The sequence below is a fragment of the Halomarina oriensis genome (genome assembly GCF_009791395.1).
In the GTDB taxonomy this organism is placed as follows: Archaea; Halobacteriota; Halobacteria; order Halobacteriales; family Haloarculaceae; genus Halomarina; species Halomarina oriensis.
Genome location: NZ_WSZK01000022.1, coordinates 1 through 45,499 on the forward strand (window position 1 = coordinate 1; position 45,499 = coordinate 45,499).

Below are 45,499 nucleotides of genomic sequence, written 5' to 3' on the forward strand. Positions count from 1 at the left end.
GGGACCGAATCGGAGCTTGTCGGTCTCGTTGCAATCGCTGACGAGGTTCGACCGGCCTCTCGTCGGGCCGTCGAACGGCTCCACGAGCTGGGCGTCGATCACGTCGTGATGCTGACGGGTGATAATACGGGCACGGCGCGTGCCATCGCCGAGGATGTCGGCGTCGACGAGTACCGGGCTGAACTCCTTCCCGAGGACAAAGTCGAGGCGATAGAATCGCTCCAGCGCGAATACGGGTCGGTTGCGATGGTCGGTGACGGTATCAACGATGCTCCCGCGTTGGCGACCGCCGACGTCGGCATCGCGATGGGTGCCGCAGGGACCGACACCGCACTCGAAACCGCCGACATCGCGCTGATGGGTGACGACGTCGGCAAACTCCCGTATCTGTACGCGCTCTCGCACAAAGCGAACGGTGTGATTCGACAGAACATCTGGTCGAGTCTCGGGATAAAAGCCGTGTTAGCCCTCGGCGTTCCGCTGGGGTTCGTCAGTGTCGCGCTCGCAGTCGTCGTCGGTGACATGGGGATGAGTCTCGGCGTGACGGGGAACGCGATGCGACTCTCACGGGTGCGGCCCGAGCAATCGGCCGACTCGTGAAGAACCGTTGAATCTGCGGACGACCGGGGACTCAACGTGGCACCACACCAACTCCCACCGGAATGCAGGGGTCACGCTCTGAGTATCTCGAACCGATTGAATGAACCACGCGTGCCGCGAGTGTATCGGTCCGAGCGGAGAGATACCTCCTTCGCAGATGGTTTCCGGTACTCGTTCGTAGACGGAGCCAATGGGGACCAAAGCGGGGTTACAACGCTATCAGGTCATCGTCTACGCCCTCGCCGTCGTGCTGGCGGTCGCCTTCGGACTCGTCGTGCCGGGGACTGCCTCGCTGCTTGAACAACTCATCAACCCGGTGTTGGTGGTGCTACTGTACGCAACGTTCCTCGAAGTCCCGTTCATCAAGCTCCGGCAGTCGTTCACCAATAAGCGATTCATCGTTGGCGCACTTGGAACGAACTTCCTCGTCGTGCCGGTCGTCGTCTTCGGGCTCACTCGCGTGCTCCCATCCGACCCAGTCGTCCTCGTCGGCGTGTTAATGGTGTTGTTGACACCCTGCATCGACTACGTCGTCGCCTTTACCGACATCGCTGGTGGCGACGTCGGGCAACTCACCGCCGTGACGCCGCTGTTGATGCTCGTGCAGTTGGCGTTGTTGCCGGTGTACCTCTGGGTGTTCATGGGGCAGCGTATCGCCACTGCCATCGAGCCAGTGCCGTTCGTCGAGGCGTTCCTCCTCCTCATCGCCCTGCCGCTGACGCTGGCGTGGTTCACCCAATTCTGGGCTGACCGGTCCGCAACGGGTGAGCAGTGGCAGGACCTCATGGGCTGGCTGCCGGTGCCGATGATGGGCGCGACACTACTCGTCGTCATCGCCTCGCAACTCCCCCGCGTACAGGAGTCCTTCGGGCAAATCGTAGTCGTCGTCCCTGTCTACGTCGCGTTTCTCGTCATCATGCCCGTCATCGCGCGAATCGTCGCCGCGCGACTCCGACTTCCCGACGAGGAGAGTCGGGCACTCGTGTTCACGGCGGTGACGCGCAACTCGCTGGTGGTGCTGCCGTTGGCGCTCGCACTGCCAGCGGAGTACGCACTCGTCCCGGCAGTCGTCGTCACACAGACGCTCGTCGAACTCGCCGGCATGGTCGTACTCACTCGACTCGTCGCATCGTGGGTCTGGGAGCGGTCGGGAACGATGATACGGAACGTCGGTCATCAGTGAGAGACTCACGCTCACTATCTGGCAATACCGGCAGGCAATGCGATATCTTTCATCCACACCGACCCGGAATGACTCAGCTATTAGACCCGTGTCGAGAGTGTATCGATTGGTTAATAGAAAATCAGTACTATCCTAACACTTCTGGCCGCGTATGCTCTCCCGCCGCCGGTTCATGTTCGGTCTCGGTAGCGTGCCGATGTTCAGTCTCGCTGGTTGCGCTGCGCCCGCGACGTTCGAGGTGATGAGCATCAATATTCAGCCCGGGCAGCGTTCGCAGGTATCTCGGTGACCGCTACGAGTGAGACGGTCTTCTCAATTCAAGAGGTGGTCTTCCGTGTCACCTTCACACCTGATCGCTTGGCCATTTCGTTCAATTCGCAAGTATGGAACTACTCGAAGTGGTCGGTTGATGTGCTGTGTGGACCGAGTAGAGGAGACTGGCGGTGAATAACGCAATACTGGCGACCACGAATATCGCACTGAGCGGCGACGCGGTATCGACGAAGATCCAGTACACTGGGGCTGCAATCGACGGTCCTGCTGCCAGCACGACGAGCTTCGCTGCGAGTGGACCACAGCACCCACAAGTACACGTCCCAACGATAGCTGCACTTCCGGCTGTTCCTTGTGCGAGCCCCGCCTGTTCTTCGAGTCGCCACTGGCGAGCAATCAGTGCCGCGTTCAGCCCAATGAGCGTACTCATCGTTCCGACGACAATGATGACGCCCGGTGAGAGGGCGATGAACAGCGGGATGTGGGGAAAGTACATCTCGAGGACGGGCCAGCTCACGAGCTGGTAGATCGCCGGCAGAACGACGACGAACTGTTCGTGAGGGACCCCTTCTTCGGGGAGAAATGAGAGGTAGCCAGTAATCGTGAGGAAGAACAGCCCGAGGATAAGACCGATTCCAAGACCAAACCGTCGAGCGACGGGGTCGCCCAACACTGTTCGAAGCTCCATCTCGACGTCCTGCCACAGGATGTATCCGACCAGCACAGGGGTGGCAAGCACGATTGCGTACCCCAGCGGGTGTGTGTCACTGGCTGGCCCAGGGATGAGGTAGGGGTAGGCGATCCAGAGTCCCAACAGAATCCCCAAGAAAGTGTATCGCGGGCGCGTTGGCCAGCGGAGCCATCCGATGGTAAAACTCGCGATGGTCACCGAGAGCCCGACGAGAAGTGCCAGCGGTGTGTACCACGCTCGAGGAAAGGGCAGCGAACTCGCCGAGTAGGTGAGTTCGGGTGAGAGTCCCTCGAAGAAGATTGCGCCGATGGCTATGACAGCGATACCGCCGAACACACCATAGATGGCTGTTGTCGGCGACACACGGCCCGTTCGCTTGGCAAGCAATGTCCCGACGAGGACGACAAGCCCGAGGAGCCCCACGAACAACGCATGTACTTGGGTGATCCCACCCGTTGCCGTTGATCCGTGGGCGGAGACGACTGGCATCTGTGTGAGGAAGACCAGTCCGCCAAGAATCATCAACACCAACCGCAGTGGTCGGGGGTCGCTGTTGTCTCCTCGTGACCTGCTCATACACCGTGTTTCGACTGCTGGAGGATATGCTCGTTGGACGCGCCCGGAAGGATCCAAAGGAATCCAAGGCCAGTCGGCTTCTTCGTAGCAGGCGTATGCCCGCTAGAGCTGAAGGACGAATCGGAGGTGGCGCAGGAACCACACCGGTGCAAGCCCTCCGACGAGCAGAGCCGGTGCCCAACCGCCTACTGACCAGACGAGACTACCGAGAACGACGCCGACCGAACAGACCCCAGAGTAGGCGACGACGGACGTCGCTTGGTCAACAGGGGCTGTCGGTCGAGGCCAGTCGAGCACCCAGTCGTATCGGCTGACGCGACTGATACTCAGTGCGAGTGTAAGACCACTACACTCACTGAGAAACACGGCCAGCGGCTGGACAGTGAGGAACAACGCGGCGAGTGTCGTCACGACTGCCACCGGCGTGGTGAACAATCCAACTTCGGCAAGAGTCATCCACAGCGTTTCGACAACTGTCGTGCCGTCCTCATCAGCCATCGTCTACTCCTCTGGGGGATACTGTATGAGGGCATTGGTCCATCACGTCGCGTCTCTGTGGGGGATTCAGTGGTCTGGTCCCCGTGCATTCGAGGTTGCAAATTGCCTGCTATTCGTCCATGAATCAGAGATACCGAACGCTGTCCGTCTATTGAACGCGTAGCAACGCCGAATTGGCGTGGCGATTGGTGTCGAAAGGTATTGACTGCAGGGAGCCGAAGCGGTCCTGAATGAGCTATCGAGGCGTGGACAGGGACGATGCCCTCTCCGAGCGAGCAGTGCCCGACGACACGACGAATACGTGTCGCTGTGAGTACTGCAAGACACCCTTCCCGACGACCGACCGCTTGGCACTGCATCAGGGGGTGGAACACGAGGCGCAACTCACCGCCGACGAACGGGCGGCGTTCGAAGACGCATACGATGCCGAACAGGAAGCACTCGGTCTCTTTCGGCTGAAGGCACTCCTCGCGCTTGTGCTCGTCTACTTCGGGTTTCTGATGGTGTACGGATTCGTCACCTGAACGGTCAGCTCTGTCTTGGCTCGGTGCTCAATGGCTTGGTGACATGGGCTTGAGCGAGGAGAGTGCTGTCAAACCCTCACTCATCTCACGGTTCGATGGCCACGCGTTTCACCGTGTAAACGGGAGTTCCCAATGATTGGGAAGCCGACACAGACTCTTTTGAGTGGTGGGAGGAGGTCGAGCTAGCACCTGACCATGAGCCAGCAGCAGCCCCACTCCCGACGAGAGGCCGCCCACCGAGATGCCGATTCGTCGACTGGTGTCTCGAACACCACTCGTGACGAGCGTCGTGATAGCACACACGAGACGGTGTGTTCAGAGTGTGGCGGCCAACTCACAAGAGACGAGCGCCGAGGTGAGCGGGCGTGTACTGATTGTGGGCTCGTCGTTGACGAGGACCACATCGACCGCGGGCCAGAGTGGCGGGAGTTCATGGATGATTCGGAGAACAAAGGGCGAGTTGGAGCGCCACTCACCGAGTTGCACCACGACCGGGGGCTGTCGACCAAGATCGGCTGGCAGAACAAGGATGCCTTCGGGAAAGCCCTTCAGCCAAAGCAACGGGCGAAGATGGAGCGGCTTCGAACGTGGGACGAACGATTCCGGTCGAAGGATTCACAGGAGCGCAATCTGAAGCAGGCGTTTGGCGAGATCGACCGGATGGCATCTGCACTCGGTCTTCCCAAATCGACCCGTGAGGTCGCCGCACGACTCTATCGGACTGCGATCAACAACGGATTACTTCCAGGGCGCTGTATCGAGGGAATCGCCTCAGCTAGCCTCTATACGGCTGCCAGAAAGACGCAGTCTCCACGGAGTCTCGACGAACTCACTGCAGTGAGTCGGGTCGACCGGCTCCGCATTCAGCGGGCATACCGGTATCTGATGCGAGAACTCGACCTTGGGGTTGAACCTGCCAACCCCGAGACGTACCTTCACCGATTTCACTCGACACTCGGATTCGACGATGAAGTCGAATACGTGGCGCGTGACCTCATCGAGACGGCGGTCGAGCACAACGTTCACAGTGGGAAGAGCCCACTTTCGATGGCGGCCGCAGCACTGTACGCTGCTGCTCGACTGACCAACACCGAGACGACGCAAGCCGAAATCAGCGACGCGACTGGAGTGAGTGACGTGACGATTCGCGACCGCTATCAGGATATTCTGGAGGTACAGTGATGGATTCGCACAGTCTGAACGCAGCAGGAGTGACCGTGGCCATGCTTGTGCACCGAGTGTCCGCTTCTCGCTAGTGATTCGATGCGCCTGTTTGGACCCCTCATGGCCCTCGTGCTGGTCGGCATCTTAGCTGGCATCGGCTGGTGGAAGACGGGCGGTCAGGGACGCACGCGGACTGATGGCGGGCACGTGTCAGGGTATCAGACCGAGGCTACCAAACCGTACGGGTGGCTTCGCTGGCTTACCACTGTCGACCACAGAGACATCGGCATCATGTACATCGTCTTCGGGACTGTCGCCGCCCTCTGGGGCGGGATGGACGCGATGATGGTCCGGACGGAGCTGTTGACCGCCAGTGAAACAGTGTGGGGCAACGAGACGTACAACGCGCTGTTCACGACCCACGGCATCACGATGATCTTCTTCTTCGTGGTGCCGGTGTTCGCGGGTATCGCGAACTACTTCCTGCCCATCCTCATCGACGCCGACGACATGGCGTTCCCCCGTGTGAATGCCATCGCGTTCTGGCTCCTCCCACCAGCGCTCGTGCTCGTCCGTGCGGGCCTCATCACCGAACTCATCGCGAAGATACTCGCTCCAGTACTCGGGTCGTTGCTCGACCCGCTCCTTGCAGTACGGCCCCCAACAACGTCGTGGACGATGTATACACCACTCTCAATTGCGCAGGTGAACCCAGAGGTCGACTTGATGTTGCTGGGCTTGCACCTCTCGGGCATCGGGACGACGCTCGGGGCAATCAACATCATCGTCACCATCATCACCGAACGGGGTGACGGTATCGACTGGGCAACCCTCGACATCTTCTCGTGGACGATGCTCACCCAGTCGGGCCTCATCATCTTCGCGTTCCCGCTGCTCGGGAGCGCGCTCATCATGCTCCTGATGGACCGGAACTTCGGGACGACGTTCTTCACGCTGGACGGCGGCGGCCCCATCCTCTGGCAACACCTGTTCTGGTTCTGGGGCCACCCCGAGGTGTACATCCTGTTCTTACCGGCGACGGGGCTGACGAGCCTCATCCTTCCGAAGTTCGCGGGCCGGAAGCTGTTCGGCTTCAAGTTCATCGTCTACTCGACGCTCGCCATCGGCGTCCTCTCTTTCGGGGTCTGGGCGCACCACATGTTCACTACGGGTGTCGATCCTCGAATTCGGGCGTCGTTCATGGCGGTCACCATCGCCATCGCCATCCCGAGCGCCGTCAAGACGTTCAACTGGATGACGACGATGTGGCAGGGAGCCATCAAACTCACCGCCCCAATGATTCTCGTTATCGGTGGCGTCGGCACCTTTATTATCGGTGGCGTAACGGGCGTGTTCCTCGCATCGATTCCCGTCGACATGGCGTTCCAGGGGACGTACTACGTCGTCGGCCACTTCCACTTCATCATCATGGGCATCATCGCCATGGCGATGGTCGCTGCGAGTTACTACTGGTATCCGATCCTCACCCGCCGGATGTACGATCAGCGGTTGGCTCGTGTTCAATCCGTCCTACTCATCATCGGTGTGACGGTCACCTTCACGACCATGCTCGTCCTCGGGTACTTCGGGTTGCCCCGCCGGTATGCGGAATATCCCCAGCAGTTCGAACTGTTGCAACAGATCACAACGCTCGGGGCGTATCTCATCATGCTCAGCGTCGGGATGTGGCTCGTCAATCTGGTCCAGTCCATGCGAACTGGTCCGATCGTCATGGACGCCGATGTCTGGGGGCTGAAAGAGACCGACCAGTTCACCCGTGAGTGGCAGTGGTTTGAACGCACTCTTGACGAAGACAGGAGGATCGACTGACGACGAGGTGGTTAGATCACGTCATTCGGGTCGTGTTTGTCTCGCATCCGCTGAGCCTCTGCCGCGTACTGTTCCTGTGTGTCCGGGTCGTTGACCGTGCCGAGGTTGGTCGAAGCAACATCGACGGCGGCCGTCGTGTCCCGGACATCGGTGAAGGAGGTAAGGGCCCGTTCTTTTCGGTAATCCCGTGTTCCATCGGGCGTCGAATATGTGAGAATGATGAGATTCTGCTCGTCGTCGGAATACGTCCGTTCGACAAGCCAGACCTGTACTGTATCCTCATCAGTAGTTTCGGACATACTAGCACGTTGTCGACGCAATGACAAAGGGATAATGGGCGTGACTCGCCAAGGGGACCCTTCTCGTCCGGCGGTTCTACGCCAGGTCGTTGTGACGAAAACACAGTCTACTCATCTCACCCTTTGGGGTCAGTACTACACCGGATCGGTCGTCGAACCACGTCGCCACCGAGACAGGCTCACTGTGCATCCGGGTCGAACTGCGAGACAAACTGGACCAAACCAAATAGCGTTCCGAGAACAACCGCGGTGGCGAGCGCACCGTAGAGCGCCAGCCCACCGGGAGTGGGATGGAACAGGGTAAGTTCACCGAGTCGGATATGGCTCATCGTTCCTGCAGCGACGATACCGATGAGATATCCGAACACAGCAGCGACCACGACAGCAGTTAGAGCGACGAGACCGAGCACGCGTCGTCCAGCGAGTCGTGAGCGAGTTTGATGTCCCATGTTCACTCTTGATGCGTCCTCGCCATAGCCTCGGTGATAGCGTCTCAACCAACGTGACTCAGACAGCAGCGGTCGCCTGTAAGTACGCTAGACCGAACTGCGCCGCATTGTACAGCCCGTGAATCATCGCCGGGACGAAGAGGTTTCCACTGAGGACGTATGCGCCGCCGAGAACGGTCGCGAGTACAAAGACGAAGCCGATGTAGGCGGCGACGCCCGCCCCGCTACCGATGAGCGAGAACACGTGAATCGAGGCGAAGATCGCACTGGCGAGTACTATCGCTCGGACGACGTGGAACGACTCGTTCAGTGACCCTTGAATCACACCACGGTAGAGAAGTTCCTCACCGGGGCCGACGAGTAGGATGGAGAGTGGGACCAACAGGAGAAACGCAATCGGCTCTTGGCTCGCGGTCCTAACGACCTCGTTTTGGGCGGGTTCGATGCCAATGGCCTGAAGCAGTTGTGACATCGCTATCAGCAACCCGAACAGGACAACGAACCCACCGACGATCCAGCCGAGGTCTCGAAGCGTTGGGACTCGCACCCGAAGGAATGACAACTCCCGATCTGAGAGAGCAAGATATCCTAGTGCGATACTCCCGAAGGCAACTCCCTGCAGGAGGACAGTCGAAAGGAACAGTTGGCGAGCGGGGTGGTCGAATACGCTCACGCCCGCCCATTCCAGTCCGAGAATCGCGACGGAGACAAGCACGGTACCGGCCACAAGCCCACCAATCGCGAGGCCTGCGGAAACCAGTAGTGTCCGGATGCCGGTTACCTTCGAACGGGTCGTGGTCATCGCTCCACCTTCGAGGAGGAGCGAAAAACCCGTTGTGAATCGTCGTCGAGTGTGCGAAGCCGACCACTCCTGCGGGCGCATCCGGTAGGTACTACCCGCTGTCGCTAGAACCTTCGTTGATGGCTGGCCGCGATTCCTCAATGTGGAGACTCGCCCGACGCTTCGCCCTCTTTTGGAGTGCTGGAGTGCTGGCACTCCTGACGCTCGACAGTGTGGCAGCGAGCAACGCCGCAGTGAGTCTCAACAACGCGGCCGCCCGCAACGCTCTGGCCGTCCCGCGGTGGTTGTACCTGAGCACCGGTGGTGGCACGATTGGAGCTTCAGCGCTGTTGGCCAGCTTCGTCACAGACAGACAATACATCGAATACGTCCACAACTGGGCCGTTGACGTTCATCCTACAAGGCTCGTTCGCCGCGGCGGGACTGCTGTGCTTCGGTTCCTTGGGGTCGTCGCGCTTGGGTACGTCATCTGGAGTGGGTTGACTGGCCCCCAGATACCGACCGTCAACGGAGCGGTCATCCTTGTCTTTGCAGGGGTACGCGCCGGGTTGACAATCATCTCGTACCTTATCGGGAACCCGTGGCCACTGGTGAACCCGTGGCGCACCCTCTCAACGGTTCTCCCCACTTTCGACATCCAGTACCCGGCCCGTGTCGGACGCTGGCCAGCCGTCGGGGGGTTCTTAGGTCTCATCTGGATCGAGACGACGACGCCAATTAACAATCAGCCAGCGTTGTTGGCGACCGTTCTACTCGGGTACTCGATACTCACTCTGACGGGGGCACTGGTGTTTGGACGAGACGCGTGGTTCGATAATGTAGATCCCATCTCGGTCATGTTCCGCTTCTATGGTAGCGTCGCGCCAATCCAGCGCAGCGATGACGGCCTCTCGATCCGCCCACCAGGGTTCGGGCTTCCTGCGAAGCGAATCGTCGATAGCCTCGACGATATCGCGTTTATCATCGCGCTGGTCTGGGAACTCACCTTCACCGGCTTCGTTACAACCGCCCCGGGGGCGGCATTCGTCGAAGCACTCGTCAGCCTCGGATTCCCCGTCTTGGGTGTTTACCTGACCGTGTTCATCGGAGGCTACGGGCTCTTCGTCGGTGTCTATCTCGCAGCTGCGAAGCGCACCCGCACGTTCGTCGGGACGTACTTCACGAGTCGCGCGTTGGCGCTTCGCTTCGCGCCGCCACTCCTCGCCATTGGTGCTGGATATCATCTCGCCCACTACTTCGGCTTCTTCATCTCGTTGCTCCCATCGTTACAGGCGGTTATCACAAGCCCACTCACCCCGCCCGCGAACCCAATCGTATTGACGCTCCCCGGGTGGTTTGAGGGCCTCAACATCGCCTTCGTCCTCTTGGGACACCTGCTGGCAATCTGGCTCGCCCACGCGATTGCCTACGAGACGTTCGCTTCACGACTGGTCGCGATTCGGAGCCAGTATTCGTTTATCGCTGTTATGATCGGTTACACCGTGATCAGTCTCTGGTTGATCTCGCTCCCCACCGCTACGCCAGCATTCCTGTGAGGAGAGCTGGAGACGAGTAGTCCGCAGCGCTTCACTGTCCAATAGTCATGGCCGGCATCTCGAAGAAGGCAGTCTCGTACCCGTCGTGACGGGCAACCTGTGGCGGCAAGTCGACGGTGAGTGTGAGGTGTTCGATGTCGGTAGTCTTCTCGAGGGGCACGCCATAGTGGTATCCGAGCGTCGAATCCAACGCGGCACTGAGTGAGATGTCAATCGTATTCCCAGCTGCGGTGGTCACTTCTCCACTGAGTTGCATCATCGGAAGGACGATACGATTGTACGGGGTGTGGGCGGTCACTGCCAGATACGTTCCCCCGCCGAATCGTGGTGCATCCCGGATGAGACGAGCAGTGAACTGCGCATCACCGCTCACCGCTGTCCCGAGGACGCTTCCTACTGCGATGTCTGGTACGACCCCACTGGGAACGCCCATGTCCATTGGTTCGATGGCTGCGCGCTGGCCTTGTCGTTCCCCCAACCGGCGAATCGAGAGGTCATAGAGGGCGTCGGTATCGAAGGTAAACGGGAGTTCTACGGACAGAGGGTCGCCGAACCGACTGGTGAACGCTCCCGTGCGGGGCATCGAGAGCCCGCCGATGCTGAGTCGAACCTGATACTCACCTTCGCCATCGAGGGGAAAGTTCGCCCCGTAGTGAAATCCCATCTGCTGGGAGAGCATTGGGTAGATGACCTCTTGGGACACGAGCGACTCGTCGCGATGGATTTCGAGCGAGACGCCGCTGGAGGGTACGACGATGCCGGTTTCGCGATCCCACACCGACGCCATCAGATGGACAGAGTCGTCAGCGGTGACGGTCACCTTCTCACGCGCGTCCGACTGGACATTCCAGAACCGATGGGGATAGGAGTAACTCAACGCGACCTTGTACGCACCGACTGTCGCGGTTTGGATGAGCGCCATCCCTTCGGTAATCGCCGGGACGTAGACTGCTTGGGGTCGATTCTCGACGAGTGGCGGATCTCGCCAGGCCGATGTTCGTTCGAATCCGTCGAGACACCCGGCGAGTGTCGCACCAAGCCCCGCCCCACCTAGCCGAAGGACATCACGCCGGTCCATTATCGAACCACGGGCGCACGGACACAAACACTCGCTGATTGTGGCTCGACCCTCACGAGTTAACAAATAAGGCCGCTCCGAATAATAAGAACACTAGATAAAACCCCGTTTTCTAACAGCCCGATTAATATATTTCCGGCAGCTATCCTGAGCTATGACAGACGAGTCCCCAGGCTCCGACACATCTTCATCCGGGGGGGACAGCGAGCAGTCCTCGGGCGGCCACGGTCATGACCATAACCATGACCGTGACCACAGTCACTCGGCAGCGAGCAACGCTGCCGCCGACGAACGTCTCGACGGTGACACGACGGTCGAGTTGTCGGTACCGGAGATGGACTGCGCCTCGTGTGCGAAGAAGGTCGAATCGAGTGTCCGCAAGTTGGAGGGGATCGAGTCAGTCGACCCCCAGGTGACGAGCGGGCGACTGCGTGTCGGCTACAACGACACGCAGACCGACGCCGACGCGATCACTGACCGGGTCGAGAAGGCGGGCTATACGGTCGAAGCAAGTAGTGGCCCACAGTCCGTGCGATTTGACGTCCCCGATATGGACTGTGCGTCGTGTGCTGGCAAGGTCGAGAACGCACTTGGGTCGGTGAGTGGTATCCACCGTTACGACACGCAGCCGACGAGCGGGACTGTCCAAGTCGAGTTCGACGAGGAGACAGTCTCGCGTCGTCAACTCGTCGATGCCATCGAGGGAGTGGGGTACGGGGTCACCAACGCTGAGGCGAACGACGAAGCGAACCAGACGGGCCGGTCAGAGAGCGTCTGGCGGAGTAAGCGGGCCATCAAGACGTGGATTAGCGGCGTGTTCGTCGGGTTCGGACTCCTCTTCGAGTTCCCCCTCGAGGCGGCAAACGCGGAGGTGGCGAGCATCCTCGGGACCGAACTGTTGCTGGCGGACGTACTGTTCTTGGTCGCCGTCGCCATCGGTGGACAGACAATCCTCCGCAACGGCTACTACTCCGCTCGGAACCTGAACCTCGACATCGACCTGCTGATGAGCAGTGCAATCATCGGCGCACTCGTCGCGAGTCTCGGGTTCGGGGCGGCGCTGTACTTCGAGGCGGCGACGCTCGCGTTCCTGTTCAGCGTCGCCGAGTTGCTCGAACGCTACTCGATGGACAAGACCCGCAACTCCCTGCGTGAGCTGATGGACCTCTCGCCCGACGAGGCGACGGTCCGGCGCGACGGCGAGGAACTGACCGTCCCCGTCGACGACGTTCGGGTCGGTGAAGTCGTTCTCGTTCGTCCGGGCGAGAAGATTCCGATGGATGGCGAGGTCGTCAACGGTGAGAGCGCGGTCAACCAGGCTCCCATCACGGGGGAGTCGGTGCCCGTCGATAAGACGACCGGCGACGAGGTGTACGCTGGCACGGTCAACGAGGGCGGCTACTTGGAAGTGAAAGTCACGAGCGAGGCGAGCGACAACACCATCTCGCGGGTGGTTTCGATGGTCGAAGACGCCCAGTCGAACAAGACTGACCGCGAGCAGTTCGTCGAGCGCTTCGCAGACTACTATACACCCATTGTCGTCACCGTCGCCCTTGCCGCGATGGTAATACCACCAGTGGCGCTGGGTGCGAGCTGGACGACGTGGTTCGTCCGCGGTCTCACACTGATTGTGCTCGCGTGTCCGTGTGCGTTCGTCATCTCGACGCCCGTCTCCGTGGTGTCGGGCATCACCAGCGCCGCGAAGAACGGCGTCCTCATCAAAGGCGGCGACCACCTGGAGGCGATGGGCGAGGTCGATGCGATCGCCCTCGACAAGACCGGGACGCTGACGAAGGGTGAACTCGCTGTGACGGATGTCGTTCCACTCAACGGCAACAGCGAGGAGGACGTCCTGCGCTGTGCCCGTGGCCTCGAAACCCGGTCGGAACACCCCATTGGCGAGGCGATCGTCGCGCAGGCAAACGACCGTGGTGTGGCCGACCGCGAGGTCGACGACTTCGAGAGTCTCACCGGGAAAGGCGTTCGGGCGGACCTCGACGGGGAGCCACACTTCGCGGGGAAACCAGGCCTGTTCGAGGAGCTGGGCTTCGACCTCTCGCACGTCCACGCGACGACCGACGGCGGGCAGGTAACGGCGACGACCCAGCAGCTCTGTGAACGCAATGACTGCCTCGACTTGTTGGAGAGCACTGTCCCAAAACTCCAGTCGGAGGGAAAAACCGTCGTCCTCGTCGGGACCGAAGACGAACTGGAGGGCGTCATCGCCGTCGCCGACGAGGTTCGCCCCGACGCTGCGGCGATGGTCGAGCGTCTCCACGACCTCGGCGTGGAGCACGTCGTGATGCTCACGGGCGACAACCAGCGCACCGCCAACGCCATCGGGGAGCAGGTCGGTGTCGATGACGTCCGCGCCGAACTCCTCCCCGAAGACAAGGTGAGCGCGGTCGAGGCGCTCCAGCGTGAGTACGGCACGGTCGCGATGGTCGGCGACGGCATCAACGACGCGCCCGCACTGGCCACCGCCGACGTCGGCGTCGCCATGGGTGCGGCCGGGACCGACACCGCCCTCGAAACGGCGGATATCGCGTTGATGGCCGACGACCTCTCGCGTCTGCCGTACCTCTACGACCTCTCACACCGGGCGAACGGCGTCATCCGGCAGAACATCTGGGTCAGTCTCGGCGCGAAAGCCGTTCTTGCCGTCGCCGTCCCCTTCGGCCTCCCCATCTGGGCCGCCGTCCTGTTCGGCGACGCCGGCATGACCGTCGGTGTCACCGGCAACGCGATGCGCCTCTCCCGCGTTCGTGCCGCACTTGGAGCCACGACGTAATCGACGTCAAATCATCATCTGCTACTCATCAATGGAACTCACATCACGCCGAGCGTTAGTCCTCGTCGCACTGGCGGGTATCATCATCCCAGGGGTGTTGGACTTCACCCTCGTCCAGTACGGGTACTCCGGTGTCGGTAGCTTCGTTTGGACAGTTGGTTACGGAGGTGCCGTGATTGCGGTCTGGTACGGCTGGCTCCGGCCACTCGACATCACCGGTGACACCGGTGAGTCACGCGCGTGGACCGTCGACGCTGACGACCCAACGGTCGAGAGTGATTCGACGGACAGGGATACGGCTTCCGAGGAGGACGACGACAGATGAGCATACACGATCACTCCGGTGGCCACGATGACGAACACGGAAGCCATCAAAGTGGGTCACAGAGCACCCGCACGCTCGCCGTCGTTGCGGCGATCAACTTCGTCGGGTTTGTCGTCGAACTGGCCGGTGGCCTGGCCTTTGGGTCGGTCGCGCTCATCAGCGATGCGTTCCACATGCTGTTCGATATGCTCGCGTACGTGATGGCCTTCGGCGCGAGCTACACCGCTGAACGATACGAAGGCGGTGAGCGATGGTCCTACGGCCTTCACCGTCTCGAACCGACGGCGGCGTTCCTCAATGGTGCGTTACTCCTCCCGATGGTGGGCTACATCCTCTGGGAGTCCTACCAGCGCTTCCTGAATCCGGTGGCCATCGACCCAATGTTGACACTGGTCATCGCCGTCGGTGGGCTGCTCGTTAACCTCGGCTCGGTGTATATTCTGCAGGGCGGCGAGATGAGCCTCAACGAGCGCGGCGCGTTCTACCACCTGCTCGGGGACGCCGGGGGGTCGGTGGCCGTCATCGTCTCGACAGTTGCCGTCGCGGCGTTTGATCTTCCGATTGCCGACCCGATTGCGGCCGTGCTTATCGGGGCACTCGTCCTCTGGTCGGCGGGGAAGGTGCTCAGAGAAAGTACAGCGATTCTCCTCGAACGTAGTCCCGTGCCGAGTGACGAGGTCCGAACTGAGCTCTTGGCACTCGACGATGTCGACAGTATCGCGGATCTGCACATCTGGCAGGTTTGTAGCCAACTGACAGTTGCGACAGTTCGACTCACGACGCAAAGCGAGTCGCTCACTGACCAGCGGGCAGTTCAGCAGGCCGTTCACGAACGACTAGCTGAGTGGGATATCGACCACGCGACCGTTGAGTGTCTCGACGGCACTGCCCCCGATGTCGTCCAGTCTGCGGCGACCGACCATCACTGAGTTACAATGCCACCGCACGCCACCAGCGACATGTTCGAGATTCTCGATGTGACCGACGAGAACCTCGTCGCGGTTCGGGTCGGTCGGGGCACACCGAAGGGCTACGACGAACTCTACTCGCTGCTCGTCGAGAAAACCGAACAGCATGGTAGGGTCCGCGTGTACGAAGAAGTCACCGCCTGGACATTCCAGACGTTCCTTTCACACTTCCACGGCATCGCCCCGGACCTCCGATACGGTTCCGGGTTCACCATCAGTCGCTATGCGGCGATCGGTGACTCGCCGTGGGCGAAACTGCTGTTCGTGTTGTGGCGCGCAATTCGCCCTGTGTGGCCGGTCGCCCCCGACGAGATGCGTTACTTCTCGCTCGACGCGGAGGCTGCTGCCCAAGAGTGGATTCAGGAGCGTGAGCAATGACCGATAGCATCCTCGTGGTCGGTGGGTACGGAACGGTCGGACGAACGGTTTGTCGAACTCTCGCTGAGTCGACCGACCGGCCAGTACTGGCCGGGGGCCGGAATTGGCGGGCGGCACAACGATTCGCAGCGACAGCAGACGGTGTCGAGGCGCGACACATCGATGTCGCCGATAGCAGAACGTATGACGAGACACTCAGAAATGTTGAGACCGTCGTCGTCTGTTTCGATCAGAAGACCGTGGCATTTCCACAGGCCTGCTTCGAACGAGGCATCGATTATTTCGACACGTCGCCGACCGATACGTTGCTCCGAGCGATCGAGGAATGCGACGATGTCGCCCGAGCTGAGAAAGCGACAGGTATTCTGAGTCTTGGGCTCTCCCCTGGGCTGACGAATCTCTTTGCTGCTGCAGGGATGACCGCCCTAGACTACACGACCCAAATCGACATCACACTCCTGCTGGGCCTCGGCGAGGAGTTCGGCCCGGACACGATTAAGTGGACCCTCGAAGATGGACTCGATGACTTCACGGTGCGGACTGACGGTGTCGACCGAGATGTCGTCGCGTTCACTGATGGACGCGTCACTCATATCCCCGGGTGGGGTCGCCGTCGGGTATACCGCGCGAATCTCGCCGACCAGCACGTCCTCGCTCGTACGACGACTGTCCCCACGGTTGCCACGCGACTCTGCTATAGCTCACACATCGCGACGAAGGCACTCGCCATGGTGATGCACACGGGCCGCGTCGACGACGTGGTTTCGGGTATCGGTATCGAGAGGATCGCCCGTACCGGTTCGTCACTGGCGGTTGGTGCGGCCGAATCAGTGGTGATGACTGAGGTTCAGGGGGTCGTCGGTGATTGTCCGACTCGGCACACGCGGTGGCTTCGCGGGCCTGACCAGGCCCGTGCCACCGGGCTCGTCGCGGCACAAGCAATCCAACAGCTCGATACAACATCGATACCGACCGGAGTCCACCACCTCCACCAAGTGTTCGACCTTGAGCCATTCTGTGAGCGACTCTTAGAAGCCGGATACGCACTGGGTGAGTCAGTCGAACAGACCAGTGAACCATCCATATTTTGATGAGCAAACCTCTGAGCTACTTCTCACCCTCGTTCGAGGTACAGTGAGTAGAGAATGGTTGCGAACCCGAGCGCGACGAGAACGCTGTTGAGAAGGACTCCAACTTCGAGCGAGACCGAGAGGACTTGGTTGGCAATACCCGCGAGTAGCGCCCCCAGAGTGATGATTGTGAACCCGATACCGAGGAGCCGAATAGACGGTGAGTTTGTCTGGCGATATGCCTTGTATGCGATGTACGTAATCGCCGCACCCAGCAGCAAGATGATGGTTTTGACGACGACGATAGCAGGTCCGACCCACATCACAGTTCGTCCCCCATCTTCGACCAGATATCGGCCAGTCGTTCCCCAGCGTTTCGTGGGGGGCGGTCGATGGTCACTGCGAACGTATCGTCGGATTCCATCGAGATTGTAACGTCCTCGAAGTCTCGTTCGTAGAGCGTCACGCGGCCCCCGTTCGGGTTGATCCGGTCCTGTTCGCGAACGAGTGACGCCGCGCAGAGTCGGTCGAGCTTACGGTACACCGTCGACTGGGAGATGTCACAGGCATCGATAAGGTCGGTTGCGGTCATGGGCTCGGCAGTGTGTTGCAGGATGGTTCGACAATCTTCATCGTCCAGCGCCTCGAGGACCACCTCTGGCGAGGGGCCATCGTCAGATGGCGCTGGAGCAGGCACCATGGACCGAGTTTATCGACGCGACGGAATATACACCCCGAAAGATGACGCCAACTGTCGAGAAATCTACCTTACTGGTCCCGAGTTGAACGAGCAGTCAATAGATTCCGATGTCCTACAATTCTACGCTCTCCCGCCGTATCAACGCTGTAGTCTGTCCAATATGGCACCTCTCTGCCACGACTTCCAGTTTCCCCAAGAGAACAAACAGAGCCAGCTAATCAGGTCAGTACTGGCCCAGGTCGACGCCTCGTGAAAACATCGTCAAGAGATAAATGGAGCCAAGTCCCATCAGCCCGACCGCACCGAAGGTTGTGTAATTGACTAGTGACGACTCTGCTGGACTTGTCGCGAAAATGTACAGTACTGTCAGGGCTAGCAGAGAGACTGTCATCAACCCAACGATAGTATCACCAACGGTAGTATTCATGGCTCATTCCTCTGCTTCCTGCAGTATATTTCAATCGAATCGTTTCTGGCATTGCCGCTAGTCGGCTCGTATTGTGCCAACAATTGATTGGTCTGATATCACTGGATTATGACTCACTGAAGTCGCGACCGGCGCGCCCAATGCACGGACGAGATTGAGAGTATTACGCCCCCTGTTCGAACTCTGGAGGACTGCTGCAATCTCGGTATCTCGTTTGCTCCGCCGGTCAACCGCTGCGGATGGCGGGGGTAGAGAGTAATCTCGAGCCACTCGCATCTCCGCCGCGAACTCTGGTTCAACTCGGTATCCGACCAGTCGACACTGTGGCGCAGCTGGCACGAGCGCTTCAGTGTCGACCTTCGAGACCACCGCTCGAACGATTCTCGTTGTTGCCGACCGTGCGGGTGTCGATGTTCCGTGTCAACCAGAGCGCAAAACGGCCCGTCACGAGACACAGAACGAAAACCCACCGACGGACTGTGCGGCCCTTGAACAGGGTGATGAAGTGATCGACCACGTCAGCGACATCGTCTATCCACGTACTCATATTTGAGCCAGACGCCCATGTTGGGCATCTAGCAAAGCTTTTGTTTAGACGTATCTAAATCATGTTCATGGTGACCCCAAAGGTCGAAGACTACCTGAAATCAATCTACCGACTTCAGGACAGAGATACACCGGCCATGACCGCTGAGGTCGCGGCCGCGATGGGGGTCAAACCACCAACCGTGACGGCGATGTTACAGCGAATGGCCGATGACGGTCTCGTTCACTACCAGCGGTATCAGGGTGCTCAGCTCACCGATCGTGGTGAGAAGGGGGCGCTCAAAGTGCTCCGCAACCATCGGCTACTCGAACTCTTCCTGACCGAGGAGCTCGGATACGACTGGGCAGAGGTACACGACGAAGCAGACGTCCTCGAACATCACCTGAGTGAGACGTTAGTCGAGCGAATCGAAGCGCTCCTTGGGTCGCCTGCGGTAGATCCACATGGAGAACCGATTCCTACTGCTGACCTCGAAATTCGAGAATGCGAGACACAGCAGTCGTTAGCGAAGTGTCAAGAGGGAACAGTTGCGGTCGTTTCTGAGGTGCGAGAAAGCAGCGCAGACGTGCTGTCGTATCTTGCGAAAGCTGGGATCTCGCTTGGAACGGAACTCGAAGTGGTCGAAACTGCGCCATTCGGGATGATCACATGTAAAGTGAGGACGACAGAGAAACCGCTCTCGCTCCCGACTGACGTCGCTGCAGAAATCTACGTATCACGACCTGCTGAACCGGCTGAAAACGAACGCAGAGAGTACAACGAGGCGTAATACATGCCTTCACAAGATTATTCACAAGCAGCAAATCTTTCAGAGATTTTGGAGCAACGACTAGTTGATTCGCTCGAAACGGATTTCAAGACCACTCGACGGGCAGTGCTCGGCGGGCTGGGTCTCGCAGGGAGCGCCGCTCTCACTGGAATCGGACGGGCAGACAGCAACGAGCAGCATGGTCCAAGTGAGGACTCACACGGGAATTTCGGTGCGGTCGGTGAATATAGCGACACGGACTTTGACCCACACGAGTTCCTCTACCAGTTCAACACAGGCCGTGGTGAACAAGAGAACGTCCCGCAGGACGTCTACGAGGAGAACGGCCGAACCGTCCGTGAGTTCACCTTCCAGGCGATCGACACCACGGTCACCATCGCCCCCGGCATCGAGTTCCCAGCGTGGGCGTACAACGGACAGGTTCCGGGACCGACCATTCGAGCCGTCGAAGGCGACCTGATTCGTGTGAAGTTCGAGAACCTCGGACGACACGCCCACACTATCCATCCGCACGTCCGGAATCTCAATCCGGAGATGGACGGTATCCCGCAGAACGGACCGGGCGTCCTCAATACGGGTGAGTCGTTCACGTACGAGTGGATCGCCCAACCAGCAGGGTGCCACTTCTATCACTGCCACTCACTCCCATTAAAAGAGCACATCCACCGGGGCCTGTACGGGGCGATCATCATCGATCCCGACCCCGAACGCGTCGCCGAGAAACCGGAGGAGTACTGCAACTACCACGCCTCGCAGATAACGGACGAACTGCGGGCCGACCTCGTGGCCGAGGCGAAAACGCGGAACCACGAATATCCCGAGAACGACGCCATCAACGAGATGGTCATCGTGATGAACTCCTTCGACACCAACTTCGACGGCGGCAACGAGGTGTACGCCGCCAACACGCGGGCGTTCGCCTACAGCGTCGGCGAGACCGACGGCCGAGGGAACTGGAAAGCCGGGGAGACCAAGCGCCCGATCCAGATCGACGGCCAGCAGCGCCAGCGAGTCTACCTGGCCAACGCGACGGAGTTCGACCTCATCAATTCGTTCCACACCCACTCGCAGTTCTTCGACTACTACGACCACGGGACGACACTGACGCCGACGCTCCAAACGGTGGACACGGTCATGCAGTGTCAGGCACAGCGTGGTATCATCGAGCTGGACTACTCCGATCACGACCCGGGGCTGTATATGTTCCACGCCCATCAGTCGGAGTTCGCCGAACTCGGCTGGATGAGCTTCTTCGAGGTGGTCTAAATGAGCAAACCAAACACCGATGGCGGAACGACTGTGAATCGAACGGAACGCCCGCTGGGGCTTCCCAAGTGGGTCGCAGCTCTACTTCCAATTATCCTGCTCGCCCTCATCGCGGGTGCGTTCTTCGCGACGGCGCCGTTCGCGTCGCTCGACAACGGTGGTGCGCCACTCCCCGACGTGTCGGTGACGCATACGACCCTACCGAGCGAAGAGACCGTCGTCCTACACGTCACGAATAACGGTCCGGACGAAGTGACCATCTCACAGGTGCTGGTCGCAGAAGCCTACTGGGACTTCGATGTGCAGGGTGCAGGCGGTGATAACACACTTGCCCCTCGTGAGAGCGCACAGGTCGTCATCCCGTATCACTGGAACCCAGGCTGGGACCTCGAGGTAGCCCTGCTACTCTCGGATGGCGCAACCGTCCACCACACCATTATCGCCCCCAGCCAGTCACCGGGACTGACGACTGACCTGCTGGTGACCATGGCCGTCATCGGCCTGTTCGTTGGCGTCATCCCTGTTGCACTCGGAATGCTGTGGTTCCCATTCCTGCAGTCGATGAGTGACCGCTGGCTCCACGCGATTCTCGCCTTCTCGGCGGGGATCCTCGCGTTCCTCGCTATTGATGCCGGGTTCGAGGCATTCGAACTCGGTGAACAAGTACCGGGCGCGTTCGAGGGGCCTGCCCTCGTCGCGCTCGGAATCATTGGCGCGCTTCTCGCCGTTCAGGCCGTCAGCGCGTGGCGACAGGGCCGTGCGGAAGCAGGTGATGCGCGTGCCCAGAGCGGTCTGTGGGTTGCCTACCTAGTTGCCCTCGGAATTGGCCTCCACAATCTCGCTGAGGGACTCGCCATCGGGAGTTCGTTCGCACTCGGGCGCGTCTCACTCGGTGCGTTCCTCGTCATCGGCTTCATGCTTCACAACGTGACTGAAGGGCCAGCTGTCGTCGCACCCGTTGCACGTGGTGAGCGTCCGAACGTTCTCCACTTCCTCGGTCTAGGATTCATTGCAGGTGCTCCAGTCATCCTCGGCGGCTGGCTGGGCAGCCTTGCCTTCTCACCGACGCTCGGGGCGTTCTTCCTCGCTGTCGGCGTGGGGGCGATCCTGCAAGTCATCTGGGAACTTCGAGAGATGGTCAGCCGGAATGGACGTGTCGGTTCTGCGCTGAATCTCGTGACGTTCCTCGTCGGACTTGTCGTGATGTACGTCACCGACCTCTTCGTCGCACTCTAAACCCCCTGGACTAACAGTTATACAATCGATGAATCGACGACAAATGCTCAAACTTAGTGGAAGCGCTCTTGTAGCAACGGCAATCGCAGGTTGTTCGTCCAACAGCAACCCCGACGGGACGACACGTGTCTCGATGAACGAAGATTTCGCGTTCGATCCAAAGAGGCTGACTGTGAGCGCCGGTACAACAGTGAGATGGGTGAACGATAGCGATGTCGGGCATACAGTGACGGCCTATGGGGACAGGATTCCCACGGAGGCAGCGTATTTCGCCAGTGGAGGATTCGAGTCCGAACGGGCCGCACGAAACGACGTAAGTGGTGGGCTGCTCGCGACCGGCGATACGTACGAACACACCTTCGACATCACTGGGACGTACGAGTATGTGTGCATTCCACACGAAAGCTCGGGGATGACAGGCACTGTAACGGTCGAGTAGAGTTCTGGGAAGTCTTCCAATTGAGTAACAGGATATGTTCTTCTGGGCAGAACGCCTGAGCTCTCAGGGCTTCGTGATTCACTGTCTGAACAACCATCGAACGATTCGTTTGGGCAGTGTGCGCTGAGCTCCGACGCGATTCTTGGCACTCGTACCTTCGAAGACGTGCTATTTACAGAGGAGACGGAAACACCCGTGAATGTGTTGACCGGTGAGACACCAGAACATTCGCAAGCATGCGTCGACGAAGCTCGAGCCTTCGCCGCGGAAATCGACAGTGACACGCGGCAAATTTATTGCAGCGTACAGCCACGACCACTCACCGTTGATCTTGACAGCGGTCTCGTCGACCGCGACCCGCTTCGGCTGCGCCTCAGGCGGGTCGGGCACGCTGTCAGCAACCTGATGCACCCAGTTCCAGACGGCTCCATGCGACCGGTCAACGCCGAATTCAGCGAGAATCGTGGCTGTCACTCTGAGCGAACACCCGGTCGCGTGGAGCCGGGGGGCGAACGCCCTGACGGGCGTCCTCAGAACCCTTTGGGTTCTGATGGGCTGCACGAGAGCTTTGCTCTCGTGAACGTCGCCGTCCGCTCACGCTCCCAAGCTTCTTCTAAATCCACCGCGAAGCATCCGCTGAACAGGGCTGCGAGCATTGTCCCAAACAAACTCAACGATCTGCTCGTTTCTCAAACTGGCGTAACTAGACAGTGCCGCAACTAGGAACGTATTCAGTAATGAGGCTTCGGTCGATGAACAGCGCGTCGAACAGGCGGATGAGCGGATTGACGATAGCGTCGAGGTCGTCGACGAAACGCCATAGCTACGGCCCTCCGTCGGACAGGAGATCCAGGCGAAGGTGGACGCGAATCACCCCGACGGGATGGTCCCGTCTCGTCTTCCCCGAGCGTGGACGCTGGTGGGAAGAATAGCCAGCTAATGCAGCTTCATTTTTGCTCTGTGCCGAACCAACCCAGGCCCCGCCACCCTACCCTCCGCTCCGTGCTCACTTCGCTGCGCGCGCAGCCACGACCGTCTGACTGCACGCTTCAGAACTGAAATCGGTCCTTTACCGACTGGAATCCGAGGCGGCCGAGAAGCTGTGCGGGGCCGCGCTTTGGCAGATCACGGACGGTATCCAGCGTGCCTGGCGGGTCGCTTCTGCCAATCCCGAGTTCCCAGTCCGTTTCGGACTCGAATCGTTCGACCGCGGTTTTCACGCGTTCAGAGACTGCGTCGATGTCCATCGTCTTCACCTCGCCGTCCCGCATCACCACGTCTCCGTTCACGATGACCGTCTCCACGTCGGCGGGCGCCGCGTTGTTGGCGACGTGCGCCGGAATGTTAGTCAGCGGCGTGAACTTGGGCTGCTCGACGTCAAGGACGATCACGTCGGCCCGCTTGCCGGGCTCGAGGCTCCCAATCTCGTCGCCAACACCGAGCGCCTCCGCCCCTTCGATTGTGAGCATTCGGACTAGCTCCATCGAGGAGTACTGGCCGGCCGACCGCTTGAGATTGGCCGCAAGGCGGGCCTGCCGGGCCTCACCAAACATGTTGTATGAATCGTGCCAGTAGTGGTCGTCAATGCCCAGGCCCACGTCGACGCCCGCTGCGCGGAGCTCCGGCACTGGCGTCCACTGCACGTCGCCGTCCGTGTTCCAGTAGCAGAAGATCGACGGGCAGTGCGCGACCGACGCGTCCGCGTCGGCAGTCCGGCGGATGTCCTCGTGGTCGGCGAGGCGGAAGTGGGCGGCCACGAGTCGGTCGTTGAGGAGGCCAACGTCGTCAAGCAGGTCGAGTGAGTCTTCAGCCCCGTTCGACCGTGCCATCGTATTGCTCGCCTCGAGTTCAAGCAGGTGGGTGTGAACGAGCAGGTCAGGGTGCTCAGCGGCGAGGTCGGCGGTGCGCTCCCACAGGTCTCGGGTACACGACCAGTCGTCGTGGGGGCAGATGGTCGCCTGGATGCGACCGTCGTACGTGTCGTGATACTCGTCGATGAACGCCCGGGCGCGAGCAAACTGCTCGTCGACGGGGATGTCCCAGAAGAGGTCAGAGAGTGCCGGCCCGAAGAACCCACGGAGGCCCGCCACACCAAACGTTTCTGCGCCTTCGCTCGGGCGGACATCCTGTGAGTTGACCGTGGTAACGCCGCCAGCGAGGAAATTGAGCGCGGCCAGCTCGTATCCTGCCTCGGTGAGGTAGTCGTACTCGCCCTCGGCAATGTGGCCGAAGATTGCGGTCATCCCACCAATCATCTTCAGCAGGTCAAGGTCGCTGAACGCGCCGATAAGGGGCGTCAGTTCGAGATGCGTGTGGGTATTGACGAGTCCCGGCATCACGAGCTTGCCGTCGCCGTCGATGACACGTCCGGCTGCGATGTCCGCATCGTCGTCCCGAGACGGACGCACAGTCGTGATGCGATTATCCTCGATGAGTACCGTTCCTTGTTCGTAGAGCCGATTCCTGTCGTCGACCGTGAGCACGAACGCGTCGTGAATCGCGATGTCGACAGCCATATATCTATTTTTTAGATGAATTCTCATCAGGATTGGTATTTCCCGTCGTCACCCAGTCGAACGCTCGACTGCGTTCAGACGGTTCGTAGTAGCGCATCTCGTCCGGGGCGACCGGCCAGACTGGAGCGATCGCCCGCCACTGACGGTAGAGGAGCTCGGCCCAGCGGGAATCTCCAACTGCGGAAGACCGGCCGATGTCGAACTCCGGTCCGGTTCGAAGGTCGGGGAGGATGCTGTGGGGTGTGAGAGATACGTCGCCAACGCCCAGTTTCGTGTCTCTTCATATATGCACCTCATCATCAGAATTTGCGACTGGCGCACTCAATGCATGAGTGATTGCGGGGGGAATCAGCTATCGCACCGATTACCGGTAATGATAGATAGAGAGCGTCTGTCTAACAAAACCGGCAATCGACGTGAACAGCCCCATCCACGCCGGTTCGGGGTGACGTAGCTGTTAGAGTGGTGCCGCGAGTGTATCAGTTCGGGTGCTCAGCAATGAGTCGGTTACCGGTGCCCATTCGGTCCCGTGTGTGGACCGGGTCCGTGGGAGGAATCGTGGCCGAATGGCCCGTGGGGTTCGTGAGGCGCATGCCCCATGTGGTGAGCGTGACTTGCCCAGTCGTCGTTGTGCTGATGCTCTCCCCAGTCGTTGTGGACACCCCAATCGTCACTGACGTGGCCAACAGTCGTGACGGGGTCTACAACCATGTCTGCACTGTGGACTCCCGCTGTTGCGATGCCAGTGAGTGCGAGTGCCACAACAAGTACCCCTGCCCCGACGAGAAGTAGTCGAACGGAATTCATAATTCATATCACCTGTTTGGTAATTGATGCTGCGACGGGATAAGGACCACAGTCATTCTCACAGATCAAGAACCACGGATACCGCCGGAGGTCACCATCAGCAGGAAGCACACTGATACACCCACTCTCTCTCTCTGTGTATCATTACCGGCAAACGACGTTCAGCCTTGTCAGTGACGATTTTCAGTTGGTCTAGTCACCAGCTCGAACTGCACCGCTCACCCCGCCCGCCAGTAATGTTTATCACCCCCTGAGGGGTGCGGGGCGTTCCAAATACTGCCTCGCGAGAGCAGCTATGTCGATTCGAGAGATCTACGAGACGGGCTTCGACGAGCATCGAGAGGCGACTACCCAGCAAACGAAGCGGTGTCCGGAGTGCGATGGGGTGGTGCGGACCAACTGTCGAGAGACGGTCTGTGAGGACTGTGGCCTCGTCCTCGACGAGCAGCGCATCGACCGGGGGCCCGAGTGGCGGCCATTCGATGCAGCAGAGCGCGAACGAACGGGCGCCCCACTTACCGAGCGGCGGCACGACCGAGGGCTGTCGACGGAGATTGGACGGAAGCGCGACGGGCGCGGGAAGACGCTCCCCGGCCGAAAACGGCGGCAGCTCTCACGGCTGCGTCGCCAGCACTCCCGCGCGACATGGCAGTCGACGGCTGACCGAAACCTCGCACACGGTCTGGGTGAAGTGCGACGAATCGCGAGCGAGATGGAACTCGCGGATTCCATCATCGAGCAGGCGTGCGCGCTGTTCCGTCGGGCCCAGAACGAGGACCTCCTTCCGGGGCGGTCGGTCGAAGCGATGGCCGCCGGAGCGGTCTACGCGATCTGTCGCACGAACGGTCTTCCTCGAACCTGTGGTGACGTCGCGACACTCGCTCGAGTGTCGAACGAACGGGTCGAGAACGCCTACTCGGTGCTAAATCGCGACCTCTCCTTACCCTCAGTGCCTGTTCCTCCGGGTGCGTACATCCCCGGACTCGCCTCGACGGTGGGGCTTTCGGAGGGGACGCGGCGACAGGCAGCGGACGTCACCGAGCAGGCCCAGGAACGTGGATTGACCAACGGGAAGCATCCCGCTGGGGTGGCCGCCGCGGCGCTGTACCTGGTCGCCGAGGCGCGTGTCGAGCGCGTGAGACAGACGGACCTCGCAGCGGCGGCCGACGTGTCGACAGTCACGCTCAGAGCGCGCTGGGCAGAATTGCGCGAGCACGTCGAGGTCGATATCGTCTGAGCGCGGCCTCGCCGTCTCCCCGTTCGGGCATCGTCTGTTGGATGGCTGCCATAGGTTGATACCCACAGAGGCGCAATCGTATGCTATCCGGCGTATGCCTCGAAACGACCGCACGCAGTTGAGTGCCGCCGCGACGGATGCTCTCGAAACCATTCAGGAGCCAATCGATCGAGCTGAGGGGCTCACTCGTGAGGAGGCCGCGACGGTGCTTACCGACGATGGATTTGACGCAGTCGACGCTGACGTCTTCCTCGATGAACTCCTCTCGAAGGGTTATCTCTACGCCGTCAATGACGAACTGCACGTGACGCCGACCTGAGCCACGGCGAGAAGCGGGGGACCATCGGGGCCTCTGACACCCGATACTATCCATTCGCTGGGCTGTCAGTTTAAGAATTCTCCACTCGCCCTGCCCGCCACACTCGTGGATTCGTTACCCCACAGTTCCGAACGAGTTCTCCAGTGGGGTAACCGAGCCGCGTGGTGTCTATCGTCGCCAGCAGGGGTGCTGGCTTCGGAGTAGTTGGAGCCAGTGGAGTCCTGAATGCACCAACTCATCTACGCGCTCGTGAGCGCACCGACCCCAGAGCAGGCACTGAGTAGAGCACAGAGCGTCTTCGACGGACTGACCGGCGGTGACCTGTCGCAGGCGCCGGTGTTCGACTACTACGTGACCTTCGACGACGACTCGTCAAGCGTGGCCGGGCCAGCACGGTGGGGTGACCGGCCGACGGTCGCTCGGGTCGACTCAGCTGCTGGGCAACAGTTACTCGACAGCGGGTGGGAGGCGACCGAACGGGAGTTCCACCGGACACTCGGGCGTGTCCGCGAGTCGCTCGCAGAGTGCTCTGATGAAGAGTTGATGGGCGATGCCATGGCCCGCCACGCCTGCCGAACGCTCGGAGCATATCGTGGGCCGTCGGTTTACCTGTACGACGAGCACGGCCAGGGGATTCGCTATCGCGAGGCCCTCGACCGGGTTCTCGATGCGGATGACGAGGAGCCGCTGTGGATCGTCCCCGCCGACGTCCACTTCTGAGCAGCCGGTTGGAGAACGGGTGTGACCGCTCGGTGGTGTCTGTCGCACCCACGAGCGGTGAGGGTGCTCGAACGCAGCCTCGCACTATGACTGACGAACCGACGCAGACGGACGCACAGTTGACCGACCGCATCGAACGAACCGACGTGGGCGTCTCGCTCACCGTGAAGCTGAAGCGGGGAACCGCGACACGCGACCAAGACACCATCACGGCGAAGGTGAAGGCGACCACCCTCGAGGAAGCCCAGGAGGACATGGACGACCTGCGGGCGTACGTTCGTGCGCTCGCCGACGAGGTTCGGGCCATCCAACCCACCGAGGAGTAATCGATTTTCGCGACTCCGGTGGCGTGTATCACCCCCTGAGGGGTGCGGGGGTGCTCGTGAGCGCCCTCGTGCGTGATGTACGACACAGAGAACTACGAAAAGTCGAATCGCGAGGCGGCCATCACCGGCCCGATTCCAGAATACGACCGCTACGGGCGGTCGACGAGCGTGTACTACCACCGCTGTTCGGGGTGTGGGGTCGAGGCACTCCGCCGGGTGGACGTCCAGACGCACTGTCGGTGTGGTGAGGGGCGATGAGCGTCGACAGCTCGGAGTCACCACTGGCCATGACCACTCGGCGGGATATCCGGGCGTTGAGTGAGTTACTGGCGGTGTACGAGTTCGCGCCAGGGCTGTACTGGGTGTACAGTGAAGAAGGGCGAGAGTACACCGTCGATGCCGAGTCAGGGGCGTGCACGTGCCCGGATGCGCGGTACAACAACCCCGAGGGTGGCTGCAAGCACGCCCGTCGCGTGGCGTTGTGGCGTGGCGACGAACCGATCCCCGCGTGGGTGAATCTGGAAGCGGTTGACCCGCTGCTCGTCGACCATCTTGGACTTGAGGACGCACGCGAGAACAGCGGACACGGTGGTGTCCCCCGACACGACGACAGGGAGGTGACGGCCGGTGACTGAGCCCCTCGTGACTGAGTCGACCGGGCTAACCCCCGAACAGCGACTCGGCGCCACTGAACCGGCGCTCATCACGGCTGGTATCGTGACGATTCACGACCTGGAGACGCTCCAGGCATGCGTCGCCTACGAGAACCAACATCGACAGCGAGTTCCCGTGTTGCGGCGACTTGCTCAGCGAGCGAGCGAACTCCGCGAGGAGTGACCGCCCGTGGTGTCTCTCGACGCCTCGAGTGGCGAGGCGCTTTCATGACCGACTCAAACCCCACGATCACGTTCCAGACCGCGTTCGGCGACGACGGCGACGTCGAACTCGCCGAAACGAGTGTCGAGACTTCCCTGGAGGACTTCGGTGCGACCGTCGACCATCGCGAGCGTGCCACCAGGCGTGCACGGCCAGCCGCGAGCGAGTTCGGTGTCGACGACCGACCCGAGGTCCAGTCCACCCACGAGCGAGAGAGCGATCAGTCGCAGTTGGTCGCGGATGCTGATGACGACCAACGGACGCTCGCTGGCAGGGCGGCGCGCCAGCCCCCGCTGTACGAGCACTCTTCGGAGTGATGCGACCGGAGGGTATCCCCACTCGTCACTTTGTGGTGGCACAGCAGTCTAGACTCGCGTCGTCGTCCAGTGTGGTTCCGCTGGAAGGCGTTACCCCACGCCCGGGACTTAGTTAGACTCGTGGGGTAACTCTGTGACCGCACCTGTCAGCGGACGCTTGAGAAAGTGTGTGCTCGGATCGGCGACGTCCGCCCCACCCGCGTAGTCGTCCGGACGGTCATTTGTCGTACGTCGTGAGGCCCACAGCCAAGGGGGGCTCAGCGGCCGCGAAGATCCGCTCGAAATCCGCCTCGTTCCCAGTGACGACCGATTCACCGTGGACGAGCCCTGTTGCGCCGATGATAACGTCGAGTGGACCGACTTCGTTTCCGTCGGCGACGAGTCGGCCGTGGAGTTGCCCGGCCGTCGTCATCACGTCGCTGTCGGCATCGAGGACGGGGCGATCCTCAAGGACCGCCTGAATGTTCTGGCGGCGCTCGTCGGGCTGGTCGACGCGAGCGAGGCTATGATACAACTCGAACAGCGTCACGCTCGAGACGAACTGTGGCTCGTCGCTGGCCTCGATGTCGTTCAACAAGGCCACTGCTCCCTCGTGGCGCGTCATCAAGTCGATGATGAAGTCGGTATCAAGCAACACGGCTCAGTTGGATGTGAACCGAGCAGCCGTCTCGTCGAGGTCCTCACGTGTCTGGCTGTCGAGGTCGTCGAGGTGCTCACGCATCTCTGCTGCCTCTTCGTCGGTGAGGATGCCGACCAGTTCGCGCAGTGAGCGTCCACCGGCGAGGCGGTCGATGGTCTCCGCCAGTGACTCGCCCTCGCGCTGGTGCGCCTCGACGCGGTCGTAGACGTCGTCGGGGAGTCGAACCGTCTTGCTCATACCGAGACATTGGTATCGTACACCAAAAGCACCCGGTTGCAGGGGGCACCGTGCAGCCGCCCGTATCGGAGAGTTCGCTGACGGCGAACCCGACAGAGCGAGCTCCTCCTAATTGTGGATCGCGCCTGTCTCACTGGACGCCACGCTGGAGTCCTCGCCACAGTCGAACAGCGCGACGATTGCTGGCGTCTGGACGGTGGTCTAATCCTCAACCTGACCCGCGTTGTCATAGGCGGCCTGAAGTTCCTCGACGGCGACCTGATTCTCTTAGCCTCGTCTCTGCCGTACGCATCAAGTGCGAACGGGTGACGCCCAGTGAAACCCACGTGTGAGGGCCATTTTGAGGGCCGATTATACTCACCAAGCATCGGTTGGACCGAACCGTCACCGCCTGTATGCTACACCCTAACAGTTGAGTCTTATAAAATGCGTTCCCGCTCAGAACACGCCGAACAGTTTCTTCCGCTGGTACGCTGAGCAGCTTCGGCGATGCTTCCAAGGATTGTCCGGGTCTATGTCCTCGCCGTCGATGACCACTGCCTCGTAGCACTTCAGGAGGTAGTTGTGGGCCGCCATCTTCGAGGCGTAACTGCCGCCTCTGAACGCAGTAGGGTTGAAGATCGAGTAGACCCTCTTCCCTTCGTGCTGATAGAGGCACCTGATGTATCGGGGGACTCGTCGGTCGAGAGCCGGGAGTTACGGCCGACCCGCATGACCTTCGCCGGGGTTTCTTTGAGTTCGTCGAGCATCTCACGGATACCCTCGTGCGTATTGTCTTCCGCTCCCGGTAATTCCATTTCATCGTTCACCTACCGGGCCGTCATGGCCGTAGATCAACTGGGCCAGCGCATCGGCCATCTCCGAGTCAGGGTTCAGCGTCCAGTGGCCGTTGCCCTCACCGGTATCGGTCCGCATGATGACGCCGGACTCAACGATGTCGTCAAACCAGTTGTAGAAGCCGTTACTGGACACGCCAGCAGCCCTCATCAAGTCTTTCTTCGTATAGGTTACCGTCGGGTTCTCAAGCAGGACGCGCACGATCTTCGCGGGCACGTCCTCCAGAAACGGGTGTGCGTCGTTCGACATAGAACCCAACTGGTGAACGAATATTTATATACGTAATCGAGGGGGTTGCCAGCCCCGACGCCTACAGGAACTCCGAGTCCCGCAGATGCGACTCCTCGAACAGTTCGAGCCGGAGCGACGGAAACACCTCATACGGAACACCGTCCTTGGCCAACGCCGAGACCGGGATCTCCTCCTCACGCTCATCCCACGACGGGACCGCCTCGTCCAGTACCTCCTTCTCGACGACCACGACCACGTCATCACGCGGCGGGTAATGCGGGTCCCGGTCCGCGACCGTCTCACCGTCGCCGCACTCCCACTCGTCGATAGTCTTCTCCGGCAGGGTGACGACCACGAACAGGTCGTCCTTCCCGACCTCGTCCTCCTCGACGCGGTCCCGGTCGAACACGATATCGCCGTACACGAACCGCGGGTCCTCATCCTCATCGTCCTGGTCATCCTCAGACTCGGAGTCACGGTCCGGCTCGTGGTCGCCGCCGTCACCGGGATTCTCCTGACCGTGGTCGCCTGGCTCCGAGCCATCACTCCCTGCAGGAGTATCCGGCTCGCCCGGCGGCTCGGCCTCATCCTCCCCCGGTTCGGCAGCCGCCTCGTCCTCCTCACCATCGTCCGGGACGACCTCACCGTCAGGCGGCACGCCCGGAGCAGCCCCCGCCCCAGACCCGCCGGAACCGAGTCCAGTCTGGACCGTTCCATCGTCCTCCGTCTCGTTCTCGCGCTGTTCTTCCTCGTCCTCGTCAGAGTCGGCAGGGGGACTGCCGACGCGATTACCCATGAATACGAACATGTGAATGGTCCTCGAACTGGTGCAGACCGGTCTGTGACGAACGGAACACCTCGTTCTCCTCAGCCGCCCAGACCCGGAAATTCTCGCGGCTCAACCGGCCCGACTCGGTCTGGCTCTTGTTCAGCCAGTTGTAGACGCCTGTCGCCGCCACGACCTCCGGCGGACACTTTCGCAGCACCCGTGGGTCGAGCCGCCCGATTAGCAGGATGCCCTCCGGCGCGATCACCTCGATCAGTCGGCGGACGTCACCGAGGATCATGTCGTGCGTGTTGTACTGGGTCACGTCGAACGCGCAGTACGACAACCCCAGGTCATCGAGGGTCCGGCGGCAGCGCTCGAGGTGCCACTGCTTCCACCCCTTCACGATCGGGATTACCGTCGTCGATAGCTCGTCGTGACCGGTAATCCGCTCGTAGACCTCCCGTGTCCCACTCATACAGCGGTCGATCTCTGCCAGCTGCTCGGCGTCCGTCATCGTGTCCTCGTACACCCAGCGGTCGCTTGGGATGTAGTACGCCGGCTGCAACCCTTTCACGAGATCCATCTCGTCGTCCGGGGTCCGGCCTTTCAGTTCCTCGTCCTGCTCGACGTTGGCCACGATCAACCGCTGATGCGGGCCCAGCAGGGCCTGGAGTTCCTCGGGGCGTTTCTCCAGCCAGATGGCGTTCGAGAACTTGGTCAGCAAGAACGGTGCTGAGGGGTGGTTGGAGAACAACTCGCGGTGCGGACTGTTGCTGGGGTCGATCTTCGGGATCGCCCCGTAGGGGAAGGGTCGGTCAGGCATGCTGCGTGTGTCGGGTGCGGTTATGTTCGGGGGCACCTATCGGATATTATTGCCTACAACACTTAGTGCTACCGACTGCCCGTATCCCAGCGGACCAGCGTGTTTGAAATTAGTTGAACAACAGTGAGTGACTGTAGTGAACTGGTCGGCCACGGAGCTCTACTACGAAGCTCTTTTTGTGAATGGTCGGGGAGTGAGTGGCGATGACTGAGCGTATTCATTTCATTCCAGTCGGTTTCGACTTTCACCGGCTGATCTATCCGATCTCGAAGGGTGACCTGGAGGCTGACCGGGTCATCTTGCTGGACACGCAGCCCAAAGAGGACGAGAGTGCCGCCGGCGAGCTAACCGGGAACATGGTCGACCGGTTGAAGGAGTCGTTCGAGTTGATCGACGTCGACGTGGAACACCGGGAAGTGGACTACGAGGACCTGTACAGCTACGAAGAGCTGTACCCGTTGGCCTATGACTACCTCTTGACCGAGTTGCGGGACGGCAACGAGGTATACGCGAACATCTCGTCCATGCCGCGGACGGTGGCGTTCGCGTTCGCGACCGCTGCGGACTCGATCATCGCCGAGAAGGACGAGGACTATCGCGAACAGGTCCACACGTACTACGTCGCGCCCGACCAGTACCTGATTCACGACCTTATCGAGGCAATCGAGAACCAGATCGAGTTGTTGTCTACCATCGAAGGTTTCGATGCGTTTGAACGGCTTCACGAGTTGCGTGAGCTCAAAGAGAAGGTTGACCGCATCGGCGTGACGGAAGGCGTCAAGACACTTGACAACGGGAAGATGTACGTCGAGTTCCCCTCCTCGCCCGAAGGCGAGTTGCAGGAGTTCGAGGGCACGATTTTAGACTTCCTCTACCGTAACGGTGCGATGAACTCGACCTCCCAGTTAGCAGAGCAACTGGCCGCCGACCTCGGGCAGGAGTACGATGACTCGTTCCGGTCACGGGTGCAGTACAACGCCTCGAAGCTGCAAGACCGCGGTTACCTCGACCGCGTGGAGCGAGGAAACCGTCACGAGACCTCGTTGTCCACGATGGGGACGATGTGGGTCAAGACTCACCGTCACTGAATCCTGCTACGTCAGTAACTGGGGCAGTACGATCGTCGCGCTGATGACGATGAGGAGGATCGCGATGAAGATACCCCACAGAAGTTTCGCCTTCCTGTTTTCCCGATTGATCGCGTCTATAGCTTCCTCGATGGCGGATTCGACCTGATTGAGATTACTTTCCGGTATCTCATACTCGACCGCTTGGTCGATGTCATATTTTTCTTCCTTCGACGAAGACGCGTCCTCGATAGTTTGCAGGACACGGAGGTGCACATCCTCGGCTTTGTCGCCAAGTCCTGAGCCCTTGTCTCGAAAGTGGAACGGGACTTGCACCAGTTCTTGATGCTTGAGATCCGAACGCATCTGTTTGTACTCGTTACGGATCTCGTTCCGCGAGGAGATGTTATCCCAGAACTTCGGGATAAGACGGCCGAGAATGCTCACGCTGGACATATTGTAATTATTGTGTGTTGGAGGCCGCTGCGCTATAAAGCCCCTTTTGCAGGTACGGCTCTCAATCGGCCAATATTCAGGCGAGATTCTGTCTCAACTACCTGCGCTAATATGGAATGTATTCCGGTACGCGGAACTATCACAGCAGTTGCTTAAATGGCATCATTCCACGAGACGGAATGCAATCCGGTATTCGGAATATTCCTTACCGGAGTGTTCACTTTCACCGAGCCGCCGACAGATTCTAGACGGTTCAAGACATACGACTGACATTCCGGGCCAACCGTCAGAGGCATCCGCTGGGACCTCGCCCCCGCTTTCATGTGGCTGAATCACGACGAGAAGAGTTACTGGTGCCCGTTCCTATTTCTCGATGCCCAAGCGCCGAGCCCTCCCTGGCGCTGTCCGCCTCACGAGACGTGCTGACGGAACTAGCTATAACTCGCGGTCGTCCCATGGTCACTCACGGATGGCGTACGTCCAGTATTGCGAGGGATGCCGCGAACACATCGAGCCCCACGACGGGAGGTTTCAACCCGTCAACTTGTGTGTCCGGTGTTACCTCGACGACGAGTCCGTTGAACGCGAAGTGACCGTCGAATTCGACGAACACTTCGAGGAATACCGGTTGGAGACCATCATCGACCATCCCCAGAAGGTGCTGCGATGGAGTAGTTCCTCGCTCTCGTTCCCCGACCGTGCGGTCGCCGAGTCGTGGGCCACTGCGATGGGGAGTCAGCTCACGAGGGCACTGTGGCTCCGATTCGATGTCGACCGTGAGCAGATGGTCGTCGTCGTGTGTTGTCGAACGACCGAGGAGTGCGAGCGTGTCGTCGACCTGCTCCAGGAGACACCGCTCGGGCCGCTGATGGACCATGAACTCCTCCCGTTGGCTGCGCTCGTCGACCGGGGCATCGAGCGGCGCGTCGCAATCGAACTTGCCGACTGGGGACTGGCGACTCGGAACCGAAGCCACCGAGTCAGGTTCGATGATGACACGTTCGGTGTCACGCTCCGATTCGACCCGAACTCGCGGTTCGAGCCGCTGCTGGTGGCGTTAGAAGAGGAGCTCGAAACGAGGGTGGATTTCGACACGATCGACACGGTGGCTAAGGCAGAGGCGGCCGATGGCGGACACTTCGGCATCGCCGCGCGAGTGGTTCCGGCACTTGACAGGTCGGTCAGCTCCTACGTCAGGCGGAACCTCGACGTGCTGAGTGAACAGAGTCGTCGAATCGTACTGGCCAACAGACGGGGCCAGTCCTTCGAGGACTCGTTTGAGCAGCGCGTGGCGGACGCGGGGGTTGAGTTCGTCAGAAGCGTGTTGACGTTGAAAGCGTTCGACGAGACGGCCCACGTCAATGCGGACTACCGCGACTGGGACTATCCTGCGCTCTGTGAGGCGGTCCCTGACGCGCTGGAATCACTGTTTGATGGGCACACCACGAACACACCGCCGACGGGACTCCCCGACTATTTCGTCTACGGCGAGCAGGGAGACGTCGAGGCGTTTCTCTCCGGGCTTGGCGACGATGAAGAGACCGTCTCACTCTCCCACGCAGGGGCGTTCGTCGAAGTCAAACACACAACGTCGAAGGACGGCCGCGTCCACATCAACGGCAATCAGCGGAATTTTATCCCGAAACTGACCGATGCGGGTGCTGACGTGTTCTTCTACGAGGGGACGCCAGACGGTACTGACCTGCGACGGTCGTGGCTCACCCCTCGCGAGTGAACCACCAGTCGGTGCTGTCGTTCGTCACTTACCCAAGCGTAAGCAACGCCCACCATCCGAGGAGATCCTCGACGGTGAGCACCAGTACGAGGCCGATCGCGACCGGCACCAGCAAGGGAAACGCGGGCTGGACCCGAACCGTCTGGCGCGTCACGAGCGCGTCCAGGCCGGCCGTGATGTCCGCCGCGCTGTCGCCGTAGGTCGTGGTCGATCTCCACGAGGAATCGCTCGGCTCCCCACGGGTCTTCGTGCTCCCCACCATCAGCCATGACGTACTCGTTACTACCCTCGGAGCGCGTCCCTGCTGGCAGGGGAATGCCCGGCACGAGGTGATGACGGGGACGAATCGTTGCAATTCTTTCGTAATTGGTTCTGGATTAATGACTGAATTTATAATCAAGCCTCTCAGTGACATTTCAATGTCTGGCTATCTCAGCGATCTTGTTTCTGAGGTGGAGACCCGTGATGACACCACATTAGTTCAAATGGATGATGCTGATGCTCAGGAGGATACTGAATGGGCTGACGACGAACCTCCGATTGCGGTCGATGAAATCGTGTCGTTCTTCCGCCGAAAAGGGCTGGGAAACCGCGACTACGTCGTAATCCCGGCTCACGAACCCGACGAGCCAACTTTCAATGGAGATATCATTACATACCGAACAACCGACTACGGCGCTGCTTTTTATTACGATAATGGTATATCTGCTTCGGGATACGTCGAATTCGATAATTTCAGTCGTTCCACCCTCGCGCGCAGGATTCGGTTCTGGGATCGGAGATACGAACTTCCCGCTGGAGAATTCGGGGATTCGACAGATGACCGGCCACCCTATAGAGACAAGCCAGTAGAGGCGGAACAGCCACTTTCGGATGTGGAATACGAGGAGTTTGTTGACGACACAATCGGATTCATTCGTACAGAATTGAGGACTGAACACGACGAGGTCCTTGACGACGTTATTGATCAAGGGCCTGACTTGGCAGCAGGTACATCCGGTGCAGTCCGTTCAGATAGGATCATAGAACGAACTCGTGAATCGTCTTGAGGACCTCGGCAGGGAACAGCACCTCGACCTCAACTGACTCGGGCGGCTCGTGGAGTTCGTCGACGAACGTCGGCGTCCCTGTCCAGGCGGTGACCGGCGGGACGGCGCTCGGCCAGACGGTGCGAATCCGGGCCTCGTCGAGGACCAGAGAGATTCCGTCGAAATCGTCGGGACCGACCCACAACACACTGTACTCAGCGGCGGTGAAATCGCGGGTGACGCGCTCGATATCCTTCCCATGATTTCGATACTAGACTTCGACGACTAGCCCTCGCCCCCACTCGGCGTGAGGCTCGTCGAACGTCACGCAGACGTCGGCTCGGCGTATCCGGTCGGTGTCCCCGGCGGCTGCGGTTCGCTCGATGGCGGCGGTGGCTCCGGTGCTGGCGGTGAGCGTGGTTTGCTCGGTGGCCCCGGTTGGTTCGGTTTGCTCGGTGTCTACGGTGTGTACGATTCGTGCGGTGTGTCCGGTGGCCTCGGTGTCGGGGGTGGGTCGGAACCGTGGAACGGGGATGGATTCCTCGACCGTCACGGTTGCGGCGGGGAATCGACGGGCGAGCGTGTCGGCGGCGAGCGACTTGAGTCGAGAGTGGACGTCGCCCACGTTCGGTACGGCTCGGCAGTGCCGACTCTAGTGCGAACGCTATCGGGCGCGTACGACTATTTGCTCACCCCCATTCCCCAGACGGGGGATGTGCTGCTCCACCGGACTTCGTTCGACAGCGAGGTGGCGGAGGTGTTGTCCGCGCTCGAGACGGCGTTTCCGGAGCGGCGTGAACTCACCGACGAGGAGTCGGCGCTCATCGGGAGCGTACTGGGACACCCCGAATCGGCGCTCGAACACCGCCGAACTCACAACCAGTCACAGACGGCTGGCCTGACCGACGAACGCATCGCCCACCTCTTCGATTCGGGAGCGATCAACGAGGATGACGTATTCGCATTGCAGTTCGTCGAGTGGCTGCCCGCTCCGACCGACGAAGCGGTCCACGAGGCTATCGCAGAGGGGACAACGCGGATCGAATCACTCAGCCGGTTCGACGAGCGCCACGACGTTATGCTGGCACGCTCGGTGTTCGCGAGCATCCACGAACAAGACGGCTACGCCCGGAATCGACTATAGGTCCCTAACTTCAGCGTGTACGCGAGTTGTTTGGGCTCCCACTTTTTCTCGTTGGCCAGTTCGTTCAGCGTCGACGAAGCAGCAAGTGCCACTCGATGCGGCCTATCTCGAGGCGGTCAAACGATGCGGCGTTGAAGACACTCTTCGAACTAACCGCCGCTTCATATTGACGATTAGAGAGACCACAGTCTGCGACAGCGGGATCTACTACTTGCTGGTGAGCGCAGGTAGTCGCTCGTCGAAGAGTTGGTTGAGAACCCTATAGAGAATCTAGGCCAGGTGTAAATTCTCGAAACTTGGCAGACCACTTTGAGCAGTAAGAGCTCAGCAGTCGACGTACTCGGTGTTATGCCCTTTACCACAGTTACCGCATGGAGGAAGCGTATCCGTCGAGTCGTCGAGAGTCACTTCCCAATCGCAATTAGAGCAGCAGTACGTACCCGTTCGTGGCTTCTCCCCGACATCGTACGTCATGCCCAATCATAACATTCGATGTACACAAAATCACGGGTGTGTGAGGGTTCGCTCTGGAACGGGTCAATGCAGCCGTTGAGTGAGGGCTCGATAAGCAACTGACAATCCGTCTGCTCGATGGCCTGCAATGGAACGGTGGTGAGCAGTAGGTGGTAGAACTGTGAGCGCTCTCGGAGTCGAAAAGGTCGCTGATTGAGGTATGAACCAGGAGGAGTGACGATGGCTTCAACAGACCTCTCACCCGGCGCGACCAGCGTAGACATCTTTGTACGCCAGCCTCGGCGGTACAGTAGAACCACTTCGAGCAGACACAATATCCCCCTCTGAGGAACACATCGTACAAGGCACGGGTCGATGGTCACCAAACACTAAGTCAGCGTATTGAATATATCCGCCATTACGATGCTCTCGCTTCCTCCACTCGTCGACAACGCCAACAGAACTCTCGAAGACGCCTACAAGCGTGTCATCCCCCAAATCGAAGAGGCCCGAATTGCAACGGGGTATTTCTATCTCTCAGGGTTCGACCTCTATCGGGACGACCTCGAGAACTTAGCTGAGCCTGAAGATCTGGGACACGCCCCACTTCGGATACTGATGGGTCGTCAGACTGACCGGGGCACTGCAGACGAGATTGGAGAAGGACAGAACCTCAGAGAAGAGCTGAAACGCGAAGTGAGAGAAAACATTTCTGAGCTGAACAACGCCCAAATCGGCAGATTGGATCGACTCCGGGATTTCATCGCGAACGGTGAGGTGAGCGTCCGGGTGCGGACCCCGGAGAACGGCTACTTCCACGCTAAGGGGGCCTCGTTTCGAGCGCCTCTCGATGATGCCGATTGGGGAGAAGATGAGGACGAAGATACGCGGCCCTGTGCCACCATTGTGGGGTCATCGAACTTTACCAAAAGTGGGCACCAGAACAATATCGAACTGAACCTCACAAGCCAAGATCGCCACAGAGCCGAGGCGTTCGAAGAGTGGTACGACAACCAGTGGGCGAATGCCGAACCATTCAGTGAAGAAATCATCCACATCATCGAAACCAGTGCAGAGTACCAGGACTGGCAAGAGCAACAGAACACTCAGCGTGAGGAAGGTGATCGGTCTGAAGAACTGGGTACGTACCTTGAGCCGTTCGAACTCTACAAACTTCTCGCGTATGACGAACTCAATGGCAACGTCGACATCCGCGATAGTCCGTTATACTACTTCCAAAAGCTCGGATACGAGAGTGCCAAGGAGAAGCTCTCACAATTCGATGGCTGTATCATCTCCGACTCGGTCGGGCTCGGTAAATCGTTCATCGGTGGGGAACTTCTGCATGACGCTCGCCAACGCGGTGACCACTGTCTCCTCATCGTCCCAGCGAATCTGACCGAGCAGTGGAAAGACCTGCTCCAGAAGGACACCGATGAATCCGGAAATCCATACTTCGGTCTGGAGGTTGACGGCACCCACTTGGACGTAATGAGCATCAGTCGATTCCAGAACCTGTCGTATGAGGAGGTGCAGGACCTCAAGGAAGAGTTCGATGTCCTGCTTATTGACGAGGCCCATCGGTTCCGAAACTACGGGAAATGGCGGCCCATACCGGACCACGAGGACGACTACAAGGGAACACGACGACACGCTAACCTCAGGCAGTTCCGTGGGAAGACAATGATAATGCTGACGGCGACCCCAATCAACAACAGCGCCACCGATTTGAAAAACCTCATCGGCCTGTTCACTAGCCCCGAAGAGCTTCGGAACAAGGCGTCACTCGACTTCGGAGCCTTCGACGAGTATATTGATCTCTCAGCGACACGCAAACGCATCGCAGCCGGGGAAACGGAGGTTAGCGACGACGAACAGCAAGATATCACTGAGCAACTCCAGCGACACTCCTCAGAGATTTCGAACATCCTGAACGAGGTGATGGTTCTCCGGACACGCAAACACGTCAAAGACCAAATCCAGGACAGTGAGGACTTTGAGATGAGTTTCAAGCCTCCGAGACTCAACAAGCAGCAGTACTCACTGCCAGCAGCGTACCAGCCGGTGTATCGGATGCTCCCCGACGTAATGGATGCTCTGCACCTTCCTCACATCACCGTAAAGAATCCTAAGGCCGGGAGTACGCTGAAGGCGCTCTACAAGCTGAACCTCCTCAAACGCCTGGAATCCTCGACCTATGCCTTTGTCCAGTCCATCGAGACACTTCACCAGAGTGAGCGGCAACTCCTTCGACTTCTCGAGAAGCTTCCTGCGGACGAGAATATCAATGTTCTCCGAACGATTCAGCATGGCAGTGATTCAGAAGTTGCCGGTATCGTCGAGGGGGTAGACGCCGCAACGGACTTCGAGCAGACGCTTGAAGAATTTGGGTTCGATACGACTGCCATTCAGGCAGAAGGAGGAGATGTCGCAACCGAGGGTGATGAACTGGCCGACGCGACTGTTGAGGAAGTACGGACGTACGTGCAGGAGGACCTCACGCTTCTCTCGTACTTCCTCGCGCAGTTCATCGGCGATGTGGCACGTGATGCTGGTGATGTGAGCGACCAAGCTGTGTCGACACGCCAGTGGCTTACAGACCACAACGCAGGTGTCCTTCCGGATATCTCCGAAGAAGAGACGAATCCCATCCTCTATCCGGGAAGCGACCTGAGCGATGTCGATTCGTCTACCCAAGCCTTCTACGAGGCCGTGTTCTCGCTTCGAGAATTTCGGGACCCGAAAATCGACCGGCTCGCAAAAGTCCTCACTGAACACGACCAGAAGGTACTCATCTTCACCCAGTATCGAGCGACGGCCGAGTACGTCTATCGGACACTCTGCAACAACAGTGATTCACCACTCACCGATGCCAACAGTGCCGTCGTCAAAGGCGGTGACGAGAACAAACAAGGCATTATTCAGCGCTTCGCGCCCGAAGCATCCGGCTACCAGCAGACGCTTGCCGAGTCTGGGGATTCGGAGCTCCAGTACGTCATCGCCACAGACACGCTGAGTGAAGGCGTGAATCTTCAGGACGTCCACGTCGTGGTCAACTACGACCTACCATGGAACCCGATGCGTATCGTTCAGCGCGTCGGTCGAGTCGATCGTATTGGGAGTACTGCCGAGAAACACATCCACAACTTCTACCCTGATGGCGACATTGAGGCCGCAATCAAGCTTCTGAAACGCTTGCAAGCGAAAATCAACGATATTGCGCTAATCGTCGGCAAGGAGAACAACATCCTCGACCCGAACGAGGACCAGATTTTCGAAAAGACCGGTGTGAACACCGAGAAGACCATCGGGGAGTTGCAGGTCGATGAAATCGAGGACTCACTCCAGAAGTCGCGTGAAATCGACGACGTGAACGAACTCGACGACACGAGCAAGAACCCTCTCCTCCGGAACGCAGGGAGTAACGAACACGCTGCGTTCGAGCGCTACCTGTTGAAGCGGGAGCTGAACGAGGATTACGGTCTCGAAGCGGAGGACTTCGAGTACGCCGTGGAATTTTTCGAGGACCCGCCAGAACAACGAGAATTCCTCTACACCAATGTCACCGACCACGACGCTGGCCCTCGACCTGGGGTCTTCGCGCTAGCGCACCTGTGGTTCGACGATGAGGACCACGAGTCACCACTTGGCCGGGTTCGACGCGCGTTCTACTACAAACCCTTCGCCGATGAGGTCAAGGAACGACCTGTGAGTACGCTGAATATCGACCCGACTGTCGACGGAGAGCCGATTGCTGAGAACCCAGCAACAGCGCTCTCGAACCGAGACGACATCCAGGCGGTTTTAGACGAACGGCTTGAGATAATTCGGGAGGGTCAGGTGGAAGGCGCGTTCAAGCAAGGGGAGGCGTTCTCGAAAGAACAAGAAACGATTCTCGACTTCATCAGCCACTACCTACAGCCAAACTACGGTGAGAACTCAGTACCAGTGGAGAGGTTCGAGACGTTAGATGCATGGGCCGACGACCTTCGTAAGCGGCTCCAAGAGGTGAAGCTGGCAAACACCGATGAAGATCGGATACTTCGCGACGTGTTCCGGCATAACGAGCAGTATGATTCGTTCCCTGAGTGGCCGCCAGCCGAATTCCTCGAGCAACTCCAAACATTCCTAGAAGAGAACGTGGAAGGCTCTTCCGAGTACCAGGCGAAACTGGTCGGAGAGAGCGAAGTCCGAGCTCACCTCGTGTGTTGGGGTGTGGTTGGGCGATGACCCGTGGTTACGGAAGTGGGCCGTCCTGATTCAGGAGACTGTACTTCTCGAACACCAAATCGAAGTACTCCTCATCCATCAATCTCGGAGTACCAACTCGGTGGAAGTCGTCAAGCACGAACTTCACGTCCTGAGGTTCCAACCCATAGGCATGGAACGCAGCGGCATCGACCTCGGCCTGTAGCTCTCGGCGGTCTGATTCCTCGATCGCTGGTTCAATCCCATCGAGACGGTCACGCATCTCTGCGAACGCTTCACCGTAACAGTTCAAGCGAGCAGCGCGCTCGGCGATGTAGTGGAACCAGTCGTCATCGTCCGTGAGACGTGGCAGCTGGGATTCCAGTAGCTCTCTTTTGACGATATGTGTCTCTACCTTCGTTCGCATCAAGAAATCGAACACGATGCTATTCAACAACCCAGTCGCCACGAACAACTCACGGTCAGTGAAGCGACGCTCGTAGGGCGAACGGAGCGGAGATTCCGACAGATGGTCTTCCTCAGGCACGATTTCGAATGGTTTGAACGTGTTAATCGTGTGGAGACAGATGACGTCTTTGGGAAGCACTGTGGCAATTATCGTCCGCTCATCCCGAGACCGAGACACGTCACGGATTCCGATACGGTACTCAGTACAGTCAAGTAGCACGTCTTCTTCCTCTAACCCATGGCCACGGCGATTCTCCAGTAGTTCGTCAACGAAGCGGACTTGTGACTGACCGGTGTCCACGCCACCGAAGGCATCGTAAATCGCTCTTTTGAGATTTCCACGGTTGAATTTCTTTTCACGAACTCGGTACTGAGCGCTGTTCGGTGGATCATACATCCCTCGGCTCCAGTACTTTGGACCGTCTAGACTACCAAAATGGGTGTTATCGAACTGGAATTGGTGGATGTTTTTACCCCCAAGTACTGGGTAATCTGAATCCCTCGGAGATGACTGGAGACGATCCTTGTCGGTGGATTCCACAAACTCCTTTGTTAGCATATCTACAGTCCACGTCTCTGCTAACTTCTCTCCGAGAGAGGGGCAGTTGACGACTTTCTCTAGTACACTGACTTCCGTTTGTGAGGTAATAGACGGGAATATCCTCCCCTCCGGAGAGTACCTAAGGAGGATGTCACGGGGAATCGTAACTGCCTCATCTTCGATTCGGTAGACGATATTCATATCGCGTTGATTAAAAATTCCCCGCAGTTCAGACGTTCTCCCTCCGTAATCGAATGTTAGAATTGCAAACCGATATCGGTCGTCGATCGCTGCGAAGATGCCCTTATTTTCGAACCCAATTAAATTCTCTACATTTGAATGATTCAGTAGATGCGTCCGGAGATCTTTTCCCATCACTCCACCGAAAATCGTACCAGGCAAAAGGAGGCTGACTTTCACACCTTCCCGGGAAAGCCTGAAGACCCGCTCCAAGAAGAGTGCCGAAAGTTCGTTCTTGGTCGGCATCGTCCGACCGCCCACGACTGGTGACTGAAGCTCGTAGACATCTCCTTTGGTGAAGAAGCTTGCTTGAGTCTCCATCGAGTCTTGATATTCTTCCCACTCACGGGCAACGGCTGGATTCGAAAGGAGGGCCTCCATCACCACGTCTTTTCGCTCAGAACGGTAGCGGCGGAACTGCTCATCGTATCTGATGAAGAAGTCGTCACGATTCGCATAGAGCATATCCCATGGTGGGTTTCCGATGAAGACGTCGAAGCCGCCGCTCTCGAAAACGTCGGCGAATTCCAGGGGCCAGTGGAACGGAGACCACTCTCTGAGTTCCTCGATGGTGATGTCCTCGAACCCGGCGTCTTGGAAGTCTCGACGTAGGATTTGGTCGAATCTATCCCTGTGTCTCTCTATTCGGGCTTCGGCCTCTTTTCTCCATTCTTGAGCCTCGGAACTGGTCTCGGCACGCTTGTGATTCCTGATGGCTGATTTCACATCTTCAAAACGCGCTCTCACTTCCCAGGAGTCGAGGTCACTGTCGCCATCCTTGTTAAACTCGATATCTGTATCGATTTGCCCAATCAGGCTGTTCCCTTGTCGAACGTTGAAGTCAATGTTTGGGAGCGGCTCGACCTCACTGGGTTCGTCTTCAATGTCAGCCACCATCGAGAGCCATAGCCGTAACTTACAGATCTCGACTGCGCCCTCGTCGACATCGACGCCGTAGAGATTATTTAGAATAGCACTCCGCTTAGCAAACAGCGACGCAGAACTCTTCCCCGACTCAATCTCTTCGACCTCTTCACGGCTACGACTCTCCAGTTCCCAGCTTTTGCCTTCAGCATCGAGGCGCTGGAAATACTCAATGCACTGCA

Annotated in this window: 50 protein-coding genes and 2 pseudogenes; 29 read left to right on the forward strand and 23 right to left on the reverse strand. The window is 59.3% G+C overall.

The genetic code is table 11. The features are described from left to right. Both GQS65_RS12820 and GQS65_RS12825 read left to right on the forward strand, forming a co-directional pair. A partial coding sequence (locus GQS65_RS12820) for an HAD-IC family P-type ATPase (protein WP_158205041.1) occupies positions 1-600 on the forward strand: 600 nt, incomplete at its 5' end. A 190-nt stretch (positions 601-790) separates the two neighbouring features. Beyond that, on the forward strand, positions 791-1,783 hold the full coding sequence (locus GQS65_RS12825; protein ID WP_158205042.1) for an arsenic resistance protein: 993 nt from the start codon (positions 791-793) through the stop codon (positions 1,781-1,783). A 370-nt stretch (positions 1,784-2,153) separates the two neighbouring features. Here GQS65_RS12825 and GQS65_RS12830 read toward each other — a convergent pair whose 3' ends face one another. Both GQS65_RS12830 and GQS65_RS12835 read right to left on the reverse strand, forming a co-directional pair. Further along, complete coding sequence (locus tag GQS65_RS12830; protein ID WP_199268459.1) at positions 2,154-3,236, reverse strand: hypothetical protein; 1,083 nt, start codon at positions 3,234-3,236, stop codon at positions 2,154-2,156. A 189-nt stretch (positions 3,237-3,425) separates the two neighbouring features. Then, complete coding sequence (locus GQS65_RS12835) at positions 3,426-3,821, reverse strand: hypothetical protein (RefSeq protein WP_158205043.1); 396 nt, start codon at positions 3,819-3,821, stop codon at positions 3,426-3,428. Positions 3,822-4,051: 230 nt separating this feature from the next. On the opposite strand from GQS65_RS12835, the gene GQS65_RS12840 reads away from it, so the two are divergent. From GQS65_RS12840 to GQS65_RS12850, 3 genes are all read left to right on the forward strand, one after another. Then, positions 4,052-4,345, forward strand: coding sequence for a DNA-binding protein (locus tag GQS65_RS12840; RefSeq protein WP_199268460.1), 294 nt, complete (start codon positions 4,052-4,054; stop codon positions 4,343-4,345). Between the two features lie 195 nt (positions 4,346-4,540). After that, a complete protein-coding gene (locus GQS65_RS12845; RefSeq protein ID WP_158205044.1) occupies positions 4,541-5,527 on the forward strand; it encodes a transcription initiation factor IIB in 987 nt (328 codons plus the stop codon). Between the two features lie 102 nt (positions 5,528-5,629). Then, entirely contained in the window at positions 5,630-7,339 is a 1,710-nt protein-coding gene (locus tag GQS65_RS12850; RefSeq protein WP_368280133.1) for a cbb3-type cytochrome c oxidase subunit I, read from the forward strand. A gap of 11 nt (positions 7,340-7,350) precedes the next feature. Here GQS65_RS12850 and GQS65_RS12855 read toward each other — a convergent pair whose 3' ends face one another. The 3 genes from GQS65_RS12855 to GQS65_RS12865 form a co-directional block, all read right to left on the reverse strand. Beyond that, positions 7,351-7,638, reverse strand: a complete 288-nt coding sequence (locus GQS65_RS12855) for a hypothetical protein (protein WP_158205046.1) — start codon at positions 7,636-7,638, stop codon at positions 7,351-7,353. 179 nt (positions 7,639-7,817) lie between these two features. Then, on the reverse strand, positions 7,818-8,048 hold the full coding sequence (locus GQS65_RS12860) for a DUF7520 family protein (RefSeq protein WP_158205047.1): 231 nt from the start codon (positions 8,046-8,048) through the stop codon (positions 7,818-7,820). Positions 8,049-8,145: 97 nt separating this feature from the next. Beyond that, complete coding sequence (locus tag GQS65_RS12865; RefSeq protein WP_158205048.1) at positions 8,146-8,889, reverse strand: CPBP family intramembrane glutamic endopeptidase; 744 nt, start codon at positions 8,887-8,889, stop codon at positions 8,146-8,148. Between the two features lie 119 nt (positions 8,890-9,008). Between GQS65_RS12865 and GQS65_RS12870 the strand changes: the two genes are divergently transcribed. Beyond that, on the forward strand, positions 9,009-10,424 hold the full coding sequence (locus GQS65_RS12870) for a hypothetical protein (protein WP_233265128.1): 1,416 nt from the start codon (positions 9,009-9,011) through the stop codon (positions 10,422-10,424). Positions 10,425-10,455: 31 nt separating this feature from the next. Here the strand turns inward: GQS65_RS12870 and GQS65_RS12875 are convergent, their stop codons facing one another. Next, positions 10,456-11,502 carry an iron transporter gene (locus GQS65_RS12875; RefSeq protein WP_158205049.1) on the reverse strand — a complete coding sequence of 349 codons (1,047 nt, stop codon included), beginning with the start codon at positions 11,500-11,502 and terminating at the stop codon, positions 10,456-10,458. A 154-nt stretch (positions 11,503-11,656) separates the two neighbouring features. Between GQS65_RS12875 and GQS65_RS12880 the strand changes: the two genes are divergently transcribed. Genes GQS65_RS12880 through GQS65_RS12900 form a run of 5 tightly spaced genes read left to right on the forward strand, consistent with a single transcriptional unit; the run spans position 11,657 to position 17,055 of the window. Next, entirely contained in the window at positions 11,657-14,293 is a 2,637-nt protein-coding gene (locus GQS65_RS12880; protein WP_158205050.1) for a heavy metal translocating P-type ATPase, read from the forward strand. 31 nt (positions 14,294-14,324) lie between these two features. Beyond that, a complete protein-coding gene (locus GQS65_RS21415) occupies positions 14,325-14,618 on the forward strand; it encodes a hypothetical protein (protein WP_199268461.1) in 294 nt (97 codons plus the stop codon). Further along, positions 14,615-15,547 carry a cation diffusion facilitator family transporter gene (locus tag GQS65_RS12890; RefSeq protein ID WP_158205051.1) on the forward strand — a complete coding sequence of 311 codons (933 nt, stop codon included), beginning with the start codon at positions 14,615-14,617 and terminating at the stop codon, positions 15,545-15,547. Before GQS65_RS21415 ends, GQS65_RS12890 begins: the two co-directional genes overlap by 4 nt. Positions 15,548-15,553: 6 nt before the next feature. After that, positions 15,554-15,964, forward strand: a complete 411-nt coding sequence (locus GQS65_RS12895) for a SpoIIAA family protein (protein ID WP_233265129.1) — start codon at positions 15,554-15,556, stop codon at positions 15,962-15,964. Continuing rightward, positions 15,961-17,055 (forward strand): saccharopine dehydrogenase family protein, encoded by a 1,095-nt coding sequence (locus GQS65_RS12900; protein WP_158205052.1) that lies wholly within the window; start codon positions 15,961-15,963, stop codon positions 17,053-17,055. The genes GQS65_RS12895 and GQS65_RS12900 overlap by 4 nt, the downstream gene beginning before the upstream one ends. Before the next feature lie 23 nt (positions 17,056-17,078). Here GQS65_RS12900 and GQS65_RS12905 read toward each other — a convergent pair whose 3' ends face one another. Both GQS65_RS12905 and GQS65_RS12910 read right to left on the reverse strand, forming a co-directional pair. Next, positions 17,079-17,360, reverse strand: a complete 282-nt coding sequence (locus GQS65_RS12905; protein ID WP_394351449.1) for a DUF7521 family protein — start codon at positions 17,358-17,360, stop codon at positions 17,079-17,081. Beyond that, positions 17,357-17,734 (reverse strand): winged helix-turn-helix domain-containing protein, encoded by a 378-nt coding sequence (locus tag GQS65_RS12910; RefSeq protein WP_158205054.1) that lies wholly within the window; start codon positions 17,732-17,734, stop codon positions 17,357-17,359. Before GQS65_RS12910 ends, GQS65_RS12905 begins: the two co-directional genes overlap by 4 nt. A gap of 1,041 nt (positions 17,735-18,775) precedes the next feature. Here GQS65_RS12910 and GQS65_RS12915 point away from each other — a divergent pair. The 5 genes and pseudogenes from GQS65_RS12915 to GQS65_RS21680 all read left to right on the forward strand — a co-directional run. After that, positions 18,776-19,477 carry a metal-dependent transcriptional regulator gene (locus GQS65_RS12915; protein ID WP_158205055.1) on the forward strand — a complete coding sequence of 234 codons (702 nt, stop codon included), beginning with the start codon at positions 18,776-18,778 and terminating at the stop codon, positions 19,475-19,477. 3 nt (positions 19,478-19,480) lie between these two features. Further along, positions 19,481-20,743 carry a multicopper oxidase domain-containing protein gene (locus GQS65_RS12920; RefSeq protein ID WP_158205056.1) on the forward strand — a complete coding sequence of 421 codons (1,263 nt, stop codon included), beginning with the start codon at positions 19,481-19,483 and terminating at the stop codon, positions 20,741-20,743. Then, a complete protein-coding gene (locus GQS65_RS12925; RefSeq protein ID WP_158205057.1) occupies positions 20,744-21,979 on the forward strand; it encodes a ZIP family metal transporter in 1,236 nt (411 codons plus the stop codon). It abuts the gene before it with no gap. A gap of 133 nt (positions 21,980-22,112) precedes the next feature. Further along, entirely contained in the window at positions 22,113-22,418 is a 306-nt protein-coding gene (locus GQS65_RS12930; protein WP_394351450.1) for a plastocyanin/azurin family copper-binding protein, read from the forward strand. Between the two features lie 81 nt (positions 22,419-22,499). Continuing rightward, positions 22,500-22,712 (forward strand): annotated as a pseudogene (locus GQS65_RS21680) (hypothetical protein); the annotation flags it as partial. On the opposite strand, the pseudogene GQS65_RS12935 reads toward GQS65_RS21680, so the two are convergent. Further along, positions 22,707-23,074, reverse strand: a pseudogene (locus tag GQS65_RS12935) (hypothetical protein); the annotation flags it as partial. The pseudogenes GQS65_RS21680 and GQS65_RS12935 sit on opposite strands and share 6 nt — an antisense overlap. 393 nt (positions 23,075-23,467) lie before the next feature. After that, positions 23,468-24,934, reverse strand: coding sequence for an amidohydrolase family protein (locus tag GQS65_RS12940; RefSeq protein WP_158205059.1), 1,467 nt, complete (start codon positions 24,932-24,934; stop codon positions 23,468-23,470). A 1,102-nt stretch (positions 24,935-26,036) separates the two neighbouring features. Here GQS65_RS12940 and GQS65_RS12945 point away from each other — a divergent pair. The 8 genes from GQS65_RS12945 (at position 26,037) to GQS65_RS12980 (ending at position 29,536) form a co-directional block, all read left to right on the forward strand. Beyond that, positions 26,037-26,978 (forward strand): transcription initiation factor IIB, encoded by a 942-nt coding sequence (locus GQS65_RS12945; protein ID WP_158205060.1) that lies wholly within the window; start codon positions 26,037-26,039, stop codon positions 26,976-26,978. A gap of 94 nt (positions 26,979-27,072) precedes the next feature. Then, positions 27,073-27,297, forward strand: coding sequence for a hypothetical protein (locus GQS65_RS12950; protein ID WP_158205061.1), 225 nt, complete (start codon positions 27,073-27,075; stop codon positions 27,295-27,297). A gap of 225 nt (positions 27,298-27,522) precedes the next feature. Then, positions 27,523-28,017, forward strand: coding sequence for a hypothetical protein (locus tag GQS65_RS12955; protein WP_158205062.1), 495 nt, complete (start codon positions 27,523-27,525; stop codon positions 28,015-28,017). A gap of 86 nt (positions 28,018-28,103) precedes the next feature. Next, the gene (locus GQS65_RS12960) at positions 28,104-28,343 is read left to right on the forward strand and encodes a DUF7389 domain-containing protein (protein WP_158205063.1); all 240 of its coding nucleotides are present in this window, start codon (positions 28,104-28,106) and stop codon (positions 28,341-28,343) included. Positions 28,344-28,418: 75 nt separating this feature from the next. Then, complete coding sequence (locus GQS65_RS12965; protein WP_158205064.1) at positions 28,419-28,601, forward strand: hypothetical protein; 183 nt, start codon at positions 28,419-28,421, stop codon at positions 28,599-28,601. Then, positions 28,598-28,978, forward strand: a complete 381-nt coding sequence (locus GQS65_RS12970; RefSeq protein WP_158205065.1) for a hypothetical protein — start codon at positions 28,598-28,600, stop codon at positions 28,976-28,978. Before GQS65_RS12965 ends, GQS65_RS12970 begins: the two co-directional genes overlap by 4 nt. After that, on the forward strand, positions 28,971-29,180 hold the full coding sequence (locus GQS65_RS12975; protein ID WP_303646297.1) for a hypothetical protein: 210 nt from the start codon (positions 28,971-28,973) through the stop codon (positions 29,178-29,180). The genes GQS65_RS12970 and GQS65_RS12975 overlap by 8 nt, the downstream gene beginning before the upstream one ends. A gap of 44 nt (positions 29,181-29,224) precedes the next feature. Then, a complete protein-coding gene (locus tag GQS65_RS12980; protein WP_158205066.1) occupies positions 29,225-29,536 on the forward strand; it encodes a hypothetical protein in 312 nt (103 codons plus the stop codon). A gap of 217 nt (positions 29,537-29,753) precedes the next feature. Here the strand turns inward: GQS65_RS12980 and GQS65_RS12985 are convergent, their stop codons facing one another. The 6 genes from GQS65_RS12985 to GQS65_RS13010 all read right to left on the reverse strand — a co-directional run bounded on the left by GQS65_RS12985 (position 29,754) and on the right by GQS65_RS13010 (position 33,073). Then, on the reverse strand, positions 29,754-30,170 hold the full coding sequence (locus GQS65_RS12985; protein WP_158205067.1) for a PIN domain-containing protein: 417 nt from the start codon (positions 30,168-30,170) through the stop codon (positions 29,754-29,756). Between the two features lie 6 nt (positions 30,171-30,176). After that, entirely contained in the window at positions 30,177-30,413 is a 237-nt protein-coding gene (locus GQS65_RS12990; RefSeq protein WP_158205068.1) for an antitoxin VapB family protein, read from the reverse strand. Between the two features lie 438 nt (positions 30,414-30,851). Further along, a complete protein-coding gene (locus tag GQS65_RS12995) occupies positions 30,852-30,989 on the reverse strand; it encodes a hypothetical protein (protein ID WP_158205069.1) in 138 nt (45 codons plus the stop codon). Positions 30,990-31,211: 222 nt separating this feature from the next. Further along, entirely contained in the window at positions 31,212-31,499 is a 288-nt protein-coding gene (locus tag GQS65_RS13000) for a hypothetical protein (RefSeq protein WP_158205070.1), read from the reverse strand. 61 nt (positions 31,500-31,560) lie between these two features. Beyond that, a complete protein-coding gene (locus tag GQS65_RS21420; protein WP_199268462.1) occupies positions 31,561-32,289 on the reverse strand; it encodes a hypothetical protein in 729 nt (242 codons plus the stop codon). Continuing rightward, positions 32,270-33,073 carry a hypothetical protein gene (locus tag GQS65_RS13010; protein ID WP_158205071.1) on the reverse strand — a complete coding sequence of 268 codons (804 nt, stop codon included), beginning with the start codon at positions 33,071-33,073 and terminating at the stop codon, positions 32,270-32,272. Before GQS65_RS13010 ends, GQS65_RS21420 begins: the two co-directional genes overlap by 20 nt. Positions 33,074-33,276: 203 nt before the next feature. Between GQS65_RS13010 and GQS65_RS13015 the strand changes: the two genes are divergently transcribed. Continuing rightward, on the forward strand, positions 33,277-34,161 hold the full coding sequence (locus tag GQS65_RS13015) for an HFX_2341 family transcriptional regulator domain-containing protein (protein ID WP_158205072.1): 885 nt from the start codon (positions 33,277-33,279) through the stop codon (positions 34,159-34,161). Positions 34,162-34,167: 6 nt separating this feature from the next. On the opposite strand, the gene GQS65_RS13020 is transcribed toward GQS65_RS13015, so the two are convergent. Together GQS65_RS13020 and GQS65_RS13025 are read right to left on the reverse strand one after the other, a co-directional pair. Next, positions 34,168-34,587, reverse strand: coding sequence for a hypothetical protein (locus tag GQS65_RS13020; protein ID WP_158205073.1), 420 nt, complete (start codon positions 34,585-34,587; stop codon positions 34,168-34,170). A 472-nt stretch (positions 34,588-35,059) separates the two neighbouring features. Further along, positions 35,060-35,245 carry a hypothetical protein gene (locus tag GQS65_RS13025; RefSeq protein ID WP_158205074.1) on the reverse strand — a complete coding sequence of 62 codons (186 nt, stop codon included), beginning with the start codon at positions 35,243-35,245 and terminating at the stop codon, positions 35,060-35,062. 219 nt (positions 35,246-35,464) lie between these two features. Between GQS65_RS13025 and GQS65_RS13030 the strand changes: the two genes are divergently transcribed. Next, positions 35,465-36,331 (forward strand): hypothetical protein, encoded by an 867-nt coding sequence (locus tag GQS65_RS13030; protein WP_158205075.1) that lies wholly within the window; start codon positions 35,465-35,467, stop codon positions 36,329-36,331. Between the two features lie 28 nt (positions 36,332-36,359). On the opposite strand, the gene GQS65_RS13035 is transcribed toward GQS65_RS13030, so the two are convergent. Next, on the reverse strand, positions 36,360-36,593 hold the full coding sequence (locus tag GQS65_RS13035) for a hypothetical protein (protein WP_158205076.1): 234 nt from the start codon (positions 36,591-36,593) through the stop codon (positions 36,360-36,362). A gap of 157 nt (positions 36,594-36,750) precedes the next feature. Here GQS65_RS13035 and GQS65_RS13040 point away from each other — a divergent pair, with 157 nt between their 5' ends. Beyond that, positions 36,751-37,380: a hypothetical protein gene (locus GQS65_RS13040; protein WP_158205077.1), complete on the forward strand. Its 630-nt coding sequence runs from the start codon at positions 36,751-36,753 to the stop codon at positions 37,378-37,380. Here the strand turns inward: GQS65_RS13040 and GQS65_RS13045 are convergent. Together GQS65_RS13045 and GQS65_RS13050 are read right to left on the reverse strand one after the other, a co-directional pair. Continuing rightward, positions 37,352-37,567 (reverse strand): hypothetical protein, encoded by a 216-nt coding sequence (locus GQS65_RS13045; RefSeq protein ID WP_158205078.1) that lies wholly within the window; start codon positions 37,565-37,567, stop codon positions 37,352-37,354. The two genes, GQS65_RS13040 and GQS65_RS13045, sit on opposite strands and share 29 nt — an antisense overlap. Before the next feature lie 63 nt (positions 37,568-37,630). Further along, positions 37,631-37,984, reverse strand: a complete 354-nt coding sequence (locus tag GQS65_RS13050) for a hypothetical protein (protein ID WP_158205079.1) — start codon at positions 37,982-37,984, stop codon at positions 37,631-37,633. 132 nt (positions 37,985-38,116) lie between these two features. Here GQS65_RS13050 and GQS65_RS13055 point away from each other — a divergent pair, with 132 nt between their 5' ends. Continuing rightward, positions 38,117-38,503, forward strand: a complete 387-nt coding sequence (locus tag GQS65_RS13055; RefSeq protein ID WP_158205080.1) for a hypothetical protein — start codon at positions 38,117-38,119, stop codon at positions 38,501-38,503. Positions 38,504-38,827: 324 nt separating this feature from the next. Here GQS65_RS13055 and GQS65_RS22135 read toward each other — a convergent pair whose 3' ends face one another. After that, positions 38,828-38,977 carry a zinc ribbon-containing protein gene (locus GQS65_RS22135; RefSeq protein WP_158205081.1) on the reverse strand — a complete coding sequence of 50 codons (150 nt, stop codon included), beginning with the start codon at positions 38,975-38,977 and terminating at the stop codon, positions 38,828-38,830. Between the two features lie 402 nt (positions 38,978-39,379). Here GQS65_RS22135 and GQS65_RS13065 point away from each other — a divergent pair, with 402 nt between their 5' ends. Continuing rightward, a complete protein-coding gene (locus GQS65_RS13065) occupies positions 39,380-43,186 on the forward strand; it encodes a helicase-related protein (protein WP_158205082.1) in 3,807 nt (1,268 codons plus the stop codon). A 7-nt stretch (positions 43,187-43,193) separates the two neighbouring features. Here the strand turns inward: GQS65_RS13065 and GQS65_RS13070 are convergent. Next, positions 43,194-45,499 (reverse strand): Eco57I restriction-modification methylase domain-containing protein (locus GQS65_RS13070; RefSeq protein WP_233265131.1); only part of this gene is annotated, 2,306 nt, incomplete at its 5' end.

Excerpts from the sequence above, each read along its gene's own strand:
- GQS65_RS12825 (WP_158205042.1), top strand. The coding sequence starts at position 791 with ATGGGGACCAAAGCGGGGTTACAACGCTATCAGGTCATCGTCTACGCC.
- GQS65_RS12830 (WP_199268459.1), bottom strand. The coding sequence starts at position 3,236 with ATGCCAGTCGTCTCCGCCCACGGATCAACGGCAACGGGTGGGATCACC.
- GQS65_RS12835 (WP_158205043.1), bottom strand. The coding sequence starts at position 3,821 with ATGGCTGATGAGGACGGCACGACAGTTGTCGAAACGCTGTGGATGACT.
- GQS65_RS12840 (WP_199268460.1), top strand. The coding sequence starts at position 4,052 with ATGAGCTATCGAGGCGTGGACAGGGACGATGCCCTCTCCGAGCGAGCA.
- GQS65_RS12845 (WP_158205044.1), top strand. The coding sequence starts at position 4,541 with ATGAGCCAGCAGCAGCCCCACTCCCGACGAGAGGCCGCCCACCGAGAT.
- GQS65_RS12850 (WP_368280133.1), top strand. The coding sequence starts at position 5,630 with ATGGCCCTCGTGCTGGTCGGCATCTTAGCTGGCATCGGCTGGTGGAAG.
- GQS65_RS12855 (WP_158205046.1), bottom strand. The coding sequence starts at position 7,638 with ATGTCCGAAACTACTGATGAGGATACAGTACAGGTCTGGCTTGTCGAA.
- GQS65_RS12865 (WP_158205048.1), bottom strand. The coding sequence starts at position 8,889 with ATGACCACGACCCGTTCGAAGGTAACCGGCATCCGGACACTACTGGTT.
- GQS65_RS12870 (WP_233265128.1), top strand. The coding sequence starts at position 9,009 with ATGGCTGGCCGCGATTCCTCAATGTGGAGACTCGCCCGACGCTTCGCC.
- GQS65_RS12875 (WP_158205049.1), bottom strand. The coding sequence starts at position 11,502 with ATGGACCGGCGTGATGTCCTTCGGCTAGGTGGGGCGGGGCTTGGTGCG.
- GQS65_RS12880 (WP_158205050.1), top strand. The coding sequence starts at position 11,657 with ATGACAGACGAGTCCCCAGGCTCCGACACATCTTCATCCGGGGGGGAC.
- GQS65_RS21415 (WP_199268461.1), top strand. The coding sequence starts at position 14,325 with ATGGAACTCACATCACGCCGAGCGTTAGTCCTCGTCGCACTGGCGGGT.
- GQS65_RS12890 (WP_158205051.1), top strand. The coding sequence starts at position 14,615 with ATGAGCATACACGATCACTCCGGTGGCCACGATGACGAACACGGAAGC.
- GQS65_RS12895 (WP_233265129.1), top strand. The coding sequence starts at position 15,554 with ATGCCACCGCACGCCACCAGCGACATGTTCGAGATTCTCGATGTGACC.
- GQS65_RS12900 (WP_158205052.1), top strand. The coding sequence starts at position 15,961 with ATGACCGATAGCATCCTCGTGGTCGGTGGGTACGGAACGGTCGGACGA.
- GQS65_RS12910 (WP_158205054.1), bottom strand. The coding sequence starts at position 17,734 with ATGGTGCCTGCTCCAGCGCCATCTGACGATGGCCCCTCGCCAGAGGTG.
- GQS65_RS12915 (WP_158205055.1), top strand. The coding sequence starts at position 18,776 with ATGGTGACCCCAAAGGTCGAAGACTACCTGAAATCAATCTACCGACTT.
- GQS65_RS12920 (WP_158205056.1), top strand. The coding sequence starts at position 19,481 with ATGCCTTCACAAGATTATTCACAAGCAGCAAATCTTTCAGAGATTTTG.
- GQS65_RS12925 (WP_158205057.1), top strand. The coding sequence starts at position 20,744 with ATGAGCAAACCAAACACCGATGGCGGAACGACTGTGAATCGAACGGAA.
- GQS65_RS12930 (WP_394351450.1), top strand. The coding sequence starts at position 22,113 with ATGAACGAAGATTTCGCGTTCGATCCAAAGAGGCTGACTGTGAGCGCC.
- GQS65_RS12940 (WP_158205059.1), bottom strand. The coding sequence starts at position 24,934 with ATGGCTGTCGACATCGCGATTCACGACGCGTTCGTGCTCACGGTCGAC.
- GQS65_RS12945 (WP_158205060.1), top strand. The coding sequence starts at position 26,037 with ATGTCGATTCGAGAGATCTACGAGACGGGCTTCGACGAGCATCGAGAG.
- GQS65_RS12950 (WP_158205061.1), top strand. The coding sequence starts at position 27,073 with ATGCCTCGAAACGACCGCACGCAGTTGAGTGCCGCCGCGACGGATGCT.
- GQS65_RS12955 (WP_158205062.1), top strand. The coding sequence starts at position 27,523 with ATGCACCAACTCATCTACGCGCTCGTGAGCGCACCGACCCCAGAGCAG.
- GQS65_RS12960 (WP_158205063.1), top strand. The coding sequence starts at position 28,104 with ATGACTGACGAACCGACGCAGACGGACGCACAGTTGACCGACCGCATC.
- GQS65_RS12965 (WP_158205064.1), top strand. The coding sequence starts at position 28,419 with ATGTACGACACAGAGAACTACGAAAAGTCGAATCGCGAGGCGGCCATC.
- GQS65_RS12970 (WP_158205065.1), top strand. The coding sequence starts at position 28,598 with ATGAGCGTCGACAGCTCGGAGTCACCACTGGCCATGACCACTCGGCGG.
- GQS65_RS12980 (WP_158205066.1), top strand. The coding sequence starts at position 29,225 with ATGACCGACTCAAACCCCACGATCACGTTCCAGACCGCGTTCGGCGAC.
- GQS65_RS12990 (WP_158205068.1), bottom strand. The coding sequence starts at position 30,413 with ATGAGCAAGACGGTTCGACTCCCCGACGACGTCTACGACCGCGTCGAG.
- GQS65_RS12995 (WP_158205069.1), bottom strand. The coding sequence starts at position 30,989 with ATGGCGGCCCACAACTACCTCCTGAAGTGCTACGAGGCAGTGGTCATC.
- GQS65_RS13000 (WP_158205070.1), bottom strand. The coding sequence starts at position 31,499 with ATGTCGAACGACGCACACCCGTTTCTGGAGGACGTGCCCGCGAAGATC.
- GQS65_RS21420 (WP_199268462.1), bottom strand. The coding sequence starts at position 32,289 with ATGTTCGTATTCATGGGTAATCGCGTCGGCAGTCCCCCTGCCGACTCT.
- GQS65_RS13010 (WP_158205071.1), bottom strand. The coding sequence starts at position 33,073 with ATGCCTGACCGACCCTTCCCCTACGGGGCGATCCCGAAGATCGACCCC.
- GQS65_RS13015 (WP_158205072.1), top strand. The coding sequence starts at position 33,277 with ATGACTGAGCGTATTCATTTCATTCCAGTCGGTTTCGACTTTCACCGG.
- GQS65_RS13025 (WP_158205074.1), bottom strand. The coding sequence starts at position 35,245 with ATGGTCGATGATGGTCTCCAACCGGTATTCCTCGAAGTGTTCGTCGAA.
- GQS65_RS13030 (WP_158205075.1), top strand. The coding sequence starts at position 35,465 with ATGGACCATGAACTCCTCCCGTTGGCTGCGCTCGTCGACCGGGGCATC.
- GQS65_RS13035 (WP_158205076.1), bottom strand. The coding sequence starts at position 36,593 with ATGGTGGGGAGCACGAAGACCCGTGGGGAGCCGAGCGATTCCTCGTGG.
- GQS65_RS13040 (WP_158205077.1), top strand. The coding sequence starts at position 36,751 with ATGTCTGGCTATCTCAGCGATCTTGTTTCTGAGGTGGAGACCCGTGAT.
- GQS65_RS22135 (WP_158205081.1), bottom strand. The coding sequence starts at position 38,977 with ATGACGTACGATGTCGGGGAGAAGCCACGAACGGGTACGTACTGCTGC.
- GQS65_RS13065 (WP_158205082.1), top strand. The coding sequence starts at position 39,380 with ATGCTCTCGCTTCCTCCACTCGTCGACAACGCCAACAGAACTCTCGAA.